The 50,282-nt window shown below is 64.2% G+C and carries 45 protein-coding genes and 11 pseudogenes; 29 read left to right on the plus strand and 27 right to left on the minus strand.

Annotation, left to right across the window (positions count from 1 at the left end; genetic code table 11):
- Together M8523_RS36590 and M8523_RS27900 are read right to left on the minus strand one after the other, a co-directional pair.
- Window positions 1-297: transposase (locus M8523_RS36590; protein WP_345894312.1), on the minus strand; the 297-nt coding region annotated here is incomplete at its 3' end.
- A gap of 36 nt (window positions 298-333) precedes the next feature.
- A pseudogene (locus tag M8523_RS27900) lies at window positions 334-646 on the minus strand (transposase); the annotation flags it as partial.
- A gap of 69 nt (window positions 647-715) precedes the next feature.
- Between M8523_RS27900 and M8523_RS27905 the strand changes: the two are divergent.
- The 4 genes and pseudogenes from M8523_RS27905 to M8523_RS27920 form a co-directional block, all read left to right on the plus strand.
- Window positions 716-2,032, plus strand: a pseudogene (locus tag M8523_RS27905) (IS1380 family transposase); the annotation flags it as partial.
- Between the two features lie 421 nt (window positions 2,033-2,453).
- Window positions 2,454-3,712: pseudogene (locus tag M8523_RS27910) on the plus strand (IS256 family transposase).
- Window positions 3,713-3,836: 124 nt separating this feature from the next.
- The gene (locus M8523_RS27915; RefSeq protein ID WP_282588158.1) at window positions 3,837-4,610 is read left to right on the plus strand and encodes a transposase; all 774 of its coding nucleotides are present in this window, start codon (window positions 3,837-3,839) and stop codon (window positions 4,608-4,610) included.
- On the plus strand, window positions 4,541-5,266 hold the full coding sequence (locus M8523_RS27920; protein WP_282588159.1) for a transposase: 726 nt from the start codon (window positions 4,541-4,543) through the stop codon (window positions 5,264-5,266). Before M8523_RS27915 ends, M8523_RS27920 begins: the two co-directional genes overlap by 70 nt.
- Before the next feature lie 363 nt (window positions 5,267-5,629).
- On the opposite strand, the gene M8523_RS27925 is transcribed toward M8523_RS27920, so the two are convergent.
- On the minus strand, window positions 5,630-6,049 hold the full coding sequence (locus M8523_RS27925; protein WP_282588160.1) for a winged helix-turn-helix transcriptional regulator: 420 nt from the start codon (window positions 6,047-6,049) through the stop codon (window positions 5,630-5,632).
- A 169-nt stretch (window positions 6,050-6,218) separates the two neighbouring features.
- Here M8523_RS27925 and M8523_RS27930 point away from each other — a divergent pair, with 169 nt between their 5' ends.
- Genes M8523_RS27930 through M8523_RS27940 form a run of 3 tightly spaced genes read left to right on the plus strand, consistent with a single transcriptional unit; the run spans window position 6,219 to window position 8,700 of the window.
- Window positions 6,219-7,181, plus strand: coding sequence for a quinone oxidoreductase family protein (locus M8523_RS27930; RefSeq protein WP_282588161.1), 963 nt, complete (start codon window positions 6,219-6,221; stop codon window positions 7,179-7,181).
- 33 nt (window positions 7,182-7,214) lie between these two features.
- Window positions 7,215-8,237 carry a zinc-binding alcohol dehydrogenase family protein gene (locus M8523_RS27935; protein ID WP_282588162.1) on the plus strand — a complete coding sequence of 341 codons (1,023 nt, stop codon included), beginning with the start codon at window positions 7,215-7,217 and terminating at the stop codon, window positions 8,235-8,237.
- Window positions 8,230-8,700 (plus strand): NAD(P)-dependent oxidoreductase, encoded by a 471-nt coding sequence (locus M8523_RS27940; protein ID WP_282588163.1) that lies wholly within the window; start codon window positions 8,230-8,232, stop codon window positions 8,698-8,700. The genes M8523_RS27935 and M8523_RS27940 overlap by 8 nt, the downstream gene beginning before the upstream one ends.
- Before the next feature lie 356 nt (window positions 8,701-9,056).
- Here the strand turns inward: M8523_RS27940 and M8523_RS27945 are convergent, their stop codons facing one another.
- The 7 genes and pseudogenes from M8523_RS27945 to M8523_RS27975 form a co-directional block, all read right to left on the minus strand.
- Window positions 9,057-9,479, minus strand: coding sequence for a DUF6640 family protein (locus tag M8523_RS27945; protein ID WP_282588164.1), 423 nt, complete (start codon window positions 9,477-9,479; stop codon window positions 9,057-9,059).
- A 610-nt stretch (window positions 9,480-10,089) separates the two neighbouring features.
- Entirely contained in the window at window positions 10,090-10,665 is a 576-nt protein-coding gene (locus M8523_RS27950; protein WP_428351491.1) for a DUF1275 family protein, read from the minus strand.
- Window positions 10,575-10,826, minus strand: a complete 252-nt coding sequence (locus M8523_RS27955) for a DUF1275 family protein (protein WP_282588166.1) — start codon at window positions 10,824-10,826, stop codon at window positions 10,575-10,577. Before M8523_RS27955 ends, M8523_RS27950 begins: the two co-directional genes overlap by 91 nt.
- Window positions 10,813-11,736, minus strand: a complete 924-nt coding sequence (locus M8523_RS27960) for a threonine/serine exporter family protein (protein ID WP_282588167.1) — start codon at window positions 11,734-11,736, stop codon at window positions 10,813-10,815. The genes M8523_RS27955 and M8523_RS27960 overlap by 14 nt, the downstream gene beginning before the upstream one ends.
- A pseudogene (locus M8523_RS27965) lies at window positions 11,736-12,137 on the minus strand (MFS transporter); the annotation flags it as partial. The gene M8523_RS27960 and the pseudogene M8523_RS27965, both read right to left, overlap by 1 nt.
- Window positions 12,138-12,179: 42 nt before the next feature.
- On the minus strand, window positions 12,180-12,896 hold the full coding sequence (locus tag M8523_RS27970; protein WP_282588168.1) for an SDR family oxidoreductase: 717 nt from the start codon (window positions 12,894-12,896) through the stop codon (window positions 12,180-12,182).
- 13 nt (window positions 12,897-12,909) lie between these two features.
- Window positions 12,910-13,659 (minus strand): SDR family NAD(P)-dependent oxidoreductase, encoded by a 750-nt coding sequence (locus tag M8523_RS27975; protein WP_282588169.1) that lies wholly within the window; start codon window positions 13,657-13,659, stop codon window positions 12,910-12,912.
- 177 nt (window positions 13,660-13,836) lie between these two features.
- Between M8523_RS27975 and M8523_RS27980 the strand changes: the two genes are divergently transcribed.
- Window positions 13,837-14,745: a LysR family transcriptional regulator gene (locus M8523_RS27980; protein ID WP_282588170.1), complete on the plus strand. Its 909-nt coding sequence runs from the start codon at window positions 13,837-13,839 to the stop codon at window positions 14,743-14,745.
- Window positions 14,746-14,823: 78 nt separating this feature from the next.
- On the opposite strand, the gene M8523_RS27985 is transcribed toward M8523_RS27980, so the two are convergent.
- Together M8523_RS27985 and M8523_RS27990 are read right to left on the minus strand one after the other, a co-directional pair.
- Entirely contained in the window at window positions 14,824-15,300 is a 477-nt protein-coding gene (locus M8523_RS27985; protein WP_282588203.1) for a hypothetical protein, read from the minus strand.
- Between the two features lie 63 nt (window positions 15,301-15,363).
- Window positions 15,364-15,525: pseudogene (locus M8523_RS27990) on the minus strand (helix-turn-helix domain-containing protein); the annotation flags it as partial.
- Between the two features lie 180 nt (window positions 15,526-15,705).
- Here M8523_RS27990 and M8523_RS27995 point away from each other — a divergent pair.
- The 4 genes and pseudogenes from M8523_RS27995 (at window position 15,706) to M8523_RS28005 (ending at window position 18,037) form a co-directional block, all read left to right on the plus strand.
- Complete coding sequence (locus tag M8523_RS27995; protein WP_282588171.1) at window positions 15,706-16,029, plus strand: hypothetical protein; 324 nt, start codon at window positions 15,706-15,708, stop codon at window positions 16,027-16,029.
- Window positions 16,030-16,099: 70 nt separating this feature from the next.
- A pseudogene (locus tag M8523_RS36885) lies at window positions 16,100-16,600 on the plus strand (threonine/serine exporter family protein); the annotation flags it as partial.
- Between the two features lie 37 nt (window positions 16,601-16,637).
- Window positions 16,638-17,333 carry a threonine/serine exporter family protein gene (locus M8523_RS28000; protein WP_282588172.1) on the plus strand — a complete coding sequence of 232 codons (696 nt, stop codon included), beginning with the start codon at window positions 16,638-16,640 and terminating at the stop codon, window positions 17,331-17,333.
- Complete coding sequence (locus tag M8523_RS28005) at window positions 17,330-18,037, plus strand: YoaK family protein (protein ID WP_282588173.1); 708 nt, start codon at window positions 17,330-17,332, stop codon at window positions 18,035-18,037. The genes M8523_RS28000 and M8523_RS28005 overlap by 4 nt, the downstream gene beginning before the upstream one ends.
- Before the next feature lie 74 nt (window positions 18,038-18,111).
- Here the strand turns inward: M8523_RS28005 and M8523_RS28010 are convergent.
- Window positions 18,112-18,340, minus strand: a pseudogene (locus M8523_RS28010) (recombinase family protein); the annotation flags it as partial.
- A 202-nt stretch (window positions 18,341-18,542) separates the two neighbouring features.
- Here M8523_RS28010 and M8523_RS28015 point away from each other — a divergent pair.
- Window positions 18,543-20,221, plus strand: a pseudogene (locus tag M8523_RS28015) (IS1182 family transposase).
- A gap of 141 nt (window positions 20,222-20,362) precedes the next feature.
- On the opposite strand, the gene M8523_RS28020 reads toward M8523_RS28015, so the two are convergent.
- Complete coding sequence (locus M8523_RS28020) at window positions 20,363-21,457, minus strand: Gfo/Idh/MocA family protein (protein WP_282588174.1); 1,095 nt, start codon at window positions 21,455-21,457, stop codon at window positions 20,363-20,365.
- Between the two features lie 114 nt (window positions 21,458-21,571).
- Between M8523_RS28020 and M8523_RS28025 the strand changes: the two genes are divergently transcribed.
- From M8523_RS28025 to M8523_RS28045, 5 genes and pseudogenes are all read left to right on the plus strand, one after another.
- A complete protein-coding gene (locus tag M8523_RS28025; RefSeq protein WP_282588175.1) occupies window positions 21,572-22,474 on the plus strand; it encodes a LysR substrate-binding domain-containing protein in 903 nt (300 codons plus the stop codon).
- A gap of 391 nt (window positions 22,475-22,865) precedes the next feature.
- A pseudogene (locus tag M8523_RS28030) lies at window positions 22,866-23,810 on the plus strand (metallophosphoesterase family protein).
- Window positions 23,811-23,879: 69 nt separating this feature from the next.
- On the plus strand, window positions 23,880-24,182 hold the full coding sequence (locus M8523_RS28035; RefSeq protein ID WP_282588201.1) for a cupredoxin domain-containing protein: 303 nt from the start codon (window positions 23,880-23,882) through the stop codon (window positions 24,180-24,182).
- A 39-nt stretch (window positions 24,183-24,221) separates the two neighbouring features.
- Window positions 24,222-24,770: a sigma-70 family RNA polymerase sigma factor gene (locus tag M8523_RS28040; protein WP_282588176.1), complete on the plus strand. Its 549-nt coding sequence runs from the start codon at window positions 24,222-24,224 to the stop codon at window positions 24,768-24,770.
- Window positions 24,767-25,537: an anti-sigma factor family protein gene (locus tag M8523_RS28045; RefSeq protein ID WP_282588177.1), complete on the plus strand. Its 771-nt coding sequence runs from the start codon at window positions 24,767-24,769 to the stop codon at window positions 25,535-25,537. The genes M8523_RS28040 and M8523_RS28045 overlap by 4 nt, the downstream gene beginning before the upstream one ends.
- Window positions 25,538-25,759: 222 nt before the next feature.
- Here the strand turns inward: M8523_RS28045 and M8523_RS28050 are convergent, their stop codons facing one another.
- A complete protein-coding gene (locus M8523_RS28050) occupies window positions 25,760-26,653 on the minus strand; it encodes an SDR family oxidoreductase (RefSeq protein ID WP_282588178.1) in 894 nt (297 codons plus the stop codon).
- 98 nt (window positions 26,654-26,751) lie between these two features.
- Between M8523_RS28050 and M8523_RS28055 the strand changes: the two genes are divergently transcribed.
- Both M8523_RS28055 and M8523_RS28060 read left to right on the plus strand, forming a co-directional pair.
- On the plus strand, window positions 26,752-27,699 hold the full coding sequence (locus M8523_RS28055) for a helix-turn-helix transcriptional regulator (RefSeq protein WP_282588179.1): 948 nt from the start codon (window positions 26,752-26,754) through the stop codon (window positions 27,697-27,699).
- Window positions 27,700-28,040: 341 nt separating this feature from the next.
- Window positions 28,041-28,412: a helix-turn-helix domain-containing protein gene (locus M8523_RS28060; protein WP_282588180.1), complete on the plus strand. Its 372-nt coding sequence runs from the start codon at window positions 28,041-28,043 to the stop codon at window positions 28,410-28,412.
- A gap of 283 nt (window positions 28,413-28,695) precedes the next feature.
- Here the strand turns inward: M8523_RS28060 and M8523_RS28065 are convergent, their stop codons facing one another.
- On the minus strand, window positions 28,696-29,631 hold the full coding sequence (locus M8523_RS28065) for a LysR family transcriptional regulator (protein WP_282588181.1): 936 nt from the start codon (window positions 29,629-29,631) through the stop codon (window positions 28,696-28,698).
- A 211-nt stretch (window positions 29,632-29,842) separates the two neighbouring features.
- Here M8523_RS28065 and M8523_RS28070 point away from each other — a divergent pair.
- The 3 genes and pseudogenes from M8523_RS28070 (at window position 29,843) to M8523_RS28080 (ending at window position 32,022) form a co-directional block, all read left to right on the plus strand.
- Window positions 29,843-30,546: pseudogene (locus M8523_RS28070) on the plus strand (transporter substrate-binding domain-containing protein).
- 22 nt (window positions 30,547-30,568) lie between these two features.
- Window positions 30,569-31,264 (plus strand): ABC transporter permease subunit, encoded by a 696-nt coding sequence (locus tag M8523_RS28075; RefSeq protein ID WP_282588183.1) that lies wholly within the window; start codon window positions 30,569-30,571, stop codon window positions 31,262-31,264.
- An 8-nt stretch (window positions 31,265-31,272) separates the two neighbouring features.
- Window positions 31,273-32,022 (plus strand): ABC transporter permease subunit, encoded by a 750-nt coding sequence (locus M8523_RS28080; protein WP_282588184.1) that lies wholly within the window; start codon window positions 31,273-31,275, stop codon window positions 32,020-32,022.
- Here M8523_RS28080 and M8523_RS28085 read toward each other — a convergent pair.
- Genes M8523_RS28085 through M8523_RS28095 form a run of 3 tightly spaced genes read right to left on the minus strand, consistent with a single transcriptional unit; the run spans window position 31,991 to window position 34,615 of the window.
- Window positions 31,991-32,764, minus strand: coding sequence for an amino acid ABC transporter ATP-binding protein (locus tag M8523_RS28085; protein ID WP_282588185.1), 774 nt, complete (start codon window positions 32,762-32,764; stop codon window positions 31,991-31,993). The genes M8523_RS28080 and M8523_RS28085 overlap by 32 nt on opposite strands.
- 43 nt (window positions 32,765-32,807) lie before the next feature.
- Window positions 32,808-33,992, minus strand: a complete 1,185-nt coding sequence (locus tag M8523_RS28090; protein ID WP_282588186.1) for a Rid family hydrolase — start codon at window positions 33,990-33,992, stop codon at window positions 32,808-32,810.
- The gene (locus M8523_RS28095; protein ID WP_282588187.1) at window positions 33,989-34,615 is read right to left on the minus strand and encodes a DUF1989 domain-containing protein; all 627 of its coding nucleotides are present in this window, start codon (window positions 34,613-34,615) and stop codon (window positions 33,989-33,991) included. Before M8523_RS28095 ends, M8523_RS28090 begins: the two co-directional genes overlap by 4 nt.
- 259 nt (window positions 34,616-34,874) lie before the next feature.
- On the opposite strand from M8523_RS28095, the gene M8523_RS28100 reads away from it, so the two are divergent.
- The 5 genes from M8523_RS28100 to M8523_RS28120 are packed head-to-tail and all read left to right on the plus strand — an operon-like array spanning window position 34,875 to window position 38,970.
- Window positions 34,875-35,726, plus strand: a complete 852-nt coding sequence (locus M8523_RS28100) for a transporter substrate-binding domain-containing protein (protein WP_282588188.1) — start codon at window positions 34,875-34,877, stop codon at window positions 35,724-35,726.
- A 19-nt stretch (window positions 35,727-35,745) separates the two neighbouring features.
- Window positions 35,746-36,405: an amino acid ABC transporter permease gene (locus M8523_RS28105; RefSeq protein ID WP_282588189.1), complete on the plus strand. Its 660-nt coding sequence runs from the start codon at window positions 35,746-35,748 to the stop codon at window positions 36,403-36,405.
- Window positions 36,402-37,121 (plus strand): amino acid ABC transporter permease, encoded by a 720-nt coding sequence (locus M8523_RS28110; RefSeq protein WP_282588190.1) that lies wholly within the window; start codon window positions 36,402-36,404, stop codon window positions 37,119-37,121. The genes M8523_RS28105 and M8523_RS28110 overlap by 4 nt, the downstream gene beginning before the upstream one ends.
- Window positions 37,122-37,159: 38 nt before the next feature.
- Window positions 37,160-37,831, plus strand: a complete 672-nt coding sequence (locus tag M8523_RS28115; protein ID WP_282588191.1) for a DUF1989 domain-containing protein — start codon at window positions 37,160-37,162, stop codon at window positions 37,829-37,831.
- The gene (locus tag M8523_RS28120; protein WP_282588192.1) at window positions 37,828-38,970 is read left to right on the plus strand and encodes an S-methyl thiohydantoin desulfurase domain-containing protein; all 1,143 of its coding nucleotides are present in this window, start codon (window positions 37,828-37,830) and stop codon (window positions 38,968-38,970) included. The genes M8523_RS28115 and M8523_RS28120 overlap by 4 nt, the downstream gene beginning before the upstream one ends.
- A gap of 372 nt (window positions 38,971-39,342) precedes the next feature.
- Here M8523_RS28120 and M8523_RS36890 read toward each other — a convergent pair.
- The 7 genes and pseudogenes from M8523_RS36890 to M8523_RS28150 all read right to left on the minus strand — a co-directional run.
- Window positions 39,343-39,738 (minus strand): annotated as a pseudogene (locus tag M8523_RS36890) (transposase); the annotation flags it as partial.
- A 51-nt stretch (window positions 39,739-39,789) separates the two neighbouring features.
- On the minus strand, window positions 39,790-40,950 hold the full coding sequence (locus M8523_RS28125) for a chloride channel protein (protein WP_428351486.1): 1,161 nt from the start codon (window positions 40,948-40,950) through the stop codon (window positions 39,790-39,792).
- Between the two features lie 389 nt (window positions 40,951-41,339).
- A complete protein-coding gene (locus M8523_RS28130) occupies window positions 41,340-41,783 on the minus strand; it encodes a hypothetical protein (RefSeq protein ID WP_282588193.1) in 444 nt (147 codons plus the stop codon).
- A 2-nt stretch (window positions 41,784-41,785) separates the two neighbouring features.
- Window positions 41,786-44,947 (minus strand): efflux RND transporter permease subunit, encoded by a 3,162-nt coding sequence (locus M8523_RS28135; protein WP_282588194.1) that lies wholly within the window; start codon window positions 44,945-44,947, stop codon window positions 41,786-41,788.
- Entirely contained in the window at window positions 44,944-46,110 is a 1,167-nt protein-coding gene (locus M8523_RS28140) for an efflux RND transporter periplasmic adaptor subunit (protein ID WP_345894313.1), read from the minus strand. Before M8523_RS28140 ends, M8523_RS28135 begins: the two co-directional genes overlap by 4 nt.
- Window positions 46,111-46,293: 183 nt before the next feature.
- Window positions 46,294-46,821: a c-type cytochrome gene (locus M8523_RS28145; protein ID WP_282588195.1), complete on the minus strand. Its 528-nt coding sequence runs from the start codon at window positions 46,819-46,821 to the stop codon at window positions 46,294-46,296.
- A 137-nt stretch (window positions 46,822-46,958) separates the two neighbouring features.
- Window positions 46,959-48,218 carry a cupin domain-containing protein gene (locus M8523_RS28150; RefSeq protein WP_282588196.1) on the minus strand — a complete coding sequence of 420 codons (1,260 nt, stop codon included), beginning with the start codon at window positions 48,216-48,218 and terminating at the stop codon, window positions 46,959-46,961.
- Between the two features lie 425 nt (window positions 48,219-48,643).
- On the opposite strand from M8523_RS28150, the gene M8523_RS28155 reads away from it, so the two are divergent.
- On the plus strand, window positions 48,644-49,228 hold the full coding sequence (locus tag M8523_RS28155) for a hypothetical protein (RefSeq protein ID WP_282588197.1): 585 nt from the start codon (window positions 48,644-48,646) through the stop codon (window positions 49,226-49,228).
- 50 nt (window positions 49,229-49,278) lie between these two features.
- Here M8523_RS28155 and M8523_RS28160 read toward each other — a convergent pair whose 3' ends face one another.
- The gene (locus tag M8523_RS28160) at window positions 49,279-50,190 is read right to left on the minus strand and encodes a LysR family transcriptional regulator (protein WP_282588198.1); all 912 of its coding nucleotides are present in this window, start codon (window positions 50,188-50,190) and stop codon (window positions 49,279-49,281) included.
- Window positions 50,191-50,282: the final 92 nt, after the last annotated feature.

Here is a 50,282-nt window from a genome sequence, read left to right on the forward strand (position 1 = left end):
GCTCGCAGCCTCGCGCGCCAGGCGTCGCCAGTGGTGAAGAAGGCCCAGGCTCATCCCATGACGCCGCGCCACGTCCGCGACATTGGCGCCGGGCACGAAGCTCTCCGTCGTGATCTGCGCCTTTTCCTCGCGCGCCCAACGCCGGCGGCGCTCCACCCCGCTGATCACCTCAACACGGCGCCCGACCCCATATCCAACATGTACGCGTTGGGCATCATGCTGATCAGCGTGCCGATCATCGTCACTGGCCAAATCATCCCCCACTATCTCACCGAAGGGGCTATCATCGCGCTTCACGAGCGGTTCTGAAACGTGAGGTGCTCATGCCGGATACGGTCGAGCTCCGCCTGAGCAAAATAGGCCGATGCTTTGCGCAGGATCTCGTTGGTTGGCACAGCTCCCTGTTCTCCCGTTCCAGCACCTTCAGCTTCTCGGCGACATCGTTCGACACGCCGGCCCGCTTGCCCGTATCGACCTCGGCCTTCTTCACCCACTCATGCAGGGTCTGCGCTGCGCAACCGATCTTCTCGGCGATCGAAACTACAGCCGCCAACCGGGACGCGTGATCCTTCTCGTGGTCCAGCACCATCCGAACCGCTCGGGCCCGGACCTCCGGTGAAAACTTGTTAGATGTCTTGCTTGTCATAGCCCCGTCCTCTCAGGAGTTGGGGCCTCCGGCAATCCCGGGGCGGTTCAGTCGCTCTGTTGTGGCTGATTTCGACGTGGCGCGATCACGTCCGATGCCGGCGCGTTGCTCCTCGGCGCGACCGATCGCGCGATCCCGCTGGTGGAGCGGTTCGCGGCCTGCTTTCACGATGCGCGTGATCCGACCCGGACCGAGCATGCGGTCAGGACGCTGATCGGCCAACGTGTGTTCGGCCTCGCGCTCGGATACGAGGACCTCGTCGACCACGACACTCTGCGGCACGACCCCGTTCTAGCGGTTCTGGCCGGCAAGCTTTCGGCGAAGCGTCCCGATTGTGCACCACTGGCCGGCAAGTCGACCCTGAACCGGCTGGAACACGCCCCGTCGGCGATCCCGAAGCGCTATCACCGGATCGGCCACGATCCCGAGCGTATCGCGCGGCTGTTCGTGGATCTGTTCCTGGAGGCGCATCGCACGCCGCCTAAGGAGATCGTGCTCGACCTCGATGCCACCGACGATCCGCTGCACGGGCATCAGGAGGGTCGGTTCTTCCACGGCTACTACGACGGCTACTGCTATCTGCCTCTCTACATCTTCTGCGGCCGGCACCTGCTCGCGGCCAAGCTGCGGAAAGCCGACATTGACGCCTCGGCCGGGGCCGTCGAGGAGGTGGCGCGTCTGGTCGGCCAGATCCGCAGCCGCTGGCCGCGCGTGCGCATCCTGCTGCGCGCCGACTCCGGCTTCTGCCGCGAGGCCCTGATGACCTGGTGCGAGCAGCACCGCATCGACTTCGTTTTCGGTCTCGCTCGCAACGCGCGCCTCGTCGAGGAGATCGCGGTCGAACTGATCCAGGCCGAGGACGAGGCGACCCGGACAAGTCGGCCGGCGCGCCGCTTCAAAGACTTCCGCTGGTCCACGCGCGACAGCTGGTCGAAGCGGCGGCGTGTCATCGCCAAGGCCGAATGGACAAACGGCGAAGCCAATCCGCGCTTCATCGTCACCTCGCTCGACAAGGCAGAGGCGGGAGCCCGCTTCCTCTACGAGGATATCTACTGCGCACGCGGCGACATGGAAAACCGCATCAAGGAGTGCCAAGCCGACCTTTTCGCCGACCGCACCTCGGCCGCCACCATGCGCGCCAACCAGCTGCGGTTATGGTTCGCGTCCCTGGCTTATGCTCTTCTCTGCGCACTCCGACGCATCGGCCTCAAGCACACCGTCTTCGCCGAGGCGACTTCCGCCACCATCCGGCTCAAGCTGCTCAAGGTCGGCGCCCTGGTGACAACCAGCGTTCGCCGCGTGAAGAAGATTGCCATGGCCTCGGCACACCCCTGGCAGCAGGAGTGGCGGCTCGCCCAGGCGCGATTGCGAAACGCCGCGGCCTGATGCCGCCAGATCACCCCCCCATTCACCCTTAACAGGACCCGCTCAGCCGCCCCAACCCTCGAACCGCCTCGCGGGATGATGGCTCATGTCCAAACCCCCAAGCACTCTGCCCACCGCAGTCAAAAACGCTTCATGCATTCGGCCGGTGAGAAATGCAGGCTAAGATCAACCCACCTTACGAGGTGTTTATGGTAGTGAGTGTCGGTGCAGCAATTCAAGAGTACAAGGTGCAGCAAATTTTTCATACCTAATATCAACTGCTTCTATAGACCCTCATCGAGATTGATCCGGATTATAGCAGTCAGTACTCAATCGAGTTCAGCAAGGTGCCGTCGCGGGAGTGGTTGGAAATTGAAGGCGGCGTAATCTCCAGGTTGTCCAACCCCTTGCTCGGCGCGTCAACGCCGGGGGAGATTACGCCATGGAGCAGACTACGACGAAACCGGCGGTCGATGCGAGCGCCGGCACGCTTTTCGACAGTTGGTTCGATCCGATCGAGACGGATGTGCGCGCAAAGGTGCGTGGTTTCATCGAGCAGATGATCGAGGAAGAACTGAGCACGGTGCTGTCCCGCCCGCGCTATAGCCGCCACGCCGGTTCACCGGCGGAGGACGGCGGGATCGGGCCGGTGGCTGGGCATCGTCATGGCCATCGGAAGCGGTCGCTCACGGGAACATTTGGACCGACCGAGATCGCCGTTCCCGTGCCAGATTGGTTGGCGAGGATGGCAAGACGACGGAGTGGAAGAGCCAGGCGCTGCGTGCCTATCAGCGCCGTACTCAGGCCGCGGAGGCGCTGATCGCCTCGGCGTATTTGTCTGGCACCAACACGCGGCGGGTTCGGCGTGCGCTGGCGGCGGTGTTCGCCAAGGGTGTCGGCAAGGACATCGTCAGCCGGACGTGGCGCAAGGTCAAAGGCGACTGGGACGGTTGGAACGCCCGCTCGCTGACCGAGGAACCGATCATTCGTCTCATCCTCGATGGGACGGTGGTTCGGGTCAGGCTCGACAAGAACGCAACCTCGATTTCCCTTCTTGTCGCCCTTGGGGTCCGGCAAGACGGGCAGAAGGTGCTCCTCGCCGTGAAGAACATGGGCGGAGAAAGCGAGGCGGCGTGGCGGGCGCTGCTGGACGATCTCGTCAAACGCGGCCTGAAGACACCGGAGTTGGTGATCGTGGACGGCGGCTCCGGACTCGACGCGGCCCTGGCGGCGCTTTGGTCCGACGTCGCGGTCCAACGCTGCACAGTCCATAAGCATCGTAACCTCCTGGCTCACGCGCCGGAGCGCTTGCACGAGGAACTCTCCAACGACTACAAAGACATGATTTACGCCGAGACGGCCAAGGAGGTCGAAACCCGCCGCAAGGCCTTCCTCCGGAAATGGCGGCTGAAATGCCCGGCGGTGGCCAATAGCCTGGAGGAAGCCGGCGACCGGCTGTTCACCTTTACGCGCTTTCCGCAAAGCCAGTGGAAGTCGATCCGCACCTCGAATGCGATCGAACGGCTGCATGAGGAGTTCAAGCGACGGATCAAGACACAGACCGTGCTGCCGGCCGCCGAGACCGCCGCCATGTTGTTCTGGGCATTGATGGCGTCAGGACAGATCACACTGCGGAAGGTCGACGGCTGGAAAACCCTTCCCGAAAAGCTCTCCGATCAGGTCATTGACCTCGCCGCATGATCGGATAAACCTCGTCACGCTGGAGATCGCGCCAAAAAGCAATTCCAACCAACTTCGCGACGGCACCGTGGAAAGAGGTCTTAACGGGATTCCTGCGGTGCGGGTGAGGCGGTATCCTGGCGGCATGACTTACATCGCCGGCCACGATCGCTGCCAGTCGCTTCTTCTGCCCGAGACGGTGGACGACTATGTCGGTCCGGACAATCCCGTTCGCTTCATCGACGCCTTTGTCGACGGGTTGGATTTGGCGGCGGCGGGGTTCGCGCGGGCGACGCCGCGCGTGACGGGCCGTCCGGGCTATGCGCCCGCCGATCCGTTGAAGCTCTACCTGTACGGCTACCTGAACCGGGTGCGATCGAGCCGGCGGCTCGAAGCCGAGACGCATCGCAACGTCGAGGTGATCTGGCTGCTGCGGCATCTGAAGCCGGACTTCAAGACCATTGCTGATTTCCGGAGCGGCAATTGTCAGGCTTTTCGCCAGATCTTCCGTCAGTTCGTGCTTTTGTGCCGCCAGCTCGACCTGTTCGGCCGGGAGTTGCTGGCCGTGGATGGCACGCGGATCAAGGCGGTCAACAACAAAGACCGCAATTACACACGAGCAACGCTGACCGATATCATCAAGAAGGCCGATGACCGGCTTGCGGATTATCTCCAGCGCCTCGACACGAGCGACGCCACCGAGAGCGGCAAGGGTGGCACGCGTGTGACGAACCTGGCCGCGAAGATCGCCGCGCTTGGCGAGCGGCGCGAGCGCTGCAGGACCATGCTGGCGGAACTGGATCGGACGGGCGAGAGCCAAATCTCGCTCACCGATCCGACAGCCGCGCGATGGCGGCCCACACCCATGTCGGCGTCGGCTATAACGCGCAGATCGCGGTGGATGCCAAGCACAAGCTGATCGTCGAGCAACAGGTCACCAATCAGGTCGTCGACATGGGCCTGCTGACGCAGACAGCGGAACCCGCCAAGCAGATTCTCGAGGTGGAACGGATCGCGGTCGTGGCCGACAAGGGCTACTTCAAGATCGAGGACATCGAGGCCTGCGAGAAGGCCGGGATGGACCCCTATGTGCCGCGTCCGCAGCGTGGCCCTTCGGTGAGAGCCGGCCTGTTTCGCAAGGACGAGTTCATCTACGATCCGGCCAGCGACAGCATCCTCTGTCCCGCCGGCCAGCATCTGTATCGTTATACATCATCTGTTCTACGCGACCTGAAGAAGATCAATTACGCCAATAGGCACGCCTGCCGCGATTGCCCGCTTCGTCCGCAGTGCACGGCCAGCAGCTTTCGCTCCGTATCGCGTCTGGAGAACGAAGCCGTCCTGGACCGTATGCAGGCCCGCCTCGCCCAGCGCCCCAGCGTTCTTGGCCAACGACGCGAGACCGTCGAGCATCCCTTCGGCAGCATCAAGCAATGGATGAACAAGGGCGCCTTTCTGATGCGCGGCCTGGTCAAAGTGCGCGCCGAGTTCAGCCTGACCGCGCTCGCCTACAACCTCAGGCGGGTGTTGAACCTCGTGGCATTTCCCATCCTGATGGAGGCGATCCAGGCCTGAAGGAGGCCTTTCCGGCTTGCGGGACGGCCAAGGCTGACCAGTTTTGTCGATCATCGGTCGATCCGAACGGCCGACGACGGCCCAGCGGCCCTCAAGGGCCGCGTCAGGGCCCCGTCAGCCTCCTTTCACCCTCGCCAGACCCAAAACCGAGTTTCCACACGGTCTGTGTGAGTTTCGCATCACGGACACGAAAATTTATCGCGGGGAATAGACCCAAACCGTCGTTCGAGAGCGCGCAATGCCCCAGGTCGGTCAGGACTTCATCGAGAAGACTTTTGAGGTTCCCGTCGGCTAAAGCCTCCTTGACGAGAAAGCCATGGACGTCTCAGGGCGCCGGGGTGGGATCGCGGGCTCGGCATCCCGTTAATGGCCGCCGCGCTCGATTGGCTCAGGGGCTAACCGATTAGCGGCCCGCTCTGCTTCATTCGGCCGCTGATCGAAGCACGAACGCGCGAGATTGACCGCAGCTAGATTTTCTACAGTCCAATTGTATAAAACGGAGAATGGCTTCCCTAGAGATTGACCGAGTTCAGTGAGCTCATACTCAACTGCGACCGGGGACAACGGAATAACGCGACGTTCTACGAGGCCGTTACGTTCAAGCCGGCGCAGACATTGCGTGAGTGCTTTCTGCGTAACGCCTTCGATCTGACGCCGTATGGCGTTGAAGCGCAGCGGGCCCGGTTCAAGGATAGCCAGCACCATCATCGACCACTTGTCGGCAATCTGGTCGAACAACTGACGGCTCGGGCATTCGGAGGAAAAGCGTTGGGGGCCGACCATGAGCGGTATCCTTCGATATACCTAGGCGAAACGAAGTGCTTTCTTGACGTCTAGTATCACGAGGATACTTAGGATGTCCACGTATCAACCGGTCTGTTGTGATTTCACGTGATCACGCAGCCGCAAGCGCCGTGTCGGAGCTGAGTTGGTCAACCTTGGAGGCGTCTTCGTGACGGATGTAGAACCAGGACAAGCGCTGACCGCCCGAGCCGTGGCGTTCAACGGGCCCGGCGGTGTCGAGGTCATCCGCGTCATCGACCGCGAGGTTCCCCCGCCGGCCGAAGGGCAGGTGCGGATCGCGGTTCGGGCAGCCGCTATTAACCCGACCGACATTCTGCTGCGCCAGATGGGGAGCGCCGACCAACCGCCCCCTGCCGTGCCTGGCGTCGATGCCGCCGGTACCATCGAATCGATAGGCCCAGGAGTCTCGCGCCTTAGCGTCGGCCAAAAGGTCGTTGCGGTGGTCAAGGCCCATCGGCCGGAGGGCGGAGCGCAGTCCCAATACATTGTTGTCCCGGCGGCATCCGTCATCCCCATGCCCCATGATCTCTCCTTCGCCGAGGCCTGCACGATCTCGATGAACGGGCTCACCGCGCTTCGCTCGTTGGAACTCGCCGGTTTACGACAGGGACAAAGCCTCGCGATCAGCGGCGGAGCCGGGCTTCTCGCGCAATATGCGAGCGTGATCGCGAAAGAGCGTGGGCTGCGGATCATCGCGGACGCGAAGCCAGAGGAGGCCGAGCCCGTCCGCAGCTATGGCGCGGAGGTGGTGGTAGATCGGGGACCAGGCTTCGCCGAAGCTGTCCGGCGTGAATTTCCGGGCGGTGTCGATGCCCTCATCGATACGGCAGTCCTAAAGGAGAAGGCCTTTCCCGCCATTCGCGATGGCGGAGTCTACCTTCCCGTCCGGCGCTGGAAAGAAAGGCCGGTGGAGCGCGGCATCATCGTCAAGCCGGTACTTGTCTATGACGTGTTCGAGCGCACCGAATGGCTTGAGGAGCTTCGGCGGCTTACCGAAACGGGCAAGATCGTACCTCGCGTCGCTGGTGAATACGCGCCCGAGCAGACGGGCGCCGCCCATGCCGTCCAAGAAGCCGGCGGGGTGCGTGGTCGCCTGGTCATCCTCTTCTGAACGTCGGCGGTACATCTGGAAGGAACGAAGTCAATGAGCGATAATACGAATAGCGCCGCATGGCAGCCACGGGTTGGAACGCCGCTTGAGGTCGGCCCGGCGGAAATGCCGGTTCCAGGAGAAAATGAAATTCTGGTCCGCAATCGGGCGATCGCCATCAACCCCGTCGATTGGATACTCCAGGACAATGCGATCTTCCCATGGCTCGACTATCCGGCCATCCTAGGAAGCGATGTGGCGGGAGAGGTGGCTGCAATCGGCAGCGGCGTCACCGGCTTCAAGGTCGGCGATCGTGTCCTTGGACAATCGGTCGGAGCGACGACGAACCGGCCGACGCATGGCGCTTTCCAGACCTTCACCCTCATCATGGCCAACATGGCCGCACCGATCCCCGCCAGCATGGCCTATGAAGATGCATCTGTCATACCGCTCGGCCTTGGAACGGCCGCGTGCGGGCTGTTCCAGAAGGATCATCTCGGGCTTCATCATCCCAGCCTGTCGCCACACCAAACTGGGGAAACGGTTCTGGTTTGGGGTGGCTCATCAAGCGTCGGCTGCAACGCGATCCAGCTCGCGGTCGCGGCGGGTTATGACTGCGTAACCACGGCCTCGCCGCGCAACCGGCAGTTTTTGACGGATCTCGGCGCGAGCCATGTCTTCGATCACGCTGATCCTGGCGTGGTCGAGACGATCGTCGAGGCGCTCCGCGGCAAGACGCTTGCAGGGGCGCTGCACGCGACAGGCGACATGCTGGCCAGCTTCGCGGTCGTCAGCCGATGCCGGGGGCGCAAGTTCGTGTCCACAACCCTTCCCCCTCCAGAGGGACGGGCCGCGGACGTCGAGACCAACCACATCTTCGGCACCAGCCTGAAAGACAACGAGGTTAGCCGGGCGGTATATGGCGATTTTCTGCCGGCCGCGTTGGCCGCTGGCCGCTTCCAGCCTGCGCCCGAGCGCCGTGTCGTCGGCAGTGGCCTGGCAGCGTTACAGGGCGCGTTGCAAGTCCAGAAGGCGGGCGTGTCGGGTAGCAAGATCGTGATCACCATCAATGAATGACCACGATCGAGAGGAACTGGACGCCGATCCGGCCGGGACGATGGCGACCGGACGTGATCTGTCGATCGGGTTCGTGGGGTTGGGCGCGATCGGAAGCTCGGTCGCCCGGCATTTGCTGGCCACCGGGCGCAGGGTCACCTTGTGGGCTCGGCGACCTACCGCGTTAAGTGATCTCACGGCGCGGGGGGCCATCGTCGCGCGCTCTCTGAGCGAAATCGGAGAAGCCGACATCATCATCAGCGTCGTGTTCGATGACGATGCAACGCGAGAGGTTGTGCTGGGTCCCGCTGGTTTCATCCACGCCATGCCGCCGGGCTTAATCCACGTGGCGATGGAGACGATCTCTCCGGCCCTCTCACGGGAGCTGTATTACAGCCATACAGCGCGAGGTCAGCATTACCTTGCCGCGCCGGTTTTCGGCCGTCCTGAGGCAGCAGAAGCCGGGCAGCTCGGCATCATGTAGAGGGCGGTCCAAATCCAGGCCACTCCACCGCCCCGTCCGACTCTAGACGATCGATACTAGATTAAACGGTGCCTTGGCTAACCTTTTACGTTCATGATCTTATTTCGTCTGTAGCGGGGTCGCCGGCCGTTGTAGGGCTGGCCTGGATTTGCTCCGCCCCCTGGCCTGGATTTGGACCGCCCTTCACAACATCTGGCGTTGTCGCCGCGATGATGGTCGCGGACAGCATGCCCACACCTGGGATTGTCGCCAGCCTCTGGCTCGTCTCGCTTTGCGTGTCATGATGGCCGTTATCACCTCACCACGTGGAATATGCATCCCCGTCGGAGCCGGCGGCTTCAGGGCGGTCGCAATTCTCAGTGCGCCAAAACAGCGAGAGCGACCGCGATCAGCACGAGCGTGCACAGCACGTAAGTAACGAGCTGTTGCGGATAGAGGCCCAGTGGACGGGGCAGTCGAACCGCGAACTCGGGATCGCTCCAGGCGGTGCCGGGAAATGCTCGCGCCAAAGCCATGGCGACGAAGTAGTTCGCCGCGACCGCAGCGGCGATCAGGAACAACGGAAGCGTCAGCGGACGTGAGCCGAACAGGATAGCGAGTGACAGTGATCCGCTAATGATGCCCATAGCCATCGTCTGCCCGTTGTGAAATTTAGCATGTGGTGGCCATTTTGGATTGAACAAATGCTGCTTCGCGCCAGACGGCACAATCGCATCCGCGACCAGGCCGCCATAGTTGAACAGGGCGACGAAGGCGATAGTATACTTGGCGATTTCCATAGGACGCTCCTCTCCCTCGATCAGGGAAAGGACGTACAGGTTGCCCACGTCTCCATCAGACGTGTAGGCTGTACGAACGCTAACGCCACCCGGACTACCTACCGGGCTGTGACTTTCGCACGTCCACATTCATCTCGCCTGAGTGGGATTGCTTTGTCAAGATTAGCGAAACGGGCTGGCGCCGGGGTTGAAATCCAAGGCGTCCGTCCGTTCTGGCCTTCGAGGAAATGCTGAAGGCACTTCTGTGCCGCGCAATCGAAATGTGGCCGACGCGCAATCAAGGGCCATTTCCGATGCACATTAGCTGAGACTGGAGGCGCCCGCCGACGCACGCTCTGTGAGAATGAACGCACGATCTGTGAGACCGACGCGAGATCATCCGCACCCGACGCAAAATCCGTTAGACGCAGAAGCCCCTTGTCCGGCAAGCCGCAGCTGAGGGGTCAACCTTGCGGTGATTTCCGGACGGGTTTTATAGTCAGGGATCGAGGATATCTCGCGCCAATCAGGAGCCGTCAGAAAAATCGGCCGTTTAGCTGGCGCCGAGCCGGCCATCATTATAGGTCGTCACAGCTAGGTACCCGCCTTAGCCCCGCCCTTGTCGAGAATCTCAGTCTCCCGCGATCACTCGCTCCGTCGCTCGCGGCCACAGCAGCACCCACAACAGCAGGGCGGTTACCGACGGTGCCGCCCAAACGCGCTCGTGCAGACCGGGGACCGCGATTACGCCAAGCAGGCCGCCGAGCAGGAACATCAGCAGCGTGGGCACGATCGCCCGCCACGTATGCCGGTCCCGCTCGCGCTCCTCGGCGGTGCCATGCCCGGTCGCCAGATTGAGCAGAGCCACGCTGCCGGTAACGCAGTTGGCGGTCAGCGCCCAAGTGGTCGGTGCCGACTTGTCCATCATGTGCATGGCGGTATTGGACAGCGCGATCAACAGCACGGCGAGCAGCCCGACGAGCAGGCCGGCGTCCGACTTGCTGCCGATCACCGGACCCGCGACTCCCGCGGCGATGCACAGCGCCAGCAGCGCGGTTGCCTGCATCAGCAGCAGGCCGCGCATCATCGCGCGGCTGTCCGTTCCCAGCCGTCGCGTTAAAAATAGATCAGGATCATGCCGGCAAAGAACACCGGCACCGCCAGGATCTGCGGCGCATGCGGCGTTTCGCCGGGCAGCAGGTAGGATACCGACTGGGTCAGATCGCCGGTGATATTAGCCGAGTAGAAGTGCGAAAGGGTCAGCCAGCCGATAACGTCGATCATACCGGTGAGAAAGCCTAGTGCGGGCGGCAGGCGCGTCCAGCGGAGGCCATCGCCAGGCGCGGCGTGGTCGCTAGAACCGCTCATGTTCGGCTGCGCGGCATCGGCGTGAATCGAGCCGCATCCAGATGGACTTAGGAATGACAAGTCCCAGCGCCATGGCGACCAGCGTCAACAGAGCGGTGCCGCCGTCTGCGCCGATCCCGGCGAGCAGCCTGAGCGGCGCACCGGCACCGGCGCGCTGCAGCTCGACCAAGCCCGCGGCCATGCGGAACAGAAAGCTGCCCGGCACCTGCGCGACCACCGCCGCAAACCCCACCGCCGCGAACGGCAGGCGCCAGCGCCGCGCGATCGGCTCCACCACCACGCCGACCAGCAGGCAGCCGATCCCGGCGGCGCTGGCGTTGGCAAGGTGCAGCTCGGTGAGGCAGAACCAGCGCAGGCCGTGCGCCAACGCGCCTACGATCACCGGCAAGGCCAGCATCCGGTAAGGTATGGAGAAGAACACGCCATAGGCCGCCGAGGCCATCGCCGCGCAGGCCATGTCCTGCCACCATGACAGGTCGGACGGGGGCGCGTTGGGATCAGGCGCAACGCCGTCCGCCAGGCCCGCGCCGATCAGCACGCCGGCCGACAGTGCGACAATGGAGAGCAGCCCGTAGGTAAGCCTGGCGAGGCCGATCAACAGCCGCAGCCCGGCAAGGTCGAAAGTAGCGCCCATCAGCGCGGGGCCGGGCACCAGCACCAGCAACGGCCCCATCATCACCAGCCCGGAGTCGAGAGCGACATGGAAGCGCGTGGCGACTCCGCCGACGACCCCGGCGAGCAGCGCGGCGGCGAACAGCTGCGCCAGCCCGTTATTGATTCCCAGCCGCTCGCCCATCCACCGTCGCAGCAGGCCGCCAGCGAATGCGGCGACCCCGACCACCGGCAGGATCTGCGGGTCGGCCGCGCCGTTGAGCAGCGACAGGGCCGGGGCCTGCCCGCCCCCGCCCACCAGCCGATCGCGTGCGCCCGGGCCTGCCTGTCGGGGTAGGCGATTTGGAGCAGCGCCAAGGCGGAGGGCACGAGCAGGGCCGCGCCGAGCCCCTGCATCATCCGAGCAGCCAGCAGCCAGCTAAACGCTGGCGCGATCCCGCAGGCCAGCGAGGCGAGCGTGAAGAACGCGAAGCCCGCCATGAACGTCGCGCGCGGACCATGCCGGTCGCTGAGCGCGCCGGCGTTGAGTAGGAAGGCGGCGTAGGCCAGCGTGTAGACGTTGAGCACCCACTCCATGCCGCCCAAGCCGGTGCCGAAAGACCTGCCCAGCGCGGGCGCCGCGACGTTGACCGCCGACACGTCGACCGTGACGAGCACGATCCCCATCATCGCCGCCGCCAGCACGGCTGCGGCGCTCATCGTCCCGTACACCGCTCTCGTCTGATGGTTCACGACCGGTCGTCACCAGCCCAGCGGGCTGCCCTGCCAGTCGAGATAGAGGTTCTCACCCGATCCCTGGTGGCGCTCAACCACGTCGGCGACGCCCCGCACGCTCGGCTCCAGCTCCATCTCCGGCTCGACCGTGCCGTCTAGGGTGCCCATGGCAGTGCGCACCCAGCCGGGGTGGATCGAGAGCATGGTGAGACCGAAAGGCCCGCGGTCCCGGTTGGTCGCCCATAAACCACGCGCGAGCATGTTCAGCGCGACCTTGCTGGCCCGGTAGAGCTCGAGTCCGCCCTCCAGGTTGATGGCGGTGCTGCCCCGGTGCGAGGACATGAAGGCGTAGGTTCCGCCGACCTCGGTAAGCCGGCCGAGCAGCCGGTGGGCGAGGCGGATCGGGCCGAAGGTGTTGGTCAGCATGATCTCGGCGAACTCCGCGTCCGTCGCCTGCGCCACGCTCTGGTGCAGCGGTCCGTAGATGCCGGCGTTGAAGAAGATCACGTCGAAGCGGCGGTCGGCCAGCGAAGCCAGGAACGGCTCGATCTGGCCGGCGTCGGTCACGTCGATGGACGCCAGCGAGAGCCGCGAGGGATCCTCGCGCCCGACTGCTTCAAGCTCGCCGATGTCCGCGCTCGGGCGCGCCGTGCCGGTGACGCTCCAGCCGCGGCGGAACAACTCTCGAGCGAGCCCAAGGCCCAGCCCACGTTCGGCCGCGATGATCAAGATCGAGTTGCTCACCAAACTGGTCCTTTCAAATTGCGGTGTAGCCGCCGTCCGCCATGACCAGGGCGCCGGTCATGAAACTGGAAGCGGGCGAGGCGAGGAAGGCGATCACCTCGGCGATCTCGCCAGGTTGGCCGATGCGGCCGATCGGGTGCGCGTCGCCGTAGCCGGCGAGCTTCGCCCGGCTGTCCTCGACGCCGGTGCTCTGCAGGATGTCGGTCTCGACCACGCCGGGCGCGACCGCGTTGGCGCGGATGCCTCGCGCGCCATATTCGACGGCGATGACCTTCACGAGCTGGGTGATCGCCCCCTTGGAAGCGGCGTAAGCGGCCAGCTCCTTCATCGCCACCTGGGCCACGACCGAAACCACGGAGACGATCGCGCCGCCGCCGGTCTCCAGCATCGCCCGGACGGCCTCGCGCGAATGCACGAAGTTCCCCCGGGCGTTGGTGGCCAGCACTGCGTCCCACTCCTCGACGCTGGTGTCGAGAAGCGGCTTGTTCAGCGTGCGGCCGGCGTTGTTGACCAGGATGTCGAGCCGGCCGAACCGCTCGCGCGCCAGGGCGACGGTGCGCCGCGCCACGTCCTCGTTGGCGACGTCGCCGGTCAGGGCCGCGTAGCCGTCGCCGTCCAGCTCGTGCACGACGTCGGAGAGGTCGCTCGCGACAACACGCGCGCCTCTCGCGTGCAGCAGCTCGGCCGTCGCGCGGCCGATGCCGCGCGCCGCGCCGGTGATCATCGCGACCTTGCCGTCTAGGCTCCACCTCTCCGGGGTCATGACCACGCTCCTTCCAAATAAGTCCAGCATCGCCCGGGTCGGCGGACCCGAGCCAGGAGCTGGCGACCAGCCGATCTGCGTCGGGCTGAACTGGTAAGTAGAGCTCTGGAGCCCGCGAGAGAATTGCGACTTTCTAAGCAAGCCTGTAATGCAGGCTTATAAATGCTCGGAGCAGGCATGATCCCGACGAGTGACTTCGGTGCGCTCCGCGCCTTTGTCGCGGTGGCCGAGGCTCTGAGCTTCAGCCGGGCGGCCAAGTCCCTCGGCGTCTCCTCCTCGGCGCTCACCCAGGGGGTGCGACGCATTGAGGACCGCATGGGCGCAAGGCTGCTCAACCGCACCACGCGCAGCGTCTCGCTGACCGAGGCGGGTCAGGCGCTTTACGATCGCGTCCGGCCGGCGATCGACGAGCTCGGGACCGTGATGAGCATGGACCCCGGCGTCACGGGCCAGCTGACCGGAACGGTCAGGATCAACGCCTTCCGGATCGCGGCCGACCTCTTCCTGACGCCGATGCTCGCCCGCTTCGCGCGCGACCACCCGGGCGTCGTGCTGGACGTCACCCTGGACGACAACGTGGTCGACATCGTCGCCGCCGGCTACGACGCCGCGATCCGCCTGGGAGAATTGATCGAGCGCGACATGGTCGCCCTCAGGCTCGGTCCTGAGCTACGCCAGGTCGCGGTGGCTGCGCCATCCTACCTCGCCGAACACGGCGCGCCGGTTACGCCGCGAGACCTGCTCGCACATAACTGCATCCGCTGGCGCTGGCCGGGACATGAGCGACCCTACGCCTGGGAGTTTTGCGAGGATGGCCGCTGGTTCGCCGTCGAAGTCTCAGGCTCGCTGATCGCAAGCAGCCGCGAGTTCGGCGTGCGGGCCGCCGTGGACGGCGTAGGCGTCGCCTTCGCCGTCGAAGAGGCGATCGCGCCGTTCGTCGAGGACAATCGCTTGGTGCGGCTCTTGGAACCCTGGTCGGCTCCCTTTCCAGGCTTCCATCTCTGCTACCCGCAACAGCGGAACATGGCGCCGGCCCTCCGCGCCTTCGTCGACGCGCTGCGATCGCCATACATCGTTCCTGCTTGATCGGGACGGCCGTGAACATCAGCGGGCGAGCCGCTGAGGAGAGGCGGTGATCGCCGCCTCGACCAGGGGCGGTCGCGTTCAGAGTGGTATGGCGTAGGCGTGGTGCCCAGCTTCATCCTGCACGGTCCCCCAGCTCGGAACAGATCTGGGCACGCCGCCCGCCGCCGTGGCTACGCCGTTGGCGATGGCGAGCTGCCGAAGCAATTCCGATCGCGACCCCATGATCCGAACCTCGCGGTCGGCGACCTCCACGCGTTGCGCCAGCGCTCGCAGATGGTCACGCCGGAACCGCCCGTCCGGACCGCGCAGCTTTCGCCGCGCGGCCGCAGCGAACGCCGTCAGGGTTGCCGGCGTGATCTCCGGCCCGATGGTGTCGGCCTCGGCCGCAGCCCGCTCGGCGTCGGCTTCAGCCTGACTTTTGATTGCGCGCAGCTCGGCGATGCGCTCCTTGATGCCGATTGCAACCCGGCCATTCGCACCGCGACCAGCCCCCGCGACTGTTTGGACAGCCTCGTCCATGCGCGCCAAGATGCCGAGGACGTCTTGCAGAAACATTCGTCCGGCGTTCTTTGGCCTCGCACCACCGTGATGACGTTCAAACAGCGACGTTCCTAGTTCGTCTTCCAGTGTGCGGAGCCGACGACTAATGGCTGACTGTTCAACACCAAGCGATTGGGCGGCGCGCCGAAAACTGCCCGCCTGGGAAATCGGTACGACGACGTCCAAGTCCCTGAGCTCAAAGAGGCGACTGTCTCGTGATTTCTTGAGCTCTTCTGGCACGCGACTACCGCACTTTCGCCGATCTACGAGGCGTGAACTTCACCGCGCCGTTCCTCAAGACGGGGGTCGGCTTGCCTTCCTGATTAACCCTCTGGTTCGAGAACACACCCATTCACCGTTGCTGGATGAGCACCGATCAAAATATACGCGATTAGCCAGGGCAATTTCGAGCTGAACGCGATGCGCCCGATCATCATCAACAACTTCCTCCATTCGGCGCGCATCCTGGGCGACGGGTGCGAGAAGTTCCGGACCTTCTCGGTGGAGGGCACCGAACTCAACGAGAAGAAGATCGCGCAGTATGTCGGGGAGAGCCTGATGCTGGTCACCGCGCTCAGCCCGGTGATCGGCTACATCAACTCAGCGCATATTGCCGAAAAGGCCGCGGCTGATGGCAGCACGCTCAAAGAGGCGGCAGTCGCTTCCGGCAAGATCGACGAGGCGAAGTTCGATCAGATCGTGAACCCGATCAACATGGTCGGGCACGGCGTTGCCGGCGCCTAGGCCAGTGGCGCACACCGCCGCGGACGCAGCTGGAACCCGGATCACGCCGGAACAGGCGGCGGACCTGCTGATGGAGGCGGCAATCAGCCTTCACGGTAACGGTCAGGAGACGGCCGTCACCCAGAAAGCGGTCGAGCGGCTCGGCATGGCGCTTGGCCATCCCGTGACGCTCCTCCTGCGCTGGGGCGAGGTTGTCGTGTCGCTAAAGGGCGGGCGAGACGGCCAGGTCTGGCGCGTCGACACCGCGACGCCGGATGCCGTGGCGATGAACCGCGTGGTCGGCACCATGGCGCTGATCGACGACCTGGAAGACAAAGCAGGAAGTCACCGGCAGGACGGTCCGGCGTTGCGATTGGCTGACGAGTTGCCGCCAAGCAGCGACCTGCTGTTCGTTGCCGCATGCGCCGTCGGCGCGGTTATGCTCGGCATCATCTCCGGCGCGACACGTTGGCAAGCGTTATTGCTGATTGCGCTCAGCGCCGGCGCGGGCGGAATGATAAGGCGAGCGACTGGTCGACGCGGCGCGAGCGCCATCGTCCAACCATTTCTCGCCGCTTTGGTGGCGGGACTGGCCCTCGCGGTGCGTTGGCAGCTCAGCTCCGTGCTCAGTGCTCCGTCTGGTCGCGGTCGCGCCGTGCATGGTGTTGGTGCCAGGACCGCACATCCTCAACGGTGCCTTCGATTTGCTGGCGCTGCGTATCCCACTCGCCGCCTCGCGACTCGCCTTCGCGGTCCTCGTCCTTTTCGCGATCGGAGTCGGGCTTCTTGCCGGGCTCGCGTTGGCCGGCGGTGAGCTCCCCGCTTTCGAACCTGGACGGAGCGTCGCGGTCTGGGTCGACGTACCCGCCGCGGCGATCGTGGCGATGTGCTATGGCGTGTTCTACTCGATGCCGGTGCGGATGCTGGTTTGGCCCGCCGCGGCGGGCGCTGTCGCGCACGCCGCGCACTGGTGGGCGATGGCGACGTTCGGGTTGTCCGCCGCGACGGCGACCGGCGTGGCGGCACTCGTCGCAGCCACCATCCTCTTACCCGCCGTCCGGCGTTATCGGCTGCCCTTCGCGGGCGTCGGGTTCGCGTCGGTAGTGTCGCTCCTGCCCGGGGTGTTCGTGTTTCGCCTGATGAGTGGGGCAGTGCAGATCGCCGCGGCCGGGTCCGACATCCCGCCCAGGCTCCTCGACGCCGTCCTGGCGGATGCCGTCACCGCTTTCGCGATCGTTCTCGCCATGGCGCTGGGGCTGGCAATACCAAAACAGCTTTATGAAACGCTGTCACCCGGCGCGAGCGGCGGGAGAGCACCGACATGACCGCAACCGCGTCGTCGTTCTCCGCCTCCGTCGGATACCGGACCTTGCCGGCGTTGTTGAGCTTTATCGCGGGCATGGTCGACGTGATCGGCTGGTTGACGTTGGGCGGCGTGTTCACGGCTCACATCACCGGCAACATCGTCGTGTTCGCGGCGGCGTTGGCCGGTGGCGGCCAGTCCCACCTTACGTCAATCCTGTTGATCCCGATCTTCGGCGTATCGGTGCTGGTCGCCGATCAACTGGTGCATCGATCGGACCGATGCGCCGAGAGCCATGCTCGATCCCTGCTCGTCATCCAGTTCGGGCTGCTGGTCGCTGCGGCCGTCGTCGCCTGGGCATTGCAGCCATCGCGCGATCCGCACGGGGGAGCGGCATTTGCGGTCGCCGCGATCGCCGTGATGGCGATGGCGGCTCAGAACACCTTTTTGCACCTCAGCCGCAAGCAGGCGCCGACGACGGCGGTGATGACGGGAAACATCGTTGCGGCGCTGGTGTCCGGACTGGCGCTGCTTCGCGGCGATGCCGACCGCGACGAAGCGGCGCGTCACTGGACCGCCACATGGCCGCTGCTCGTGGGTTTCGTCCTAGGCTGTATCGTTGGAGCGCTGCTTGTCGGTCAGTCACGGACGTTCGCTTGGATCATGCCCGCTCTCTTCGCGCTTGGCGCTGTCCGGCTGAACGAACGCGGGCCAGGGCTGACATGAACATGATGCGGGCCGGCGTGATCGATGGCTGCTGGAGCGGCTTCGCGTTCTTCCTCCCGGCGATGGCGCTGGTGGGTCATCATCATCTCCACCAGAGAGCGGCCGAGCCGGTCCAGCTTCCAGACCACCAGGATGTCATCGGGACGAAGAAAGGCGAGCGCCTTATCGAACTCTGGCCGGCTGGTGCTTGCCTTGCCAGATTTCTTCTCCTCGAAAATGCGTTCACACCCGGCCTTCCGGAGCGTGTCGCGCTGCAGGTCGAGGTTCTGGTCCGCGGTCGACACTGTCATAACCGATGAGCATGTCAGGATGCTTGCATTTTACCCTTTAACTTACAGTAGAAAAGCTAACACGTTTTCCTTACATTTTAGAGCTGGATAGGGGTGGCAGCCCATGCCGCCTTCCACGTTGTAAGGAAAAAGATCGGACCCTGTTGGCGAATATGAGGGGGCAATGAATCCAATGAGGCTGGTTCGGGATTCCCGATTGCGGGAGGACCGCTGCCATGTCGCCACCACGCAAGCAATCCATCATCACCGTCCCCATGCAAACCGCCCAGGTTGCCTGCGCCGCCTTTCCGGGCGGTTCGCCCTACCTCCTGCTGAGGGACCAGCTCGGCACTGTGTTCACCGAGGCTGACTTCACCGACCTCTACCCCAGATCACGGCCAGCCGGGCTATCCGGCCTGGCGCCTTGCACTTGTGACGCTCATGCAGTTTCGGGAGGGATTGAGCGATCGGCAGGCGGCTGAAGCCGCCCGGGCTCGAATCGATTGGAAGTATCTGCTTGCCCTGGAGCTGGCGGACCCCGGCTTCGACTACAGCGTTCTTTGTGAGTTTCGTTCGAGGTTGTTGAAGTACGATGCTGAAGAAAGGTTACTCGACAGGGTCCTGGGCGCGGCGAGATCGGCTGGGCTGTTGAAAGAGCGTGGTCGTCAGCGAACTGACTCGACCCACGTTCTTGGCGCTCTGCGGGTTCTCAATCGCCTCGAGTTAATCGGCGAGACCATGCGAGCCGCGCTGAATACAATTGCAGTGATCGAGCCGGATTGGTTACGCAAGGTTGCACCCTCTGACTGGTACTCCCGATATGGCCGTCGGATCGAGGATATGCGACTGCCGGACACAGAGACCAAGCGAGATGCTTACGCCGTCCAGATCGGCGCCGACGGCTATGGATTACTCGACGCTCTAGACCGAGGCACCACGCCCATAGTGTTGCGGGACATCACGGCTCTCACAATCCTGCGCCGGGTCTGGGCTCGGCACTTCGAGCGTCATCGGGCAAGTGATGTTTCCGGATCGGGCAGCCCGAGCACTAAGGTGCAGCTGCGCGTTGTTCGCAACCGCGGTGCCGAGGATCGCATCGAAACGCCCTATGAGCCGGAGGCGCGCTTTCGCTCGAAACGAGGCATGCACAGGACCGGCTACATGGTCCACCTCACCGAAATCGTGTGACGCCGACGTGCCACATCTTGTTCTTCAGACCGATACGACGCCAGCCGACGTCCACGAAGCGCGACGCACGGGTCCGATCCACACCGGTCTGGCCGCGAAGGGATTGCTGCCAAACGAGCAACTCGTCGATAGCGCTTATGTGAGCGCTGATTTGATTGTCGACCTGCGGGATCGACATGGCGTCGATCTTGTCGGACCGGCCCGGCGTAGCATGTCGAACCAGCGTCAGGCCGATGGTGGTTTCGATCTAAGCGCATTTGTAGTCGATTGGACTACCCACCAAGTGAGATGCCCAGAAGGCAAGATCAACCAGTATTGACATGACTATAGTGACAAACGAGATGGTCCCTTTATCAAAGTGAGGTTCGCGCCTGGTGATTGCGTGCCATGTCCATCCAGGGCGCGATGCTTTCAGGCCGAGGCAGGAGGGCGGCAACTGAGTCTGCACACGCGTGCGGAGCACGAGGCGCTGATTGCTGCCCGGTCTCGCAGTCAGAGCGAAAGCGGCAAGAAACTCTACGCTCAACGGCAAGGAATCGAGGGTACGATCGCCCAGGGCGTTCACAGCTTTGGTCTCCGACGCTGTCGTTATCGCGGCCTAGAAAAGACGCGCCTACAGCACACCGCAGCTGCGGCCGCCCTCAATATCGAGCGCCTCAGCGCTTGGCTGGCCGGCATACCTTTGGCGAAAACCCGCGTGTCACGCTTCGCCAAGCTCGCTGCCTAAGCGTTTCGCCAACAGGGTCCGATCGTTTTGTGGGCATAGCGGAGTGATCGAGCGGGGTTATGTTTCCGCTAGGGTTGAGATGGGTAGGAAGCGGTCCGGCTGCGTTCAGTCAACATGGAACGATAGCCGAACCAGCCCCTTCTAACGGTCGGGCCACGTGTGGCCGCCGGTCACCCGAGCGCCTTGTTCAGACGTTTCGAGGACGTCCTCGATCAGGCGGGTGAGCCTGACGGCGTGATGGAAGTCGGCGACGTTCGACGATCCGTTTCGGATATCCTCGCCGAGCGCCTCGTAAACGCCGGCGACGTTCAATGCCCCGTCCGACAGTCCCGCGAACTCTCCCTCGTCGACGCTCTGCCGTTCGCCATCTTGCGAGAGACCGATGCGGCTCGACTGGACGCCGCGCGGCGCGCCACCGTCGAGGCGAAGGCTGCCTTTCTCTCCTGTAACCTCGAGATGGAAGGGAGTGTCGACCGTTCGCCCGCCCGCCACTTCCAGCCCGAAGGGCGCGCCAGACCCGAAACGCCCGTGCATCAGGAGGTGGTCGAAGGTCACGCGCGCACGGGACTGGCGCGGCTCGCCGACCTGAATATTCGAAAACTGGCGGGAAACGAGGGCATTCATAAATTCGAGCTGGCCGCCAAGCGCGATCAGCAGGTCCAGGGTGTGGGCGCCCTGGATGGTTATCATGTTTGCGAAGCTGGCCGGGTCTTCGAGATAGACGAACTGCGGCGGCACGTCCGGTCCGAAGCCGGCTGTCGTTGAGAAGGCAGTGACGCTCAGTAGGCGTCCGAGTGCGCCAGAGCCGAGGATGCCCCGAGCCTTTTTCACGGCCGGGCTTTCTCGAAGCTGCAGGCCGATGGCGTGCTTCACGCCGACCGAACGGGCTGCGCCGGCGATCTCCCGCGCCTCGGTGGCACCCGCGCCTAGAGGCCACTCACTGTACACGTGCTTGCCGGCCGCAATAGAAGCGAGCAGCAGTTCGCGATGGTCGGGCACACGGGTTGCAACCGTCACGATGTCGATGTCGGGATCCGCGATCAGGGCGAGGCCCCCGGCATAGGCCTTTTCCGCGCCGAAGGCGTTTGCGGCTTCGTCCGCGGTTTCCTGCCGGCTCGTCGCGACGGCGGCGAGTGTCATGCCTTTGATTGCCTTGACGGCTGGCACATGCGCTTCGCTTGCCCAGCCTCCGGTCGTGTTGATCCCGATGATGCCGACCTTCAGTTCGCTCGCCATTGTAGTCTCCCTTCGACCCGTCTCTCGCGCGGCCTCGACGCCCAGTGATCTAATGCGGTTGGCGGATGGCATTAAGCGGGCTAGGTCTTCAGCAGTTGAAACCACGAGTTTGTAATGATCGATCGACTGACCAGCATGGAGGTCTTCGTAAAGGCAGTCGATCTGGGCTCCTTCACTGCCGCGGCGGTGTCGCTCGGGCTCTCGTCGCAAATGGTCGGCAAGCACATCCGCGTGCTGGAGCAGAGGTTGGGCACGCAACTGATGCGGCGTTCCACGCGTCGGCAAGGCCTGACCGATGCCGGTCGCCTGTTCTACGAACGCTGCCGTGCGGTCCTGACCGAGGTCGCGTCAGCCGAAGCCGTCGTGGAGGACATCAACGCCACACCCCGCGGCCGCCTGCGTCTCAGCGCGCCCATCGGCTTCGGCGCATGCCGTCTCGCTCCTTTACTGACGACCTTCATGGAGCGCTATCCCGAGGTCGAGGTCGAGTTGATCCTGACGGATCGCTATGTCGATCTGATCGATGAAGGCTTCGACGCGGTGTTTCGGCTCGGCCCGATCGCGGACACCTCGCTGATCGCCCGGGAACTCGCTCCACACGAACAGGTCGCCTGCGCTTCGCCGCAATATCTGGCAAGGAAGGGCATACCGCAGACGCCAGCAGATCTAGGCGACCACGACTGCCTCGGCTTCGTCAACGCATCAGGCTTAACCTACGCAGAATGGCGCTTCACAGCCCGGGACGGCGCTCCGCAGTCCACTCGGATCCGCAGCCGGTTCCAGGTCAATGACGGACGTGTTCTCGCGAATGCGGCAGCAGCGGGCGGCGGCATTATCCTCCAGCCGATAGCGGTTCTTCGCGACTATCTCGACACGGGAAGGCTTATTCCCGTTCTCACAGATTTCATCGCACCGCATCGACCAATGTTTCTGATGTTCTCAGGACAGCGGTCGCAACCGCCCAAGCTACGCGCATTGATCGATACCGTCGTTGCTGAAGTCGCTCCGCCGCGGTGACAAGGGAACAGAATACTACCATCGGCAATGGCAGCTGACCGGAGCGGGAGCTTGCTCTTTAACTGTCTTGGATAGGTTGGAAGCGGCAATGCGCCGGCTTCGCCGGTTAGATCGACGCGTCCGCCACGTGTCCGGTTATCGGGTGTTTCCTGGACAACTAAGTTGACCGCCTAAGAAATCTGGACAACGATCGTTATCTGTACGTGCCTTTGTTCTTTGATATAGCTCGGAACCGGTTTGGCTCGGGAACAGACGCTCGCGTGCCCTTGCGCAGAGGACCAGCCAGTTCATTTCTACGCTGCAAATTTACTCAGAAAGGAAATGGACGCGGAATAAAGGCCGATGAGGCCGGGTCTCATCTCAGGAGCACCTGCTTCTGAGGAGAACTCATTTGAGTCATCATGATGAAAAACACGGGGACGGGCTCAATCGTCGCGGCGCGCTCGAATGCATGCTGTGGGCCGGGACCGGCGTGCTATGAACGCTGACGGGCGGCGTGCCCCGCTCCATGAGCCTTGCCAAGGCGGCGACCTTGGACGAGCCGGGCGGCTTCACCTTCCTGCAGCTGAGCGATAGTCACGTCGGCTTCAACAAGCCCGCAAACCCGGATGCCCTCGGGACGCTGAAAGAAGCAGTCGACAAGATCAAGGCCATGCCGAGCCGGCCGACCTTTTATCTTCATACCGGCGACATCAGCCACCTTTCAAAGGACTCCGAATTCGACAACGCCGATCAAGTCATGAACGGTCTGAACGCGCCTGTCTTCTACGTGCCGGGAGAGCACGACCTGCTCGATGATGGTGCTGGCAAAGCTTACTTCGCCCGGTATGGTAAGGGCTCGAAAGGCGCCGGTTGGTACTCGTTCGACCAGAACGGAGTGCACTTCATCGGTCTCATCAACGTGGCGGATCTCAAGCCCGGAGGGCTCGGCAATCTCGGCGCGGAACAGCTCGCCTGGCTGGCCGACGACCTGCGCGGACGGTCTACGTCAACGCCCATTGTGGTGTTCGCCCATATTCCCCTCTGGACCATTTACGCCGAATGGGGCTGGGGCACCGCGGACAGCGCCCAGGCGCTTGACCTGCTCAAGCGCTTCGGGTCGGTGACGGTACTCAACGGGCACATCCATCAGGTGACGCAGAAGGTCGAAGGCCATGTGGCGTTCCACACCGCCCGCGCGACCGGCTTTCCTCAGCCCGCGCCCGGCACGGCGCCGTCGCCTGGCCCCATCAAGGTGCCCGACGGGCAGCTGCGCAAATATCTCGGTATCACGGACGTGACCTTCATCCAGGGCAAGGAACAGCTTGCCATTGTCGATATCCCTCTTGCCGGCTGAAGAGGACTCGCCATGCTTCATTCGGTGTTTCGGCCCATCTCTCGGGCTCCGGGGGCGAAAGCCTTTGAGATGATGCTCCTTCTGGCGATGACCTGCAGTCTGTCGGCGGCCTATGCGCAGGACCCCAAAGTCACCATCGACAACTTCACGTTCACCCCAGCGCAACTGACCGTCACGCCAGGTACAATGGTGACCTGGTCAAATGCGGACGACATCCCACACACGGTGGTTTCTGACGACAAGGTCTTCAGATCGAAGCCGCTCGACACTGATGACAAATTCAGCTTCACCTTCACCAAACCAGGTGAGTACGGTTACTTCTGCTCTCTGCATCCCCACATGACGGGCAAGATCGTTGTCAAAACGTTCTGACCACGGCCGATTGCGAGCGGCGCCGCATGGGGTGTCGCCGTGACAGCGCTCGCGCATGCCCGCTTCAGCCAGATCGTCCTGCCACGGCTTGATGAAGGCTACAGGCTTGCCCGCTGGCTGACCGGCAATCCGACTGATGCTGAGGACGTGGTCCAGGAAGCGAGCCTGCGGGCCTACCGCGGCATCGAAGGGTTTGCTGAGGGAAACGCGCGGGCCTGGTTCCTCACCATCGTGCGCAACACATGCTATTCATGGTTGCAGCGGCATCGACCGCGCATCATCGTCTTCAGCGAAGATTTGGAAGCAGAGGAGCGCAACTCTGTTCTCGATGCTGGCGGAGTTCTGGGAGCGGAAGCACCACAAACGCCTGAAGCCGCTCTGTTCGCAAAGGACGAAGCCGGACGGCTGGCTCGGGCCATCAATGCGTTGCCCGTGCCGTTCAAGGAGGTTCTTGTGCTCCGAGAGTATCACGGGCTCAGTTACCGGGAGATCGCCGAAGTGACCGGCGTTGCGATTGAGACCGTGATGTCGCGGCTCGCGCGAGCCCGACAGCACCTTCTGAATTTGCTCGAGTCAGAACCCCAATGACCGCAGACCAAGAGACATTTCTGCTTCTCAGTGCCTATCAGGACGGCGAGCTTTCACCGGGCGAAGCGCTGGCGATGGAGCGACGGCTCGCGGCTGAGCCCGAGTTGCGGCAACGGGCGGAGCGCTTGAGGACGCTTTCGGGCGAGGTTCGCAACGCGTTGGCGACGCCTCCAGCCTCGGACGCCTTGCGAGCCAGTGTGGTTCAGCAGATCGGTTTCCGCCGTGCCGCGCCGCACCGCTCGTGGTTTGAGGCTTGGCAACTGATGGCGGCAGTGCTGCTGGTGGGCTTTTTTGGCGGCGGTCTGATCGGCGGAGGCACCGGGATTTGGCTCGCAGCATTGGGCTCGCAACCGACCGAGGACGCCGTCGTCGCTGGACACCTTCGTGGACTGATCGCGCCCCAGCCATTCGACATAGCGTCGTCGAACCGTCACGTCGTGAAGCCTTGGTTCAACGGCCGGACGACCGTCGCTCCAGACGTGATCGACCTCACCGACAAAGGATATCCGCTTGCGGGTGGCCGCATCGATGTGGTCGGCGGCAAAGCCGTTCCGACCCTTGTCTACCGGCACGATCAACACGTGATCAGCGTCACCGTCGTCCCTCGCATTGGTCCAATGCCGAAAGGCGAGGATCAACGCGACGGCTACACGGTCAGACATTGGAGCGCCGGGGACCTCACCTACTGGCTTGTGTCTGACCTCGACGCTACCGGATTGAACACGTTTGAACGGCTGTTTTGCGACAGCCCGGGAGGCGCGATGTAGCCCTCCAAGGACGCACAATAGGCGATGGCATAAACAGCGCCCAAGCCGGTTCCTTCTTTGTCCACTTGAAGGAACAGAATGGTTCCCTTGACGACGCTTACGACGCTCGCATTCGGTTGCCTCGCACATTGTGCTGGTGAAACAGCCTTGCCAAGGGACTTGGTCGACTTTCGATGATTCAGGTAGTTGCAGCGCCTATCGGCGTCAGGACCCCGCGCCGTGTCAGTGCGCTACGCTGTAGTCCATGCGCTCGAGATCCTCGATCAAGCCGGGACCGGTCGGGTGCCAGTCCAAACGTGCCTGCGTCTTGGCACCCGACGCCCAAAGATCCATGCCGGCGAACATTGCCATCCAGCCGAAATGCGCAGGCACCTCCTCGGGCGTGATCGATTTGACCGGCACGTTCAGCCCTTTGCCGAGGATCTCGGCAACGGTGCGGACTGAAACACCTTCCTCGGCGACTGCATTGTAGCGCGCCCCCTTTTCGCCTTTCTCCAACGCGAGCCGGTAGAGCCGAGCGACATCGGTGACATGCGCGGCCGGGAAGCGGTTTTTCCCTTCGCCGACATAGGCCGAGAGGCCCTTCTCGCGCGTGATCGCGACCAGCGGCGTGATCAGCCCCTGTTGGACGGTATCATGCACCTGCGGCAAGCGCACGACTCTGACATCGACGCCGGCGTCGAGCAGCGCCTGGCCCGCCTCCTCGGAGGCCTTACGCGGGTTCGCATGCGTCGTGTCATAGACATCTTCATCCGCCGGCTTGCCGGGGGCGCTGCCCAGGCCGGTACCGGATGTGATCAGGAGCGGCCGGTCAGAGCCGTTTAGTAAGGAGCCCAGCGCTCCAATCACGCGCCGGTCTTTCTCGCAGTTGGCGACGAAGTTCGAGAAATCATGGTCGAAGCCGCAATGGATGACGCCGTCGGCCTGCTCGGCGCCGCGCCGGATGCTATCGAGATCCTCCAGCGTGGCGCGATGTGGCGTGGCACCTTGCGCGGTCAGACGTTGCGCCCCTTCCTCCGACCGGGTCATACCGATCACCTCGTGTCCTGCTTGCAGCAGCTCGGGCACGATGCGCGAGCCGATAAAGCCAGTGGCACCTGTCAGAAACACGCGCATGAAAACTCTCCGTCGTTGTTGATGCCGACAGTCTGCGCTACGCTCGCATCAAGTTAAAGCCGTGAGACTATCCTGGTATAATCACCAACAGGATCTGCATGCCCACCTCGCTGTCGCCCGCGCCAATCTTGCCCGCGCTGCCACCCAATCCTCTCGGCAGCTATCTGAAAGACCGCCGCACCCGGCTCGATCCGGCCGCGTTCGGCCTGTCGGGCCGGCGGCGCACACCGGGCCTGCGCCGCGAGGAGGTCGCCCAGCGCGCCAATATCAGCTCGACTTGGTACACTTGGTTAGAACAGGGGCGTGGTGGCGCGCCGTCGGCCGATGTGCTCGACCGGATCGCCAGTTCGTTGATGCTCACAGATACGGAGCGTGAGCACCTGTTCATGCTCGGCCTCGGGCGCCCGCCCGAGGTCCGCTACCGTCCGACCGAAGGCGTGACACCGCGGTTGCAGCGCCTGCTCGACACGCTGGAGGTCAGCCCGGCGTTGATCAAGACGGCGACCTGGGAGGTGGTGGCCTGGAACCGCGCCGCCGCCATCGTGCTGACCGACTGGGGCCAGGAGCCGCCCGAGCAGCGCAATATCCTGCGCCGCATCTTCTGCGATCCGGACGTCCGCGCGGCCCAGCACGACTGGGACACGCTCGCCCGCTTTGTCGTCGCGGCATTCCGGGCAGATGCCGCTCGGGCTGGTGCGGCCAGCGAGGTTGCCAAGCTGGTCGATGAGCTCTGCCACAGGAGCCCGCAGTTCCGGGAGCTGTGGCAGCAGCACGATGTCGTAAATTGGGGGGAAGGCACCAAGCGCCTGACGCATCCGACACTAGGCCCGATTGAGCTGGAATACTCCTCCTTCGCGGTCGATGGCCGGCCCGACCTCTCGATGATCGTCTACAACCCGGTCGATCCTGCCGTCGCTGCGCGTATCCGCGAGCTGATCCAACCCCAGCCGGCGCGGAGCCGTGCCCGCGGGACGGCTCGTCCGGAACAGTCGTCCGCCGAATCTGCTAGGCCCGATGCCCAGCCCTCCGTGCGCCAACGCAATTGAGCGCTTTGTCAGGCTTTGCCAGGACTGACGCGGAGCCGGAGCGCTACGCTCCACCGCAAGCACAGAGATCTTCGCCACCAGCGCCGTCCTCTCGTATCGGCGACCTTCAGGATATCGTGCGGACGCTGAAGGCCAAAGGGATCGCGCTTCAGCAGTCACGGCTCAACTACCCTGGAGGTAATTGAATCGGTAGCTCCCTCCAGATTCGCATGCCGGGGACCGCCGTGGTCGCTCGCGCGACTGGACAGCTGCCGGAAAGCTTCGGAAGGAGGTCAGACATCCAATATACAAGACGTTGCCGCTGAGGTGCGATCGCGTATCACTCCAGCCTCGTGCCCCAGATGCCGCCCGTTCGAAAACCCACGGCCATCGATAATTCCATCCTCAACGAAATGCTCGCCATCCGGCTGCAGCAGCTCGAGATTGAGAATGGCGGGATGGAAGCATTTTTGCCGAAAACGGGGCTCGCTCGGGGCACCTACTATCAGGTGCTTCGTGGCATCGGGAACCCGACCCTCAAGACGCTTGATCGCATCGCATCCAGCCTGAACTTGAGCGTTCTCGAGCTGTTGGGTTTCGACATCGACGATGCCCGGCGCGCCGTCAAGAAGAGCGGCGTCAGCTACGACGATCTCGCCTCGGCGCTCCTGAAACGCAACGAGGCCGATCGTCGTGTGGCGCGTCAGACTCGGTCGCGGAAGCTGCCCGGCTGACATCGGGTCGCAAGACTCCTCGAAGTCGGGAGTGACCTCTGTCGGATGTTTCTAACGGTCCGGATCACGCCATCAAAGTCGCTCCATGCGTAAGGATGGGCTTGCAAGCGGTCATTTAAGGCGCACCGCCTCAGGACATTGCACCCTGGAGCAGCATTCGTCGGCAGCGACGGCGCCGAGGCGCGTCAGCTTGAGACATGCTGGATGGCGGACCGCTTCGAAGACGTATCGAACTCGGCAGAGCATGAAGTGCCGGTTATCGGGTTCCTGACTCCGGTAAGGATCAGCCGGTTGCAAAGGGTTTGTTGTGCGGGGATTCGTCACCGATCTGGCGGGCGAGCTCGGCCAGCTTTTCGGCGAAGCGGGTGGTGACGCCGTCGAGCGGCGCGCTGGTGCGATGGACGATCACCAGGGACTGGGACCCGGCCTCGCCGTCGGTGATCGGAATGAAGCTCAGCGCACCACGCTGACGGTCGACCTCGACATCCGCCTTGGTCAGCACGGTCGCCACGTCCCCCAGCATGGCGAGCCGCTTGAGAAGATCGATGGAGTTTGTCTCGACGATCGGGTCCACGGTGAGCCTGGTCCGCTTGATCGCCCGGTCTAACAGGGTCCTGATCGTCAACCCCTCGGCCGGCAGCGCGAAGGCACAGTCGGCCAGTTCGCTCCACCGCAGGCTGGCGCGGCTGGCGAGCGGGTGGCCGGGACGGACGACGAGGCCGAGGCTGCAGGGCGTGCTGCTGAAGGTCGTCAGGTTCGGCTGGGGCGGCATGTCGAACCCGAGACCGAGTTGCGCGTCGCCGCGGCCAACGGCCGCCGCGATGGCCTCGGACGGCATCGTCGTCACGCTGATCCGGGTCAGCGGATAGGTCTGGTGCCAAGCACTCACGACCTGCGCCAGCACGTCGGTCGTCAAGGCCTCGAGCGTCGCCACGTGGATCTTGGAACGCCGAAGGGTCTTCAGGTCGCCGATGCGGTGAAGCGTCTGGCGGTGGTCCTTCATGGTCGCGCGAATGTGCTCGACAAGAAGTTCACCGATGGCGGTCAGGCGGACGCCACGGGACAGCCGCTCGAACACCGGCAGTCCGAGTTCTTCCTCGTAGGCGATGATCTGGCGGTTGATGGCCGACGACGCGACGGACAGACGCTCGGCGGCCTGCCGGATCGAGCCGGTCCGGGCCACCTCGTCGATATATCGCATCAAGCGTGAGTGCAGCATCGCGGCTCTCGTTCTGCGAATGCGATGCCGGAAAGGCATCATAGCGGTCCGAAATCGGTGCTTCCTTTGCCTCACACAAGCCGCTGTAATTCGCAAGGATCGAATGCTGGGTCTTGCGGCAAGGGAGTGGGCGATGTTCTATAGGGCGAAACGCGCGTGGCTGATCGGCTGGGCAGCGCTACTTCTCGGAACTGTTCCGGCGATGGCCGAAATGGTCACGATCGCGACCGAGGCCGACTATCCCCCGTTCAGCAAGACCAAAGCCGACGGCCGTTATTCCGGGTTCGAGATCGATCTCGGCAACGCCGTCTGCGCAAAGGCAAAACTCGACTGCAAATGGGTCAAGCAGGAATTCGCCGGCATGATCCCGGGCCTTATGGCGCGGAAGTTCGACATGATTTTCTCGTCGATGTCGATCACGCCCGAGCGTGCCGCAGGCTCTTCTCCAAACCCTACCTGTCCGACCAGTTTCGCTTCTACGGGCCGAAAGGACATGACGTCACCTTCCCGGAGGGGCTCGACGGCAAGCGTGTCGGCGTCTTCGCAGGCTCGTCGGGCGAACAATTCATCAAGTCCAAATGGGGCGACAAGGTCGAGACGCGGCCATACCAGAACCTTGATCAGGTGAATGCCGATCTCGAGGCGGGGCGCATCGACTACGGCTTCAACGGCCAGCTGCCGGTCAGCACGTTTTTGAAGTCCGCGGCCGGCACGGAAAGCCAGTGGTACGGCCCATCCTACAGCGACCCGATCCTCGGCCGCGGCGCGGGTGCGCTGTTGCGGAAGGACGAGATGGAGCTCGCGACCAAGGTTAACGAGGCGATCGCGGCCGTCTACGCGGACGGGACCTTCGAGAAGCTCAGCCAAAGCTACTTCGGACCGCAGATCGACATCAAGGCCGACAAGCTCTGGTAAGGATTGCGCGGAGCGGGCCGCGATGGAGACGCTCGTCCTCGCGGCGAGTTGGAGCGGGCAGCTCGCGGCCGGCCTCGGCGTGACGCTCGCGCTCGCAGCTCTTTCGATCGTCCTGGGCACGGCGGTCGGGCTGGGTTGCGCCCTGCTCGCCGCCCGACCGGGCGTGTTTGGCCCACGGCTGGTCCTGATGGCCGCCGGCCTGGTCCGCAGCCTGCCGGAATTGCTGGTGATCTTCGCCGCCTATTACGGCTTCGCCTTTCTTCTTCAGGCGATCGTGGCGCCCTTCGGCGTCACCGGCTTCGTCGCGATCGATGCGTTCTGGGCGGGCGTAATGGCCCTGACGTTGATCCATGCCGCGTTTTGCACGGAAGTGTTCCGGGGCGCCTTCGCGGCTCTGCCACCCGGCCCCATCGAGGCCGCCCGCGCCTTGGGCCTGCGGCGCGTCCCGGTCTTCTGGCTGGTCGCCTGGCCGCTGGCCCTGCGCTATGCCTTGCCCGGCTGGATGAACCTGACCATCGTCAGTCTCAAGTTGACCCCGCTCGTGGCTGCGGTGGGGCTTCAGGATTTGCTGAGGACGGCAGGCGATGCCGGCCGCAACACGCATGATTACCTGCTGTTCTACCTCCTCGCGCTCGGCATCTATCTCGCGCTCGCGGCCGCCATAGGTCTGATACAGATGCGGCTGGAAGCCCGTCTGACCCGCGTTTGGGCCGGGTGAGCGGAACAATGCCCTCTCGGCTCCTGGAGGCGCTACCGCTGCTGTGGCAGGGCACACGGGTCACGGCAGCCCTGTTCTTCTGGACGGCCCTGCTGGCCCCGGCGATCGCCTTGCCGGTGGCGCTCGCCCGCGACAGCCGGAGCACGGCCTCGCGCCGCTTCGGCCATGGCTTCATCCTGTTCTTCCGGGGCGCGCCCCTGCTGGTCGTCTTGTTCCTGCTCTACTACGGGCTGCCGCAGGTGAACGCGCTGCGCCACAGCGCGCTCTGGCCCTTGCTGCGCGAGCCGTTTCCCGTGGCGGTCCTCGCCCTCGCGCTCAACTCCGCCGGCTTCCAGGCCGAGATAATGGCCGGTGCGCTCCGCGCCGTGCCGCTGGCGGAGGTCGAGGCCGCGACCGCGGCGGGTTTCTCACGCTGGCAGATCTTCCGGCTGATCAAGCTCCCGAATGCCGCCCGCATCGGATTGAGAAGCTACGGCAACGAACTCGTCTTCATCCTCAAGGGCACGGCCGTGGTGAGCTTCATCACGATCCGCGACCTGATGAATGCCGCAACGGAGATCTATTCGCGCACCTTCGATCCAATTACGCCCCTGGTCTCGGCGGGGCTGATCTATCTCGCCATGGTGGCCGCCGTCGCGGCCGTGGTCCGGACGATGGAGCGCAAGCTCGATCCGCTGTTGCGGGCGGCGTGGCGGGGCCGACGTTCCGCGGCCGTGATGGTCGCGATCAGCCGAAAGCTGGCGCCAACCGTCCATTGAGGAAGTTCGCGAGCCGCGTCGAACGCGGCGCGTCCAGGCATTGCGGGACCGGGACGTCTTCGACGATGCATCCGGCTTCCATGAAAACGACGCGGCTGGCCTGCCGGCGTGCGAAGCCAAGTTCGTGGGTCACCGTCACGGTCGTGATGCCGCGTTCCGTCGCCCGCTCGATGGCCTGAAGGACGCCCTGGACCCGTTCCGGATCGAGCGCCGAGGTCGGCTCGTCGAGCAGAAGGATGTCGGGGCCCTTCGCGAGCGCACGGGCCAGCGCCACCCGCTGGCGTTGGCCACCCGAAAGCTCGAACGGATAGGCATGAGCAAGCTCGGCGATTTCCATGGCTTCGAGATGCTGCCGCGCAGCCGCTTCGGCCACACGGCGCGGCAGGCCCAGGAGCTTCATGGGTGCGAGCGTGACGTTGTCGAGGACGTTTCGCTGGGCGTAGAGGTTGAAGCTCTGGAAGATCATTTCGCTATGGCGCCGGCAATAGCGAAGCGCCCCGTCATCCCGCAGGTCGCTGCCGAACACGCGCACCGCGCCGGCCTGTGGGACGGCCAGCCCGTTCATGCAGCGGATCAGCGTCGATTTTCCGGAGCCCGACGGACCGATGACCGCCACCCGCTCGCCACAGCGGATCGTGAGGTCGATGTCGCGCAAGACGGCCGTTGTGCCGTAGGACAGCCGCACGCCGTCGAGCTCGATGATCGGCACGCCCGGGGAGAGCGGCTGATGGCGGCCCTTCAAGGGTCCTGGCCTTCGGCTCGCTCGATCAAGACGTGCATCTCCCTCACGGCATTGCGCCGCCGACCGCCGCGAGCCCGTCCCAGGCGGCGCCGATCACCGCGATCGCCTCCATTTCGACCAGGATGCCGTACTGGCCGAGCGGCGTCGCCACGAGCGACCGCGCCGGATAGGGCGGCGCGAAGACCTCAGCATAGGCGCGCTCGAAGGCGGGAATCAGCCGCGCATCCGACAAGGTGACGCTGGTCTTCACAACGTCGGCGAGGGTCCCGCCGAGAGCTTCGAGCGACAATCTCACGTTCTCCAGCGTCCGCATCGTCTGGGCTGCGACATCGCCCGGTCCGACCAGCCGATCCTCCGCATCGTAGGGGCACTCGCCGGCGATGAACACCAGATCCCCGGCCCGAGCGCCATGGCTGTGCGGCCCTTTGCAGGGGCCAAGGTCGGGGAGGTAGGTCGTGTCGGGACGGGCCAGGAACTGATCCCGTCCCACACCGCTGCGTGTCGAATCGACGTAGCGGCGATCGAGGCCAGGCGCCGCGATCGCTTCGATCTCGATCAGGGACAAGGGATCGCGCAAGGCGCCGCTGACGGAACACCGCGCGGCGCTGGAACCCGCAAGATTGGAATTATAGGCGGCGTTGTAGAGCCGGTAGTCGTGCCAGCAGGAGGTCGTGTTGTTGACCTTGAGAAGGTCGTCCGGCCCGGCACCCGCTCGGTTCAGGGCGGCACACATCCGTTCGAGCGCCTGCTGGCCCTGCGCTCCAAGGTCGCCCGCGCCCACCAGCCGATCGCCCGCGAAGGGGCCGCACCCGGCCGTGAGCACCAGCGGGCCGAGCCGCGTCGCGACGATGGCGCCGTGCTCGACGACGACCTCCGGCCTGTCCCCGATCATGCCGACCGCTTCCAGCAGCGAAGATCCGCCGCCGGCAGGGAGACCGGCGCCCACGGCCGTGATGGCGGCTGCGGGGAACACACTCCTGCAGACGGCCGTCGCATTGCCCGCGTCCTCCATGGTCACGAGGAACGCCTTGAGCTTACCGACCTGGTCGGGCCGGCAGCCCAGCACCTCGAGCGCGCGGGCGACATGGGTCCAGCTATCGCCGCCGTCGCCGTGGCGGGTGCCGAGCGCTCCGGTGAACACAAGCCCGCCGGCCCGCACCGCGAGACTCTCGGCGCCCAGGGTCCGGAGGCCCGGCACGGCGACCGTCCGCATCGGGGCGGCCGTCACTGCGCCTCGCCAGGCCGGACCACGAGGCCGATCTCCGTGAGATGATAACCGTTGCAGGGACCCTGGTCCGAGGGACAGTTCGAGATGGCGACGATCAGATCCATGTCGGCGCGCAGATCAACGTAGTCGCCGGGCTTCGAGACCGGTTCGATGGTGCGGATACTGCCGTCCGGATGCATGCTCACGTTCATGAAGACGTTGAAGCTATAGGGGATCTCCGTCATGGGGATGCCGAAGGGCGCCAGCGCCGCTTCGAGGTTCGAGCGGCAATTGGGGGTGTCATGCTGCCCGAAGCGCTTGAAATTCGATCCCTCGTTGCACGAGCCGGCCAGCAGATCGTGAACGCCGCAGGTGTCGTCCACCAGGGTCATCAGGCTGTTGCAATGGTTGGACAGCAGGCTGCGGCCCTTCTTCATGTAGATGCTGCCCTGGTCCATCATGGTGACGTGCACCGAAAGCTTCTCGCCTAGATCGTGCCGGTTGAAGCAGACCAGATCGGCCACCTGCTGCCCCTCGATATCCGTGATGCGCAGCACCTCGCCGGCCCGCATCGCGAAGGCGCTGCGACCACGCGGTTCCAAGACCCGGTCGCGCGCTCCACTGGTCTCACTCCCCTCTGCCACGCCCAATCTCCCTTGCCTGATGGCGGCATCACAAGCCCAGGCGGCGAAGCCTGAGAAGAACCAAATACCTTGCGCAGCGATGCCTAAATGCGTGCGGGCGCATTCCGCAAGGGCTGTTTTTCTGGTGCCTGAAAGGCATCATTGCAGGGTGAAATCAATGCTATTCGCAGCGCGGTGTTCGTCTAGCCTGCTTTCAGTGGAGCCGAATCGTCGCCTCGATGGGTGACGCACTCACCCGTACTTTTCTCAAGGGGTCCTCATGACGTTATGGACACGCCGGCCTTTCGTGGCCGCCTTAGCGCTCGCGCTCCTTGCCGGCGGCGCAAGCAGTGCAGCGCGCGCCGAGACCACGCTGCAGCACATCCTGGCCACCAAGAAGTTGACGGTCGGGACGGAGGTGGCCTTTCCGCCCTTCGAATTCATGCGGGACGGAAAGATCACGGGCTATGGCAAGGATATCCTCGATGCCGTGGTGGCCGACCTCGGGGTCGAGCTCAATCAACTCGACGTGCCGTTCCAGGGCATTCTCGCGGGGCTGGATGCCAAGAAATTCGACTTCGTGGCGACATCGGTCGGCGTCACGCCGGAGCGCGCCGCCAAATACGCTTTCACGTTTCCCATCGCGGTCTCGAGTGAAGTGATCGTGAAGCGGGCGGACGAGACCGCGCTGACCGCGGTCAAGGATCTCGAAGGCAAGACGGTCGGCACCCAGCTCGGCACCACGACCGAGCAGGAGGCCCGCAAGGCGGATGCCGCCCTGAAGACCGCCGGCGGCATGGGTTTCGCCGACCTCAAGCTCTACCCGTCATTCCCAGAGGCCTATCAGGCCTTGGCCAGCGGCGAACTCGATGCCGTCGTGCAGAGCGCGCCCAATGCGGCCGTGCTGGTCAAGGAAAAGCCGGGTGTGTTCGGGCTCGCCGGACCGGTCAGCCAATCGCAGCGCTACATCGCCTGGGTCTGCCGGCCGGGCGACGACGATCTGCGGGCTCGCATCTCGAGCGTCATCAAGACAATGAACGACAACGGCAAGCTCGCCGAGCTGCAGAAGAACTGGTTCGGCTTCACCATGACGATCCCGGACAACGTCACGCTCCCGCCGGGCGCGCTCTGACGTCGATCGAAGGTTCGCCGTGGACTTCGACACGACCGCTTTCGCGACCGCCTTGCCCAAGCTGGTCGCCGCGAGCGGCGTCAGCCTCGGCATCGCGCTGCTGGCGATGTCGCTCGCGATCGGCGGCGGCTTCATGCTGACGGTGCTGCGGGCGCTCAAGTGGCCGCCGCTCAGCGCCATCGTGGCGGTCGCGCGAAGCATCATCTTCGGCACGCCGCTGCTGGTGCTGATCTTGATTGCCTATTACGTGCTGCCCGCGATCGGATTGAACCTCACACCGGTGACGGCCGGCACTCTGGCGATCGGGACAAGCAGCGCCTTCTTTGTCAGCGAGATTTTCCGCGGCGGCCTTGCCACCATTCCGGCCGGACAAGTGGAAGCCGCGGCCAGCCTGAGCCTCGGCGCACCTTGCATCTGGCTTCGCGTTCTGCTGCCGCAGGTACTGCGCGTCAGCGTGCCGGCGCTCGTCAACGAGTTCACCATCCTGTTCAAGGCGACGGCATTGCTGTCAGCCATCACGGTGACCGACGTCCTGCGCACCGCCCAGCAGATCTATGCCGTGAATTATCGCCCGTTCGAGACGCTGCTCGCGGCGGCCTGCATCTATGTGGCAATCAATCTCATCGCGAGCCGGTTCGGCAGTCTCGCCGAACGACGCAATGCCCGGTTCGTGCGATGACGGACGCCTTCGCGGTGCTCCGCGATCACGCCGGCCTGCTGGCGCAGGGTCTCCTGCTGACCGTGCTTCTGGCTTCCGCGGGGATCGTCGCAGGCTTGGTGCTGGCGGTGCCGCTCGCGCTGGCCAAGCTGTCCCGACACCGCGTTGTCCGGGGTCTCGGCACCGAACTGATCGAGCTTCTGCGCAACATGCCGTTCGTGGTGCTTCTGGTTGTGGTCCATTTCGGCGCCCCACGCCTCCTGATACGGTTCGCGCCGAGCACCAGCGGCGTCGTCGCGCTTGCCCTCTACGGCGCTGCCTATTTCGCCGAGGTCCTACGTGGTGCCTTTCTCTCCGTACCGCGAGGCCAGACGGAGGGAGCCCATGCCCTTGGCCTCACGGGTCGCGCAACGCTGATTGCCGTGGTGGCGCCGCAGACGACCGCCGCTGCCGTTCCGCCCGGTCGCGTGGTGGCCGTGATGCTTCTCAAGGACTCCGCCGTCCTGTCGATCATTTCCGTGCCGGAGCTGACCCATGCGGCGATGCGGATCCAGGCGGAAAGCTTCGCGACCGTGCCGGTCTTCGCGGCCCTGGCGCTTCTCTACTGGCTGATGACCCTCGGGCTTAGTGCGGCTGTGGACCGCCTTGAGGCCCGGACCCGCCTGCGGCGGCGCACGTCACTGCGCGGCAGCACCGTCGCGGCCCGCTATCTCGCACTCGACTGGCCTTTGGTGTGACGATGCCGTTTCATCCCCCGCGTTCCGGAGAGACTCCGATGCCCACCTCCGCCATCGATCGCCCTGCCGACCTGAGACATCTTCCCGATGAGCCGGGACCCTGTCGGTGGGCGGAGGTTCTCGCCCCCAAGGGCCGGGTCGCCTTCGAGCTCGAACAGGGCGAAACGCTGCGCATCGTCGATCTCGACGGGCAGCAGGTCGCCGATTTCATCTGCTTCGACAAAAACAACATGGCTGACAAGATCTCCCACAGCACCACGGTCATGCTGAAGGGCAACATCAATCTGACGACGGGCGACTACATCTATTCGGTCGACGCCTGGCGGATGTTGGAGATCACCCGCGACACGGTCGGGCGTCACGACATCCTCGCCGGCTCCTGCTGCCCGGGGTTGAACCGCATGCGCTACGGCAGCGAAGCCGAACATCAGCCGAACTGCCGCGAGAACCTGGCGGCCGTTATGGCGCCCTATGGTGTGAAGCTCACCGAAATCCCGTACACGTTCAATATCTTCATGAATGTCCCGGTCGGCCCGAACGGCGACATCGGCGTGATCGCGCCCATCTCGAAGCCGGGCGACAGCATCGACCTCAAGGCCGAGCGGGACCTCGTGGTGGCGATCTCGAATTGCCCGCAGGAGCGCAATGTCTGCAACGGCTTCAAGGCGACGAGACTCGGTCTGTTGATCTACGCGGGGCAACCGTCGTGAGCGCGGCGGCCGGAATCGTTCTCGACGACTTGTTCCGCGGTCTCGTCTTCTTCGGGACAGGCGGGGGTGGCCGTGCGGCCGCCGGGATCGCGTTGTTGCGCGCGCATTTCGGGCCGGATTACCAGCCGCGCTTCACGGATCCGGCGTCTCTGCCCAGGGATGCGTTCGCCTGCGCCACCATCGTTTTGGGCGGCCGAGACCCGGAGGAGGATGTCAGTGCCGAGGAGCGGCACGCACTCGGGGTTCCGGCCGCGGATCTCGCCATGGGCGAGCGTTTCGCCCGTGCCGTGACGGCGTTGGAGCGCGCGACAGGTCGGACGATCACGGCGCTTGCCGTGGTCGAGCTTGGCAGCCTCGCCATGGCGGCGACCCTGGTCGCGGCCGACCTCCTCGGCAAGGCGGTGCTTGACGCCGACGGCACCGGCCGCTCGATACCGGAACTCGGCCTCAGCAAGCTCGACCTCGTCGGTCTGGCGCCCGCGCCGCTTGCCCTGGTCGACCGGTTCGGGGGAGAGACGGTGCTGCTCTCGTCCCCGAGCGCCGCCATGGCGGATCGCCTCGGCCGTCACGTCAGCCGCGCCGTGTGGGGTCGCGGGCTGGCCTGCGCCGGCTACCTTCAACCGGCGGCCTCATTCGGACAAGGACTGGTGGCCGGCAGTGTCGAACGCGCGCAAACGGCTGGGCAATTGCTGGGGGGCGCCGAACCGCCGAAGGTCCGGCTCGCGGCTGTCGTGGCCGCCTTTGATGCTCACCTGCTGTTCGAGGGTGTGGCAAAGCAGACGCATTGGCGAAGCCAGGAGCCTTACCGCTTCCGTGAACTCGACTACTTCATCGAGGGGACCGGCCGCGACGAGGGACGCCAATGCTCCATCTGGGTGAAGAACGAGCACCATCTCGTCATGCGCGATGGCGTTCTCGTGGCCTCCAGCCCCGATCCCATTGCCGTGCTTGACGCGAGTACACTCGAACCACTCACGACGCTCGGCGACGTGACGCCCGGCCGCGCTGTCTCCATCGTCGCCGTTCCGAGCCTGGATCCCATCTGGAGGACACCCGTAGGGCGAAACCTTTTGGGTCCACGCCGCTTCGGGTTTGATTTCGATCCTGTCCTGATCGGTGGAGACCGCAACACAGCCTGAATCGCTTTGTCACCTTCGTTGAAGCGATTTGGTCCCGCTCCACATGAGGGCAGCGCGATGGTTGTTCGCTGAGCACCACCGAGAGCCTTCTCTGATTGGGGTTTGGTGGTCAAGCTGTCCTGCTCAGGGTTTCGCCGTCGATCCCGTGGGTCACTCGCTTCTCTTCGCGGTCGGCGTGGAGCCGCCGCATGATGGGGTCAGGAAGGCGTGACACCTCAATCTGTTTCACGACCTTGCGGCAAGGGGATTGCCGCTGGTTCGAGACGCTTAACGAGGTTGTCTTGCCCTTCGTCCCCACGGGAACGATCCGGACGACCCTTGAGGGCCGAATTCTATTGACCGGCCTCCTGTTTGACCGATTCCTTGATGGTCTCAGGCAGCTGCAAGACGGGCTGCGGCGTCTGGCTCGCGGCCAAAACGGAATTCGGTCTCATCGATCAACATGCGGTGCAGGATGACGGCGAGCTTGCGCGCGACTGCGACGAGGGCCCGCGCAATGCCGCGGCGTTTGGCGATCGTCATGCCCCAGGCCCGAAGGCTCGACCATTTCTTGCTCCTCACGAGCAGCGTGTGCGCCGCTTCGTAGAGTGCCGTTCGCGCGAGTTCGTCGCCGCATCGGCTGACCCGCCCTTGGATATCGGTTTCGCCTGATTGATAGAGGGCCGGCGTCAGGTCGAGGTGGGCGCCAACGTCCCGCGAGTGCCGGAAGCGGTTGGGCCGGTCGATGGTGGCCCGGAAGGCGAGCGCCGCGTTGGGGCCGACGCCGGATGCCTGATGCGAGATAGGACAAGGTCTCGGTGCTCGAACCGAACTGCGGGATCAACTACGACACCATTTGTTGGTGGCCATTGAACCGCCAACTGCGAGGAGCATGGGAATTAGAAAATCGTGGCTGACACGGGTGAACTCCAAGACAAGCACGACCGCCGTGAGCGGCATCGTCATGGACGAAGCCAGGAACGCAGTCACCCCTACCACCGCGAATGCTCCGATGGGAATGCCAGGCCAGAGTGCGGTCCATGCTATGCCTGGTGCGGTTGCGAGAAGAGCGCCGATGGTCATGCCGGGGGTGAGCATGCCTCCTTCCGCTCCAGCGCGAAGACAGGCCGTCGTCGCAATAAGCTTTAGAGCCAGCAGTTCTGCTGCGAGACGTAAACTGATGTCGCTGTCCAGCCCGAGTTGGATCGGGCCCCTGCCGTTTCCCAGTAGATGCGGAAAAGGCACAGCAGCGACACCGACCAGAATGAAAACGGCGCCACACCATGGAACGAGGCGCCAGTTCCGTGGCGCTCGGGCCCGCGCCGCTGTGGCGAGCCTCGCATACCATTGGCCTCCATAACCGAAGATTGGTCCGACACAGGTAGACCACAATATGAGTGAAGTGCTGACCTGCAGGTCGGGCATCCTGTACTGCGATGCGTTGCCCAAGCCAATCCAGGCGACCAGGGCTGCAATGACGGACGTGATGATGGCCGGGACTGCGGCAGCAATGCTGAACGTCTGCAACATAACCTCAAGTGTGAACACAGCGCCACCGAGCGGGACATTGTAGACTGCAGCTAGCCCGGCACCGGCACCGCACGCGATCATGATCCTGGTGTTCGCAGCACTGAGATTTGTCTTCCGCACCAGCCAAGTCGCCAGCAGAGCACCGATCTCACGAGGCGCCACTTCTCGGCCCAGTGGAGAACCTAAACCGACGGTGACAATCTGCAGCAGGGCATGTCCGACAGTCGCCAGGGGCATCGTTGCCTCGTGCGACTTCACCGCTTGCTTGATGCTGACGAGTGGACGACCATAGGCGTACACCGCCCACCAGCCAAACCCGGCCACGGATGCGCAGACTGCCATTGCACCAACACGACGCCAAGGCTTTGCGTCTACCACTCCGTTGAGAAAGCTTTCGTGACTGATGATCTCAGCAAGGCTGTAGCCATAAGCGATATGCTGAACGAAGTGGAGCAACATCGCGAGAAGCATCCCGCACAGTCCGGCTCCGACCCCGATCAAGATCGTGACGGCCCAAAGGGCGAGGTAGCCACATCTGGCAATGGGGGAGTTCCACAACGGTCGATTTTGACGAGACTTCGGCTGGAAATGCGGCCCTGGCGTTTTTCATGCTTATGGGGAGGTCCGCGCCTGCTGAGCCTCGCTGTGACTTGGGCTGCTTATGGAACATCGGACGCATATTGGCCTTCATCGGTGATGACACGACGGGTTTGAACATCGTGCGGCGTTCGAACGGCAGCCGCTGTTGCCAAGACGACAAAGGTCGGTGCGAGATTCAGGCTATGCGCCGCCAGCATACTTCAATCGGCGAGCACCGCAGTTCGAGATGTCGGGCTCTGGAACGGTTTGCCCGAAGAGGCTCACCGCTCGGGGGCGCCGCCCAAGGCTCCACCAGCACGGATGGCTCTGATCTCTGATTTCGCCGTGCGGATGAAATCGGCCCGGAGCTTCAGGTCTGCAGAGCGCAGTCCCAGATAGGTGCCAGCCGGGGTGCTGCCGTTCAAGGTCCTCTGATCCAGCCTCAGCGCGCGGACCGCAGGATCGGCTGCCATATGGTCCGACAGGAGATGTGCGGCGTCAGCCCAGGCGTCGATGCAGCTGTAATAGGCTCGCCGAGCCAGTGCCACGGGTCTCTCTCCTCGCGAGAGAGCATCCTGCGTGATCACGGCCTCGCTGCAGGCCATGGCCTTCGTCCGCGCATCGTCCGCGTCGTCGGCGGTGGCGCCGGAGCAGACGCTCAGCCCGAAGATGATCCCCAGGGTCAGAGCGTGAAGCTTGCTATGGCGTGACTTCAAGAGACTCATGATCAACCTGCCTTTCTCACGCCAACACCGGGAACGGTGTGGGCCTGCTGGGCCGGTCCGGCGCGGTTCGCCAGTTCCGCAGGAGCCGGTCGGCGCATGTGTGATAGAGCGTCGCGGAGCCTGTCCATGTAGATGTAGACGATGGGCGTGGTGAACAGCGTGAGGACCTGGGACACCAACAGGCCGCCGACAATGGCGTATCCGAGCGGCTGCCTGATTTCCGATCCTGTGCCCGTGCCCAGCATCAAGGGCACGCCGCCGAGGAGCGCACACATGGTGGTCATGAGGATGGGCCGGAAGCGGAGAAGACAGGCTTCATGCACAGCTGCCTCGGCCGACAGGCCCCTGTCCCGTTGCCCAACCAGGGCCACGTCGACCAGCATAATGCCGTTCTTCTTGACGATGCCGATCAGCAGGATGATGCCGATGATGCCGATCACGTCGAGCGGGCGCCCGACCAGGAGCAGCGTCGCGAGCGCCCCCAAGCCCGCCGACGGCAACGTCGACAGGATGGTCAGCGGGTGGATGGCGCTCTCGTACAGCATGCCCAGGATGACGTAGACGGCGAAGAGGGCCGCGAGGATCAGCGGCGGCGTGCTCGACAGCGAACTCTGGAACGCCTGGGCGTTGCCCTGGAACCCGGTCGCAATCGAGGACGGCAGATGCAGTTTGTGCGCCGCGTCCTGAACAGCGAAGACGGCAGCCCCGATGGTCGCGCTTGGTGCGAGATTGAAGCTAAGGGTGACGGAGGGAAACTGCCCCTGGTGGTTGACCGCGACGGGTGCCACGCTCTGGACGAAACTGGCAATCTGGCTGAGCGGTACGGAGGCGTTGCTCTGCGAGCGGACGTAGATGCGTCCCAGCGCGTCTGGCCCGAGCTGATAGCGGGGGTCCACCTCAAGGATCACGTAATACTGGTTCAGCGCCGTGTAGATGCGCGCCACATGGCGCTGACCGAAGGCGTCGTAGAGTGTGGAGTCTATCGCGGCAGGGTCGATGCCGAGCCGAGAGGCCGCCGAGCGGTCGATTTCGACGTTGAGGGTCCGCCCGGTCGACTGCTGGTCGCTAGCGACGGAGGTCAGCTCCGGCAGAGCCTGGAGTTTGGCGAGCAGCTTCGGGGCGTAGAGGTTCAGCTCCGCGCTGTCGACGTCGGTTAGGGTGAATTGGTACTGGGTCTTCGACAGGCGGCTGCCGATGTTGATGTCCTGGGCGGCCTGCATGTAGAGCGTCATGCCCTGGACCGGTTGAAGAGCCGTCGTGAGGCGCGCGATGACCTGGTCGGCGGTGACGTCGCGCTCGCCTTTGGGCTTGAGCGTGATAAACACGCGCCCGTCGTTCTCCGTTACGGTGGGTCCGCCCGGGCCGATGTAGCCGACCGCCGACGCGACCGCGGGGTCGCGGCTGGTGATATCGAGGATGGCCTGCTGGCGCTCCTTCATACCGGCCGGCGAGACGTCCTGGGCGGCCTCGCTGATGCCGACGATGAGGCCGGTGTCCTGCTGGGGGAAGAACCCCTTCGGGATGACGACGAAGAGCGCGACCGTCGCGGCCACCGTGGCGATCATCACGCCGAGCGTCACGAGGCGGTATCTCAGGGCGACGACGAGGCCCTTGTCGTAGGCACCGACGAGCCAGGCGAAGAAGCTCTCGAAGACGCGAGACACGCGCCCCGCCTCGCCGTGCTCGTGGGCCGGCAGCAGCTTCGCGCAGAGCATCGGGGTGAGGGTCAGCGAGACCAGGACTGACACCAGGATCGACACCGCGACCGTGACGGCGAACTCCCGGAACATCAGGCCGACGGCGCCGCTCATGAGGAAGAGCGGGATGAACACGGCGATAAGGGATATGGAGATCGACAAGATGGTGAAGCCGATCTCACCGGCCCCGTCGAGGGCGGCCTGGAGCGGCGCCGCCCCGTCCTCGATGTGGCGGACGATGTTCTCCACCATGACGATGGCATCGTCGACCACGAAGCCGACGGCGATCGTCAGTGCCATTAGCGACAGGTTGTCGAGGCTGTAGCCGAGCGCGTACATCACCCCGAAGGTGCCCACGATGGAAATTGGCACCGAGATCGCCGGGATCACGGTCGCCCACAGTTTGCGCAGGAACACCGCGATGACCCCCACCACGAGCGCGATGGTGAGCAGCAGCGTGAAACGCACGTCCGCGACGCTGGCGGCGATCGTCTGGGTGCGGTCGGACACGACCTGCATGTCGATGCTGGGCGGGAGTGAGGCACGAAGTTGCGGCAGCGCCTTCTTGATCGCAGCAACGGTCGACATCACATTCGCGCCCGGCGAGCGCTGCACGGCGAGGAGCACGGCGGGCTTGGTGTTGAGCCAGCCTCCCAGCGTCGTGTCCTGGGGCGCCTTTACGGCATGGCCGATGTCGCGCACCCGGATCGGCGCCCCGTCGCGATAGGCCACGATGGTCGCGTCGAAGCCGGCCGCCGTCATGAGCTGATCGTTGGTCTGAAGCGCCGTCGCCTGCTGCCCGCCGTAGAGTTGGCCCTTCGGCTGGTCGACGGTCAGGTTGGCCAGGGCCCCCCGGACGTTCTCGAAGTCGAGGTTCTCGGCGGCGAGCTGGGCCGGGTTGATCTGGACGCGGATGGCGGGGCTCAGCAGGCCGCCGAGGCCGACGAGGCCGACGCCGGGGATCTGCGAGATCTTCTGGGCCGCGATCGAGTTCGCATAGTCGCTTACCGTCATGATCGGCAGCGCGTCGGACGTCATAGCCACGAGCAGGATCGGCGTGTCGGCCGGGTTGGTCTTGCGATAGATCGGCGGATTGAGCAAGCTCGCCGGCAGCTGTCCCTGGGTGGCGTTGATGGCGGCCTGCACGTCGCCGGCGGCCGAGTCGATCGTGCGGCTCCGGTCGAACTGCAGCGTGATCTCCATGAACCCCGTGCCGCTGCTCGAGGTCATCTGGGTGATGCCGGGGATCTCGCCGAACTGGCGCTCAAGCTGCGTCGCGACAGACGACGCCACGGTTTGCGGATCGGCGCCGGGAAGCTGCGCCGTGACCTGGATCGTCGGCGAGTCGATGTTGGGCAGCGCCGCCACCGGCAACAGCGTGTAGCTGAGAGCCCCGAGGGCGACCACCGCCACCATGAGCAGGACGGTGGCGATCGGCCGGTGGATGAAGCCGGAGGACAGGTTCATGGCAGCATCCCCGCGCTGGCCGTGGAGGTGTTCGGCACGTCGCCGGGCGACGATGCTTTGACCAGGGTGCCCGCCACGAGACGGTACTGGCCCTGCACTACCACCGTCTCGCCCGCATCGAGCCCCTTGGCGATCAAAGCCGTCCCTCGCTCGCGCTGTCCGATCTCCACCGCTTTGATGGCGACTTTGCCGTCCGCACCGACGACGTAGACGAACTGTCCCTTGTCGTTCTGCTGCACGGCATCGGTCGGGATCGTCAGGGCGTCCTTGACCACCGAGGTGGTGATCTCGGCGTTGACGAAGGTGCCGGGCCACAACTGCCGCTCGGCGTTCGGGAAGTTGGCCTTTAGCTGGACGGTGCCGGATGTCGGATTGGCTTGGTTGTTGATTAGCAGCAGCGAACCCGTGTCGAGCTTCTTCGTCCCGCCCTGGTCGTAGACGGTGGCCGCGATCGGCCCTCGCGCGAGAGCCGCCTGAACGGGCGGTATGTCGGCTGCGGGCAGCGTGAAGACGACGCTGACCGGCTGCACCTGGGTCATGGTGACGATGCCGCCGGGATCCGCGGGGCGGATCACGTTGCCGATGTCGACCTGCAGGATGCCGGTGACGCCATCGAACGGTGCCCGCAGAGTTGCAAATTCGAACTCGGTCTCCGCGTCGTCGATGGCGGCCTGGTCGGCCTTAAGCGTGTTCTGGAGCTGGTCGACCTGGGCCTTCTGGTCGGTAACCTGTTGTTCGGTCGCGTAGCCGCGCTGCAGCAGTGGTTCGTTGCGGCCGAGGTTGGTCTGTACGTTGGTCACCTGCGCTTTGTCGCGTGCCAGCTGGGCTTGGGCCTGCGCGAGCCTCGCCTGATAGAGCCGCGGGTCGATCTGAGCCAGCACGTCGCCGCGCTTGACCGTCTGGCCTTCGGTGAAGTCCACGCGCTCCAGTAGTCCGGCCACTTGGCTATGGATCGTTGCCACTTTGAGGGCCTGGACCGTGCCGAGGCCTTCCAGCACGATCGGGACGTCCTCTCTCTTCACGACAGCCGTGACGACGGGCACCGGCGCCGGAGCTACGGCAGGCGCGGATGAAGGTGCGGGCCGGTTCAGGACGACCCAGCCGAGAACACCGGCCCCGATAGCGGCCGACACCATCAACGATCGCGAGATGAATGTTCGCATAACGGCCTACTTTCTCTCTCATCACGGTGACGCGACGGACATCGCCGCTGAGGCATGATCAGTGTGCCGTCTCTTCATCAGGTGCCTGTGTCGATGCAGGTTCGTGACGGCTGCTCGTCAACTCACCCATCCGAGCGGTGTTCGATCCGCTGCCCCGCCGTACCCGACGGTCGATGCTCTCAGCTAGCCGTGATGGGCCGCGGTCCACTTGGCGAGATCGTCGCTCGACAGGCTGGGCACGCGCTTCAGAAAAGCGGTCACACTCCAAAGCTCCGCATCGGGAACGGGATCCTTGCCGGTACCGAAGCTCGGCATGCCAGTCATCTTGATGCCGTTCTTGAGCACCCAGAAGAGTTCCGGGGGCGTAATGTCTTCGATGACCGCCTTGAGGTTCGGTTGCGGGTTCAGTCCCTGCGAGAACCGTGCGGGTTTCACCCCGAGGCCGCCATGGCAGGACTGGCATCCCAGGCTCGCATAGGCCTGTGCCCCGCCCTGGACCACCGACGCATCGTCGAGCGACATCGGCGGCTGATCGGTCGCGTGACGCGTGATCGAGGCCTCACGGACATGGACCAACGCCCAATTGACCAACGCGGGATCCCGCTCGCTCGCCGCTACGCTGAAGACGCCGCCGAAGAAGAAGGTTGCGGTTCCGACACCGGCGGCGATCGCCAGACACGCTGCACAAGCGATGGCAGTGAACGGTTTCATCGCGGGTCGCGCTCCGTGAAGAGGATGGGGAAGCTGGATCGTGCCATTGAACCTGACCCCGCCGCGGCGGTGACGTTCGACCCGAACTCATAGGACGAGGTGCAATCCGGATGTCTCGCGTTCGGGGAGCCGAAGCATCAGAGCGGCACAACGACGGGGGCGCCGCTCGGCCACTTGGCGATATTTTCCGGTGACACGTTGAGGTGAGCGGCGACAAGGGCCGGAGGCGTGTGGGAAAGCCAATCTGACAGGGACAGATCCTGATAGGAGCCGCTCTTGAACACTTCCAAGAATACCAAGTCGGAATTGCCCACGTTCTTGATGTAGTGACCCAGATTGCGTTTGATATAGCCGATGTCGCCGGGCATGAAATTGTTCGTCACGGCCTTCGGACCGGTGTTGAACACCGTCATCTGCGCCGATCCTTTGATGTAGTATTGCCACTCGTCGGCGTTGGGATGCCAGTGCATCTCGCGCATGCCACCTGGATGTACGGTAACGAGCGCGGCCGCTATCGTGGTCGACGCTTTAAAGTTGCTGCTGTCGGCGATCTGCACCATGCCGCCCTTCGTCTGCTTGGCGATAAGGCCTCCTGCGAGCGCATGGGTGAAGGGGTTCGGAACCGGCCCGTTCGAACCCTTGACCGCGTCCTGATCGGCGACAAGCGGACCTGGCACAGTTCCCTGAAAAATCCAAAGGTCGTGAGTGTAGATCTTGCCGAACATCTCGGCGGGCACTCCGAAGTTCAACGCCAACACGTCCGGTGGGGTGTGGGCGATCCAGTCCGTCACCAGCAAAGTGTTGTACTCGGACTGCTCACCACTGTCGAAGCAGAGGATGAACTCACAGCCATCCGGGCCGAGCCCCTGCAACGAGTGCGGGTAGCCGGTCGGGAAATACCAGAGATCGCCCTCCTTCGTGTCGGCCACATAGGCGCGTCCTTCCGGATCGAGGACAGTGACGCGGCAGGCGCCGTAGCTCATGTAGCCCCATTCGGCCGCCTGATGCCAATGCAGTTCCCGAACGCCGCCTGCATCGAGCCGCATGTTCACTCCGGAGATCTCCTTCGAGATCTGGAAATCCGCCTGCGTGACCTGCCTGGCCCAGCCGCCGTCCTGGATGCGCCGTGGTGCGTTGTTGAACGAGGCCCAGAACTGCGGCAGATCGCCGACATCGGTCGGGGGTGGGCTAAACGAATTCGGAAACTGCCCGGCGAGGGTCAGGTTCTGCGGCCCCCGATCGATGATGCTCGCCGGATCCCGCTCGGCATTGATCGCCCCTTGAGGTGGCTCGTCAGGATCACCGAAGGTGGCCGCTGGAGCCCGGGAGGTGAGGCCGAACAAGCTGGCCGTGGCGCCAGCGGTCAGAACTCCACGCCTTGTCTGGTTTCGGTTCATGGGGGTCACCGCTTCAGGAGTGTGGTGTGGTTCGAGTGTTCTACAGCGCTCTTCTGAGATCACTCTTCGGTGTGCTGGGTCCAATTCAGATCGCGCATGCCGATATGCGCGATCTGAATAGGGTTCTCCGACTCAGATGTTGGATTGCGACGAACCACTCAGACCGATCCGCCACCGTGCTGCCGATCGCGCCGGCTGTCGCCTTTGAAGTGGTAATGTTCGCCGGCGCGTCGGAGGCGATCGTGGAGGAGAGGCCAGGTCGGGGGTCCTCAAGTTCTCGACGCCGGTGACTCCAGAGAGCGAACGCCGACCAGCAACTTGCAGGCGACACCGCATGATCACGGGGCATGTCACGATGTCGAACATTCATTGGCGGCGGTACAGTCCGACAGCGACTCTGTCGAGAGTCGGAGGACCACCAGACCATGTCACCTTTCCCTCTATGGGCAGCTCCATCGACGATCAACCGGTCGGTCCCTGTGGCTGTGCTCGTGGCAAGCGGCGGGTCGCTCGAAGCCGAGCGGGTGATCGAAACCTGGGCCGTCTCGATGCCAGCGGCTGCGTTCTGGGTGATCGAGACTCAAGACGACGAAATCGAGACGCATCGTCTCTTGCAGGTCGAGCGATCCGATACACGGCATGGGCCGCATCTCGTCCTGGTCGGTCTCTGCGGGGGAGAAGCTCTCGCGCTCCGACTTGCCTTGGGGGGCGAAACCCCAATTTGTGGGGGGCTGCTACTGTGTCGGGACCTCGGCTGGCTTCCGTCATTCGAGGCGACGCTCAACGGATACAAGCCACCGAAGCTTCGGTTCGTCTGGCAGTCGGTGGACCCACTTTCGTCGGCAGAAATCCTGGGTAGTCGTCTGCGATCCTATCGGGCGTCGGGCATCGACGCGCAGGCGATCGTGATACCGGACGACGTCGGCACCTCGAGAACCAACGCCGCGGCCGTCCGGGCTTCCGCAACCTACGCCGCAGAACTCATTGCGGTCGCGCTGGCGGCGCCTTGACCCATCCACCCGACGAGCACGTCGCCGCGGGATCATGAGCGTCGGAGCGCTCACGCCGTACGTGCCACGCGCATGACGACGTCACGTAACCAGCGATGAGCCCGGAGGTCGTCGTTACGACGATGCCAGAGCATCGCCAGGTTCGACCGTGGCGACACGAAGGGCAGTCGGAGCACGGCAAGGGGTGTCGTCCTAGCAAAGGTTCTCGCGATCCGCTCGCCGAGGATCGCGATGAGATTGGATTGCGCCAGGGTGGAACCGGCCGCCAGCAGGGGCGCGCGAAGCGCGACGCGCCGGGCCAGCCCATGAGCGGCGAGTTCATCGTCGACGAAATCGCTGTCCTCGCCCGTGGACGACAGAATGAGGTGAGGGAACTCTCCCAGCGCATGGATCCCGATCATCTCGCCAAGTGCGGCCGGGTGGCCCACACGCACCAAGGCGACAAATCCATCGTCGAACAGCTTGAGGTCCCTGAAACGCTCATTTGAAGAAGCCAGACCCCCGAGGGCGAGATCGAGGTCGCCCCGGTCGAGCTGCTCCGGAAGGTTCAGCGTGCCGCTCGGGCGCAGGTCGAGGCGTATGCCCGGTCCTTCCGCACTCACGGCCGCGGTGATCGGAGCCGTAAGGACTAGGGCGCTGCGATTATCGACCGCGATCGAGAAAGAGCGTTCGCTCGTTGCCGGATCGAAGATGGACGCGTCGAGAAGGCCTGCCTGAATGCCCCGAAGCGCGGTTCGCACGGAACCCGAGAGACGAAGCGCGAACGGGGTCGGTTCCATGCCCTCCGGGGTTCGCACGAACAGGTCGTCACCGAGCGCGATGCGCAGCCGTCCGAGTGCGTGGGAGATCGCGGGCTGCGTCATGTGTAGCTTGGCGGCTGCGCGCGTCACGCTGCGCTCGTCAGCGATGGCGTCGAACACGACAAGCAGGTTGAGGTCGAGCTTCCGCAGGTTCAAGACCATGTTCTCCAAAGAGCCTGCTAGCCCGGATTATGCAGGCCAATAAGCATTGAGGTGGATTTTCTCTACCGGACCGTGCCGTTTGTCCGATTTTG

The organism is Lichenifustis flavocetrariae (genome assembly GCF_026130545.1).
In the GTDB taxonomy this organism is placed as follows: Bacteria; Pseudomonadota; Alphaproteobacteria; order Rhizobiales; family Beijerinckiaceae; genus Lichenihabitans; species Lichenihabitans flavocetrariae.

What these genes read in the sequence shown, in the direction of transcription:
- M8523_RS27915 (WP_282588158.1), top strand. Translation starts at nt 3,837, where the DNA reads ATGACTTACATCGCCGGCCACGATCGCTGCCAGTCGCTTCTTCTGCCC.
- M8523_RS27920 (WP_282588159.1), top strand. Translation starts at nt 4,541, where the DNA reads ATGGCGGCCCACACCCATGTCGGCGTCGGCTATAACGCGCAGATCGCG.
- M8523_RS27925 (WP_282588160.1), bottom strand. Translation starts at nt 6,049, where the DNA reads ATGGTCGGCCCCCAACGCTTTTCCTCCGAATGCCCGAGCCGTCAGTTG.
- M8523_RS27935 (WP_282588162.1), top strand. Translation starts at nt 7,215, where the DNA reads ATGAGCGATAATACGAATAGCGCCGCATGGCAGCCACGGGTTGGAACG.
- M8523_RS27940 (WP_282588163.1), top strand. Translation starts at nt 8,230, where the DNA reads ATGAATGACCACGATCGAGAGGAACTGGACGCCGATCCGGCCGGGACG.
- M8523_RS27945 (WP_282588164.1), bottom strand. Translation starts at nt 9,479, where the DNA reads ATGGAAATCGCCAAGTATACTATCGCCTTCGTCGCCCTGTTCAACTAT.
- M8523_RS27955 (WP_282588166.1), bottom strand. Translation starts at nt 10,826, where the DNA reads ATGAGCGGTTCTAGCGACCACGCCGCGCCTGGCGATGGCCTCCGCTGG.
- M8523_RS27975 (WP_282588169.1), bottom strand. Translation starts at nt 13,659, where the DNA reads ATGACCCCGGAGAGGTGGAGCCTAGACGGCAAGGTCGCGATGATCACC.
- M8523_RS27980 (WP_282588170.1), top strand. Translation starts at nt 13,837, where the DNA reads ATGATCCCGACGAGTGACTTCGGTGCGCTCCGCGCCTTTGTCGCGGTG.
- M8523_RS27985 (WP_282588203.1), bottom strand. Translation starts at nt 15,300, where the DNA reads ATGTTTCTGCAAGACGTCCTCGGCATCTTGGCGCGCATGGACGAGGCT.
- M8523_RS27995 (WP_282588171.1), top strand. Translation starts at nt 15,706, where the DNA reads ATGCGCCCGATCATCATCAACAACTTCCTCCATTCGGCGCGCATCCTG.
- M8523_RS28005 (WP_282588173.1), top strand. Translation starts at nt 17,330, where the DNA reads ATGACCGCAACCGCGTCGTCGTTCTCCGCCTCCGTCGGATACCGGACC.
- M8523_RS28020 (WP_282588174.1), bottom strand. Translation starts at nt 21,457, where the DNA reads ATGGCGAGCGAACTGAAGGTCGGCATCATCGGGATCAACACGACCGGA.
- M8523_RS28025 (WP_282588175.1), top strand. Translation starts at nt 21,572, where the DNA reads ATGATCGATCGACTGACCAGCATGGAGGTCTTCGTAAAGGCAGTCGAT.
- M8523_RS28035 (WP_282588201.1), top strand. Translation starts at nt 23,880, where the DNA reads ATGATGCTCCTTCTGGCGATGACCTGCAGTCTGTCGGCGGCCTATGCG.
- M8523_RS28045 (WP_282588177.1), top strand. Translation starts at nt 24,767, where the DNA reads ATGACCGCAGACCAAGAGACATTTCTGCTTCTCAGTGCCTATCAGGAC.
- M8523_RS28050 (WP_282588178.1), bottom strand. Translation starts at nt 26,653, where the DNA reads ATGCGCGTGTTTCTGACAGGTGCCACTGGCTTTATCGGCTCGCGCATC.
- M8523_RS28055 (WP_282588179.1), top strand. Translation starts at nt 26,752, where the DNA reads ATGCCCACCTCGCTGTCGCCCGCGCCAATCTTGCCCGCGCTGCCACCC.
- M8523_RS28060 (WP_282588180.1), top strand. Translation starts at nt 28,041, where the DNA reads ATGCCGCCCGTTCGAAAACCCACGGCCATCGATAATTCCATCCTCAAC.
- M8523_RS28065 (WP_282588181.1), bottom strand. Translation starts at nt 29,631, where the DNA reads ATGCTGCACTCACGCTTGATGCGATATATCGACGAGGTGGCCCGGACC.
- M8523_RS28075 (WP_282588183.1), top strand. Translation starts at nt 30,569, where the DNA reads ATGGAGACGCTCGTCCTCGCGGCGAGTTGGAGCGGGCAGCTCGCGGCC.
- M8523_RS28080 (WP_282588184.1), top strand. Translation starts at nt 31,273, where the DNA reads ATGCCCTCTCGGCTCCTGGAGGCGCTACCGCTGCTGTGGCAGGGCACA.
- M8523_RS28100 (WP_282588188.1), top strand. Translation starts at nt 34,875, where the DNA reads ATGACGTTATGGACACGCCGGCCTTTCGTGGCCGCCTTAGCGCTCGCG.
- M8523_RS28110 (WP_282588190.1), top strand. Translation starts at nt 36,402, where the DNA reads ATGACGGACGCCTTCGCGGTGCTCCGCGATCACGCCGGCCTGCTGGCG.
- M8523_RS28115 (WP_282588191.1), top strand. Translation starts at nt 37,160, where the DNA reads ATGCCCACCTCCGCCATCGATCGCCCTGCCGACCTGAGACATCTTCCC.
- M8523_RS28125 (WP_428351486.1), bottom strand. Translation starts at nt 40,950, where the DNA reads ATGCTTCTCGCGATGTTGCTCCACTTCGTTCAGCATATCGCTTATGGC.
- M8523_RS28130 (WP_282588193.1), bottom strand. Translation starts at nt 41,783, where the DNA reads ATGAGTCTCTTGAAGTCACGCCATAGCAAGCTTCACGCTCTGACCCTG.
- M8523_RS28135 (WP_282588194.1), bottom strand. Translation starts at nt 44,947, where the DNA reads ATGAACCTGTCCTCCGGCTTCATCCACCGGCCGATCGCCACCGTCCTG.
- M8523_RS28140 (WP_345894313.1), bottom strand. Translation starts at nt 46,110, where the DNA reads ATGCGAACATTCATCTCGCGATCGTTGATGGTGTCGGCCGCTATCGGG.
- M8523_RS28145 (WP_282588195.1), bottom strand. Translation starts at nt 46,821, where the DNA reads ATGAAACCGTTCACTGCCATCGCTTGTGCAGCGTGTCTGGCGATCGCC.
- M8523_RS28150 (WP_282588196.1), bottom strand. Translation starts at nt 48,218, where the DNA reads ATGAACCGAAACCAGACAAGGCGTGGAGTTCTGACCGCTGGCGCCACG.
- M8523_RS28155 (WP_282588197.1), top strand. Translation starts at nt 48,644, where the DNA reads ATGTCACCTTTCCCTCTATGGGCAGCTCCATCGACGATCAACCGGTCG.
- M8523_RS28160 (WP_282588198.1), bottom strand. Translation starts at nt 50,190, where the DNA reads ATGGTCTTGAACCTGCGGAAGCTCGACCTCAACCTGCTTGTCGTGTTC.